Origin of the sequence: Pseudomonas sp. ABFPK (assembly GCF_001586765.1) — a bacterium.
In the GTDB taxonomy this organism is placed as follows: domain Bacteria; phylum Pseudomonadota; class Gammaproteobacteria; order Pseudomonadales; family Pseudomonadaceae; genus Aquipseudomonas; species Aquipseudomonas asiatica.
Genome location: NZ_LQXW01000003.1, coordinates 1 through 57,671 on the forward strand (window position 1 = coordinate 1; position 57,671 = coordinate 57,671).

48 protein-coding genes and 1 riboswitch (1 of these 49 running past the window's edge) are annotated in these 57,671 nt (G+C 63.7%); of the genes, 18 read left to right on the plus strand and 30 right to left on the minus strand.

Annotated features, from left to right (window positions below; all coding sequences use genetic code 11):
• Nucleotides 1-195 precede the first annotated feature (195 nt).
• From cpdA to WM94_RS03015, 3 genes are all read right to left on the minus strand, one after another.
• Nucleotides 196-996, minus strand: a complete 801-nt coding sequence (gene cpdA / locus WM94_RS03005; protein WP_082810466.1) for a 3',5'-cyclic-AMP phosphodiesterase — start codon at nt 994-996, stop codon at nt 196-198.
• An 85-nt stretch (nt 997-1,081) separates the two neighbouring features.
• Nucleotides 1,082-1,534, minus strand: coding sequence for a DUF1249 domain-containing protein (locus tag WM94_RS03010; RefSeq protein WP_016501905.1), 453 nt, complete (start codon nt 1,532-1,534; stop codon nt 1,082-1,084).
• Nucleotides 1,525-2,142, minus strand: coding sequence for an NUDIX domain-containing protein (locus WM94_RS03015; RefSeq protein ID WP_024087817.1), 618 nt, complete (start codon nt 2,140-2,142; stop codon nt 1,525-1,527). The genes WM94_RS03010 and WM94_RS03015 overlap by 10 nt, the downstream gene beginning before the upstream one ends.
• Before the next feature lie 185 nt (nt 2,143-2,327).
• Between WM94_RS03015 and WM94_RS03020 the strand changes: the two genes are divergently transcribed.
• Nucleotides 2,328-3,074, plus strand: coding sequence for an RsiV family protein (locus WM94_RS03020; RefSeq protein WP_061550404.1), 747 nt, complete (start codon nt 2,328-2,330; stop codon nt 3,072-3,074).
• On the opposite strand, the gene cytX is transcribed toward WM94_RS03020, so the two are convergent.
• Both cytX and thiC read right to left on the minus strand, forming a co-directional pair.
• Nucleotides 3,043-4,326 (minus strand): putative hydroxymethylpyrimidine transporter CytX, encoded by a 1,284-nt coding sequence (gene cytX, locus WM94_RS03025; protein ID WP_061550405.1) that lies wholly within the window; start codon nt 4,324-4,326, stop codon nt 3,043-3,045. The two genes, WM94_RS03020 and cytX, sit on opposite strands and share 32 nt — an antisense overlap.
• Nucleotides 4,327-4,491: 165 nt before the next feature.
• Complete coding sequence (gene thiC / locus WM94_RS03030) at nt 4,492-6,372, minus strand: phosphomethylpyrimidine synthase ThiC (RefSeq protein ID WP_015272025.1); 1,881 nt, start codon at nt 6,370-6,372, stop codon at nt 4,492-4,494.
• 154 nt (nt 6,373-6,526) lie between these two features.
• Nucleotides 6,527-6,633: riboswitch (TPP riboswitch) on the minus strand.
• 160 nt (nt 6,634-6,793) lie between these two features.
• On the opposite strand from thiC, the gene WM94_RS03035 reads away from it, so the two are divergent.
• Nucleotides 6,794-8,230: a TolC family outer membrane protein gene (locus WM94_RS03035; RefSeq protein ID WP_003258125.1), complete on the plus strand. Its 1,437-nt coding sequence runs from the start codon at nt 6,794-6,796 to the stop codon at nt 8,228-8,230.
• A gap of 152 nt (nt 8,231-8,382) precedes the next feature.
• Here WM94_RS03035 and waaA read toward each other — a convergent pair whose 3' ends face one another.
• Nucleotides 8,383-9,654: a lipid IV(A) 3-deoxy-D-manno-octulosonic acid transferase gene (gene waaA / locus WM94_RS03040; RefSeq protein ID WP_061550406.1), complete on the minus strand. Its 1,272-nt coding sequence runs from the start codon at nt 9,652-9,654 to the stop codon at nt 8,383-8,385.
• A gap of 11 nt (nt 9,655-9,665) precedes the next feature.
• On the minus strand, nt 9,666-10,556 hold the full coding sequence (locus WM94_RS03045) for a LysR family transcriptional regulator (protein ID WP_039612452.1): 891 nt from the start codon (nt 10,554-10,556) through the stop codon (nt 9,666-9,668).
• An 87-nt stretch (nt 10,557-10,643) separates the two neighbouring features.
• Here WM94_RS03045 and WM94_RS03050 point away from each other — a divergent pair, with 87 nt between their 5' ends.
• From WM94_RS03050 to WM94_RS03065, 4 genes are all read left to right on the plus strand, one after another.
• Nucleotides 10,644-10,976: a multidrug efflux SMR transporter gene (locus tag WM94_RS03050; protein WP_008095055.1), complete on the plus strand. Its 333-nt coding sequence runs from the start codon at nt 10,644-10,646 to the stop codon at nt 10,974-10,976.
• A gap of 154 nt (nt 10,977-11,130) precedes the next feature.
• Nucleotides 11,131-12,306 carry an FAD-binding oxidoreductase gene (locus WM94_RS03055; RefSeq protein ID WP_061550407.1) on the plus strand — a complete coding sequence of 392 codons (1,176 nt, stop codon included), beginning with the start codon at nt 11,131-11,133 and terminating at the stop codon, nt 12,304-12,306.
• Complete coding sequence (locus WM94_RS03060; protein ID WP_061550408.1) at nt 12,303-13,115, plus strand: aldo/keto reductase; 813 nt, start codon at nt 12,303-12,305, stop codon at nt 13,113-13,115. The genes WM94_RS03055 and WM94_RS03060 overlap by 4 nt, the downstream gene beginning before the upstream one ends.
• Before the next feature lie 50 nt (nt 13,116-13,165).
• Complete coding sequence (locus tag WM94_RS03065; protein WP_061550409.1) at nt 13,166-14,134, plus strand: hypothetical protein; 969 nt, start codon at nt 13,166-13,168, stop codon at nt 14,132-14,134.
• Nucleotides 14,135-14,276: 142 nt separating this feature from the next.
• On the opposite strand, the gene hldE is transcribed toward WM94_RS03065, so the two are convergent.
• The 3 genes from hldE to WM94_RS03080 all read right to left on the minus strand — a co-directional run bounded on the left by hldE (nt 14,277) and on the right by WM94_RS03080 (nt 18,828).
• The gene (hldE, locus tag WM94_RS03070) at nt 14,277-15,698 is read right to left on the minus strand and encodes a bifunctional D-glycero-beta-D-manno-heptose-7-phosphate kinase/D-glycero-beta-D-manno-heptose 1-phosphate adenylyltransferase HldE (RefSeq protein WP_061550410.1); all 1,422 of its coding nucleotides are present in this window, start codon (nt 15,696-15,698) and stop codon (nt 14,277-14,279) included.
• A gap of 130 nt (nt 15,699-15,828) precedes the next feature.
• The gene (gene msbA, locus WM94_RS03075) at nt 15,829-17,637 is read right to left on the minus strand and encodes a lipid A export permease/ATP-binding protein MsbA (protein WP_061550411.1); all 1,809 of its coding nucleotides are present in this window, start codon (nt 17,635-17,637) and stop codon (nt 15,829-15,831) included.
• 15 nt (nt 17,638-17,652) lie between these two features.
• Nucleotides 17,653-18,828 carry an O-antigen ligase gene (locus WM94_RS03080; protein WP_061550412.1) on the minus strand — a complete coding sequence of 392 codons (1,176 nt, stop codon included), beginning with the start codon at nt 18,826-18,828 and terminating at the stop codon, nt 17,653-17,655.
• A 101-nt stretch (nt 18,829-18,929) separates the two neighbouring features.
• On the opposite strand from WM94_RS03080, the gene WM94_RS03085 reads away from it, so the two are divergent.
• On the plus strand, nt 18,930-19,535 hold the full coding sequence (locus WM94_RS03085) for a toluene tolerance protein Ttg8 (RefSeq protein ID WP_015272032.1): 606 nt from the start codon (nt 18,930-18,932) through the stop codon (nt 19,533-19,535).
• Nucleotides 19,536-19,538: 3 nt separating this feature from the next.
• On the opposite strand, the gene WM94_RS03090 is transcribed toward WM94_RS03085, so the two are convergent.
• From WM94_RS03090 to putP, 9 genes are all read right to left on the minus strand, one after another.
• Nucleotides 19,539-20,630, minus strand: a complete 1,092-nt coding sequence (locus WM94_RS03090) for a glycosyltransferase (RefSeq protein WP_039612456.1) — start codon at nt 20,628-20,630, stop codon at nt 19,539-19,541.
• A 37-nt stretch (nt 20,631-20,667) separates the two neighbouring features.
• On the minus strand, nt 20,668-21,441 hold the full coding sequence (locus WM94_RS03095) for a glycosyltransferase family 2 protein (RefSeq protein ID WP_061550413.1): 774 nt from the start codon (nt 21,439-21,441) through the stop codon (nt 20,668-20,670).
• Between the two features lie 65 nt (nt 21,442-21,506).
• Nucleotides 21,507-22,463, minus strand: coding sequence for a glycosyltransferase (locus WM94_RS03100; RefSeq protein WP_061550414.1), 957 nt, complete (start codon nt 22,461-22,463; stop codon nt 21,507-21,509).
• Between the two features lie 48 nt (nt 22,464-22,511).
• A complete protein-coding gene (locus tag WM94_RS03105) occupies nt 22,512-23,915 on the minus strand; it encodes a PIG-L deacetylase family protein (RefSeq protein ID WP_061550415.1) in 1,404 nt (467 codons plus the stop codon).
• Nucleotides 23,912-24,808: an antimicrobial resistance protein Mig-14 gene (locus WM94_RS03110; protein ID WP_061550416.1), complete on the minus strand. Its 897-nt coding sequence runs from the start codon at nt 24,806-24,808 to the stop codon at nt 23,912-23,914. The genes WM94_RS03105 and WM94_RS03110 overlap by 4 nt, the downstream gene beginning before the upstream one ends.
• On the minus strand, nt 24,808-25,938 hold the full coding sequence (locus WM94_RS03115) for a glycosyltransferase (protein WP_061550417.1): 1,131 nt from the start codon (nt 25,936-25,938) through the stop codon (nt 24,808-24,810). The genes WM94_RS03110 and WM94_RS03115 overlap by 1 nt, the downstream gene beginning before the upstream one ends.
• Nucleotides 25,922-27,679, minus strand: a complete 1,758-nt coding sequence (locus WM94_RS03120) for a carbamoyltransferase (RefSeq protein WP_061550418.1) — start codon at nt 27,677-27,679, stop codon at nt 25,922-25,924. Before WM94_RS03120 ends, WM94_RS03115 begins: the two co-directional genes overlap by 17 nt.
• A 220-nt stretch (nt 27,680-27,899) precedes the next feature.
• Complete coding sequence (locus WM94_RS03125; RefSeq protein WP_013974483.1) at nt 27,900-28,736, minus strand: 23S rRNA (adenine(2030)-N(6))-methyltransferase RlmJ; 837 nt, start codon at nt 28,734-28,736, stop codon at nt 27,900-27,902.
• A gap of 185 nt (nt 28,737-28,921) precedes the next feature.
• Nucleotides 28,922-30,400 carry a sodium/proline symporter PutP gene (gene putP, locus WM94_RS03130; protein WP_061550419.1) on the minus strand — a complete coding sequence of 493 codons (1,479 nt, stop codon included), beginning with the start codon at nt 30,398-30,400 and terminating at the stop codon, nt 28,922-28,924.
• Between the two features lie 74 nt (nt 30,401-30,474).
• On the opposite strand from putP, the gene WM94_RS30020 reads away from it, so the two are divergent.
• Together WM94_RS30020 and putA are read left to right on the plus strand one after the other, a co-directional pair.
• On the plus strand, nt 30,475-30,663 hold the full coding sequence (locus tag WM94_RS30020; protein ID WP_152619849.1) for a hypothetical protein: 189 nt from the start codon (nt 30,475-30,477) through the stop codon (nt 30,661-30,663).
• A gap of 94 nt (nt 30,664-30,757) precedes the next feature.
• On the plus strand, nt 30,758-34,711 hold the full coding sequence (gene putA, locus WM94_RS03135) for a trifunctional transcriptional regulator/proline dehydrogenase/L-glutamate gamma-semialdehyde dehydrogenase (RefSeq protein WP_044047166.1): 3,954 nt from the start codon (nt 30,758-30,760) through the stop codon (nt 34,709-34,711).
• Between the two features lie 102 nt (nt 34,712-34,813).
• On the opposite strand, the gene WM94_RS03140 is transcribed toward putA, so the two are convergent.
• Entirely contained in the window at nt 34,814-35,065 is a 252-nt protein-coding gene (locus WM94_RS03140) for a DUF3077 domain-containing protein (RefSeq protein ID WP_043936290.1), read from the minus strand.
• Between the two features lie 143 nt (nt 35,066-35,208).
• Here WM94_RS03140 and WM94_RS30025 point away from each other — a divergent pair, with 143 nt between their 5' ends.
• The 8 genes from WM94_RS30025 (at nt 35,209) to yccS (ending at nt 46,980) form a co-directional block, all read left to right on the plus strand.
• On the plus strand, nt 35,209-35,610 hold the full coding sequence (locus tag WM94_RS30025; RefSeq protein ID WP_156485945.1) for a hypothetical protein: 402 nt from the start codon (nt 35,209-35,211) through the stop codon (nt 35,608-35,610).
• A gap of 59 nt (nt 35,611-35,669) precedes the next feature.
• The gene (locus WM94_RS03145) at nt 35,670-37,472 is read left to right on the plus strand and encodes an acyl-CoA dehydrogenase (RefSeq protein WP_061550420.1); all 1,803 of its coding nucleotides are present in this window, start codon (nt 35,670-35,672) and stop codon (nt 37,470-37,472) included.
• Nucleotides 37,473-37,504: 32 nt separating this feature from the next.
• On the plus strand, nt 37,505-38,947 hold the full coding sequence (locus WM94_RS03150) for a TldD/PmbA family protein (protein ID WP_061550421.1): 1,443 nt from the start codon (nt 37,505-37,507) through the stop codon (nt 38,945-38,947).
• Nucleotides 38,947-40,266: a TldD/PmbA family protein gene (locus WM94_RS03155; protein WP_061550422.1), complete on the plus strand. Its 1,320-nt coding sequence runs from the start codon at nt 38,947-38,949 to the stop codon at nt 40,264-40,266. The genes WM94_RS03150 and WM94_RS03155 overlap by 1 nt, the downstream gene beginning before the upstream one ends.
• A gap of 127 nt (nt 40,267-40,393) precedes the next feature.
• Nucleotides 40,394-41,821, plus strand: coding sequence for a multidrug transporter subunit MdtD (gene mdtD / locus WM94_RS03160; RefSeq protein WP_015272048.1), 1,428 nt, complete (start codon nt 40,394-40,396; stop codon nt 41,819-41,821).
• A gap of 112 nt (nt 41,822-41,933) precedes the next feature.
• Nucleotides 41,934-43,271 (plus strand): ATP-dependent RNA helicase DbpA, encoded by a 1,338-nt coding sequence (gene dbpA, locus WM94_RS03165; protein ID WP_233687397.1) that lies wholly within the window; start codon nt 41,934-41,936, stop codon nt 43,269-43,271.
• Between the two features lie 122 nt (nt 43,272-43,393).
• Nucleotides 43,394-44,575 (plus strand): NAD(P)/FAD-dependent oxidoreductase, encoded by a 1,182-nt coding sequence (locus tag WM94_RS03170; protein ID WP_061550424.1) that lies wholly within the window; start codon nt 43,394-43,396, stop codon nt 44,573-44,575.
• Nucleotides 44,576-44,796: 221 nt separating this feature from the next.
• Complete coding sequence (yccS, locus tag WM94_RS03175; RefSeq protein ID WP_061550425.1) at nt 44,797-46,980, plus strand: YccS family putative transporter; 2,184 nt, start codon at nt 44,797-44,799, stop codon at nt 46,978-46,980.
• 130 nt (nt 46,981-47,110) lie between these two features.
• Here the strand turns inward: yccS and WM94_RS03180 are convergent, their stop codons facing one another.
• Nucleotides 47,111-47,848: an ABC transporter substrate-binding protein gene (locus tag WM94_RS03180; RefSeq protein ID WP_061550426.1), complete on the minus strand. Its 738-nt coding sequence runs from the start codon at nt 47,846-47,848 to the stop codon at nt 47,111-47,113.
• A 155-nt stretch (nt 47,849-48,003) separates the two neighbouring features.
• Here WM94_RS03180 and WM94_RS03185 point away from each other — a divergent pair, with 155 nt between their 5' ends.
• The gene (locus WM94_RS03185; protein WP_039612472.1) at nt 48,004-48,456 is read left to right on the plus strand and encodes a GNAT family N-acetyltransferase; all 453 of its coding nucleotides are present in this window, start codon (nt 48,004-48,006) and stop codon (nt 48,454-48,456) included.
• 32 nt (nt 48,457-48,488) lie between these two features.
• Here the strand turns inward: WM94_RS03185 and WM94_RS03190 are convergent, their stop codons facing one another.
• The 9 genes from WM94_RS03190 to tkt form a co-directional block, all read right to left on the minus strand.
• Nucleotides 48,489-48,785: a helix-turn-helix domain-containing protein gene (locus tag WM94_RS03190; protein ID WP_013974495.1), complete on the minus strand. Its 297-nt coding sequence runs from the start codon at nt 48,783-48,785 to the stop codon at nt 48,489-48,491.
• A gap of 12 nt (nt 48,786-48,797) precedes the next feature.
• The gene (locus WM94_RS03195) at nt 48,798-49,298 is read right to left on the minus strand and encodes a M48 family metallopeptidase (RefSeq protein WP_003259625.1); all 501 of its coding nucleotides are present in this window, start codon (nt 49,296-49,298) and stop codon (nt 48,798-48,800) included.
• A 39-nt stretch (nt 49,299-49,337) separates the two neighbouring features.
• Nucleotides 49,338-51,464: a bifunctional diguanylate cyclase/phosphodiesterase gene (locus tag WM94_RS03200; protein ID WP_061550427.1), complete on the minus strand. Its 2,127-nt coding sequence runs from the start codon at nt 51,462-51,464 to the stop codon at nt 49,338-49,340.
• A gap of 223 nt (nt 51,465-51,687) precedes the next feature.
• A complete protein-coding gene (fba, locus tag WM94_RS03205; RefSeq protein ID WP_003259623.1) occupies nt 51,688-52,752 on the minus strand; it encodes a class II fructose-bisphosphate aldolase in 1,065 nt (354 codons plus the stop codon).
• Between the two features lie 100 nt (nt 52,753-52,852).
• Nucleotides 52,853-53,182, minus strand: a complete 330-nt coding sequence (locus WM94_RS03210) for an MliC family protein (RefSeq protein WP_061550428.1) — start codon at nt 53,180-53,182, stop codon at nt 52,853-52,855.
• A gap of 63 nt (nt 53,183-53,245) precedes the next feature.
• The gene (locus WM94_RS03215; RefSeq protein WP_003257743.1) at nt 53,246-53,497 is read right to left on the minus strand and encodes a hypothetical protein; all 252 of its coding nucleotides are present in this window, start codon (nt 53,495-53,497) and stop codon (nt 53,246-53,248) included.
• Complete coding sequence (locus WM94_RS03220) at nt 53,497-54,660, minus strand: phosphoglycerate kinase (protein WP_003257744.1); 1,164 nt, start codon at nt 54,658-54,660, stop codon at nt 53,497-53,499. The genes WM94_RS03215 and WM94_RS03220 overlap by 1 nt, the downstream gene beginning before the upstream one ends.
• A 12-nt stretch (nt 54,661-54,672) precedes the next feature.
• Nucleotides 54,673-55,734, minus strand: a complete 1,062-nt coding sequence (gene epd, locus WM94_RS03225) for an erythrose-4-phosphate dehydrogenase (protein WP_015272057.1) — start codon at nt 55,732-55,734, stop codon at nt 54,673-54,675.
• 150 nt (nt 55,735-55,884) lie between these two features.
• Nucleotides 55,885-57,671, minus strand: the 3' portion of a protein-coding gene (tkt, locus tag WM94_RS03230) for a transketolase (protein ID WP_061550429.1). 211 nt of this gene lie beyond the right edge of the window; only the last 1,787 of its 1,998 coding nucleotides appear in the window; its start codon lies off the right edge, out of view — the gene reads right to left on this strand; the stop codon is at nt 55,885-55,887.

A 57,671-nucleotide genomic window follows, 5' to 3' on the forward strand; every position in this document is an offset into this window, starting at 1 on the left:
GCGGCTGGCCCTAATAGGCCAGCCGCCTTTTCTTTTTCAAAATGTCAGCGCTGCCACAGATCTGAAGTCATGCGCCTCATGTTTGCTGCGCGACAGCGCAGCCCGGAAGGGCTGGGTGATCTCCCACAGGAGATCGCGTACCCCTGTGGGAGCGGCCTTGTGTCGCCATAGGGCTGCGCAGTAGCCCCAAAATCCTCAATAGCCAGGGCTATCGAAGTCGAGCTTCACCTGGAAATCCACTGCCCGCTCCACCCCGGTCTCCAACCGCCCGTCGGTGTGGAGGCGCAGCCAGCGGTATCCAGGCTGCTCCTCGCTCACCTTGAAATCCTCGCTGCGCGCCGCGAACTGGATGCAGGTCGACGGAGTGGCCAGCAGGCGACGACCGTCGCGCACTTCATCCCATTCCTGGTGCACATGCCCCCAGAGCAGCGCCCGCACCTGTGGATAACCCTCGACGATATCGAACAGCGCCTGGGCATTGCGCAAGCCGATCGGCGCAATCCAGGCACAGCCGATATCCACCGGCTGATGGTGGAAGCACACCAGGCAATGCCGTTCACCCGCCTCTCGCAAGGCCGTTTCCAGCACTGCCAGCTGGTCATCCTCCAGCAGCCCATGCGTCGCCCCGGGTACGGCCGTGTTGAGCATGACGATGCGCCACGCACCGATATCGGTCACCGCCTGTACCAGCTCCGGTGCCACTTGCGCCATGACTCGGGCCTCGTCATGGTTGCCAGGCAACCAGCGGGTGGGCACGGCAAACGGTGCGGTCAGCTCACGGAATGCTTCATAGGACGCCACGCTGGCGTCCTGGGACAGGTCGCCAGTGCACAGCAGCAGGTCGACAAGCGGTTGCTCCCGCCGCACCTGGGCCACTACATGGCGCAGGCTGTCACGGGTCTTGAGGCCCAGCATGCTGCCGGCCGGGTCGGCGAACAGGTGGGCATCGGTCAGTTGCACCACATGCACGGGGCGCGATTGGTCTGGCTGCGGCAACGGCCGTCTCCTCGAACGGATTCAGCGCGAATTATGGCTGTACAACGGGTGCGAGCAAACACCCGTACCCAAACCACGTCACAATTCAGCGAACGCTTGCCAGCTCGTGGCCACAGGCCAGGCAATGGCTCAGCCATTCACCGAGGAACAGGTTGAGCTGGGCCTTTTCGTCCGGCTGGTGCATGGCTTCGTTGGGATAGGGGTAGATGCTGCGCAGGCGCCGGGTGTGTTCGGCACTGACCACTTCGGCCATGCGCGCATCGTGGTACACCTGCACTTCCAGGTGCGGTACCGGCAACCACGGCAGGCTGTGCTCCTGGCGCACGTGCAGGGTGGTGGTGTACGGGCAGGCCAGCACCACGTCGAGCACCAGCACGCCGAGCATCTGGTCGCCCTGGGTCATGCCGATGCGGCGCGAGCTCTGGGTGGTGCGCATGTCGGGCAACAGGCGCATCAGCCGGGCGTAGTTGGCCTCGCAGGCTGCCTGCAGCCCGACCAGGTCGACCCGATAACGCTCGCGCAGCAGGTTCACTTCCACATACCTCGTACTTCATCACGGTTCAGCGCCAGCCATTGCAGGCCGATGATGGTCGCCGCGTTGCAGATGCGCCCGTCGCGCACCGCCTGCATGGCATCCTCGAACGACCACACGCGCACGCGAATGTCCTCGCCCTCTTCTTCCAGGCCATGCAGGCCGCCCGCCCCTTCACTGCTGCAACGGCCGAGGAACAGGTGAACGTACTCGTCACTGCCGCCGGGCGACGGGAAGTAACGGGTCATCGGCCATAGGGCGCTAAAGGCCAGGCCGGCTTCTTCTTCGGCTTCGCGGTGGGCGACTTCCTCGGGTTGCTCGTCCTTGTCGATCAGCCCGGCCACCATCTCGATCAGCCAGGGGTTGTCGACCTTGCCCAGTGCACCAACGCGGAACTGCTCGATCAGCACCACTTCATCGCGCAACGGGTCGTACGGCAGCACGCACACCGCATCATGGCGCACGAACAGTTCACGGCTGATCTCGCGGCCCATGCCCCCGGCAAACAACTCGTGGCGCAGGCGTAGCTTGTCGAGCTTGTAAAAGCCCTGGAAGCAGTTGGCCCGCTCAATGATTTCGAAGCCCTTGGGCACTGAGTTCAACGCGTCTGACATGGAAATCCTCATTACCTCGAATACCGCATCGCGCCATCCTACTCTGCACGCCTGCCGGTTTCACCCCTTTCCGGCAACCGTTCGCGCACTCGGGACAGCGCGCCTTCTCTCTGTTAGCTTAGTGGCGAACTGAAGGCCGCGCAGACGGTCAAAGGCCGACTTTTCCCTGTTCTGCAAGGATCCTCATGACACTTGTCAAACTGACTTCCGTGGCTGTGCTGGCCCTGGCCCTGGGTGCCTGCCAAAGCCTGTTTACGCCCAACTACCGGGCGCCGCTCGAGGTCAAGCGCGATGCCTGGGAGCATGTCAAACCCGGCTGCAGCGAAAGCGACTGCCCGCTGGTGAACATCGACATGATCCACTTCCCGGCCTTGCCCAAGCTCGATGGCATCGTCGAGAAACGCCTGCTGCAACTGACCGAAGACAACCAGCGCGGCAACGCACCGACCACCCTGCAAGCCTACGAGCAGCAGTACCTGGCCAGTGCCGACAAGCGCAACAGCAGCTACCTGCAGGCCAAGGTACGCGAGCAGCATGACGGACTGGTGATCATCGAATTGTCCAGCTACCTGGACAGCGGCGGCGCTCATGGCATGCCCGGGCGTGGTTTCATCAACTATTCGCGCAAGCTGGACAAGGTGCTGACCCTGCAGGACATGCTGGTGCCCGGCCAGGAAGACACCTTCTGGAAAACCGTCGAGGAATCGCACCACGCCTGGCTGATCAGCGTAGGCATGGACAAGGATGCCGAGTTCATCAAGACCTGGCCGTTCAAGCAGTCGCCGCACGTCGCCCTGACGTACGGCGCGGTGGTGGTCAAGTACGAGGTCTATACCATCGCGCCCTACTCCATGGGCCACGTGGAGTTGAAGATCCCCTACCCACGCCTGAATGGCGTGCTCAAGCCCGAGCTGTTTCCCGGCCGCGGCTGAAGCTCAGCAGCCCGTGCAGTAGCCCTGCCAGCAGCAATGCCGGCAGGGTCGCACCCAGGTCCGGCGCCTGCGCGGCGATCAGATGGTACGCGGCAACGCCCACCGCCCAGGCCAGCAGTGCCTGCCAGTGCAAGCCATGCACCTGTGCTGGCAAGCGGCGGCGACGGATCACGTAATGGTCCATCAATACCACACCGAACAGCGGTGCAAACACCGAGCCGATCAGCAGCAGGAAGTTCTCGTACTGTGCCAGTGGCGCCAGCAAGGCGATCAGCGTGCACAGCACGCCAATGCCCAGCGCCAGGTGCTCGACCTTCAGGCGCACCAGCACGCCGGTGGAAACGGCCGCCGAGTGAATGTCGGCAAAAGCCTTTTCCGACTCGTCCAGCAGAATCAGCAGCAGTGGAATGCCCATGCCAGCGCCCGCCAGGGCCAGCAGCAGGGCGTTGGCTTCGCCACTGTCGGCGAAGGCCAGGGTGTAACCCACGCCCAGGCTCATCAGCCAGGTGTTGCCGATGAAGTAACCCAGCACCGTACCACCGAATACATGGTTGCCGTTACGGGCAAAACGCGAGTAGTCGGCGATCAGCGGCAACCAGGACAGCGGCATGGCGATGGCGATGTCGAAGCCCACGGCCAGCGACATCGATCCGTCGCCGGCACGGTCCCACAGTGCCGCCAGGTCGGCCTTGGCGAACAGGTTCCAGGTCAGCCAAAGGCAAGCGCCCAGCAGCAGCCAGATGCCCCAGGTGCGCAGCACCTTGCGCACGAACGCCAGCGGCCCACCGACTGCGAGCAAGGTGGCCAGGGCGCCGAAGCACAGGGTCCAGAGCACAGGGCTGTTCCAGGCGCTGGCTTCGCCGAACGCCCGCGTGCCCAGCAGGCTGGCGGCATCGCGCATGACGATGATCTCGAACGCGCCCCAGCCCACCAGTTGCAGCAGGTTGAGCAGCGCCGGCAAGCGAGCGCCATGGCCACCCAGGCTCAGTTTCAGCGTGCCCATGGCCGACAGGCCGGTATCGCTGCCGATGACACCGGCAGCCCCCAGCAGCAGCACACCCACACCGGTGCCCAGGGCGATGGCCAGCAACGCGCCAGCAAGGCCCAGGCCAGGGGCCAGCATGGCGCCGACCTGCAGCACCATCAGGCCGATGCCGAGGGAGAACCATAGCGAGAACAGGTCGCGGGCGCCGAAGATGCGCTGGGCGGTGGGGACCGGGTGGTCGGGGGAGAATTGGCTGAGTGATGTCATGGTTGGCGCTCGCCGGCAATGTTGTTGGTGTTCCTGGCGAGGACTGCGTCCTCGTATCGCGACACAAGGCCGCTCCCACAAAAACCGCGCTGGCCTCAAGCCGTGCGCGGTCCCTGTGGGAGCGGCCTTGCGTCGCGAAAGGGCCGCAAAGCGGCCCCAGCGGTCTTAGACTTTGTGATACAGCTGGCTGCCTTCCTGGCGGAACCGCTCGGCCTGCTCACGCATGCCTTGCTCGACCGTCACATCCACGGTTTCGATCTTGGCGGCGTATTCACGCACTTCCTGGGTGATCTTCATCGAGCAGAACTTCGGCCCGCACATCGAGCAGAAGTGCGCGACCTTGGCCGATTCCTTAGGCAGGGTCTCGTCGTGGTAGGCACGGGCAGTGTCCGGGTCCAGGCCGAGGTTGAACTGGTCTTCCCAACGGAACTCGAAGCGTGCCTTGGACAAGGCGTTGTCACGAATCTGCGCACCCGGGTGGCCCTTGGCAAGGTCGGCGGCATGAGCGGCGATCTTGTAGGTGATGATGCCGGTCTTCACGTCATCCTTGTTTGGCAGGCCCAGGTGTTCCTTGGGCGTGACGTAGCAGAGCATCGCGCAACCGAACCAGCCGATCATAGCCGCACCAATGCCCGAGGTGATGTGGTCGTAGCCAGGAGCGATATCGGTGGTCAGCGGGCCGAGGGTGTAGAACGGCGCCTCGTCGCAGCATTCCAGCTGCTTGTCCATGTTCTCCTTGATCAGTTGCATCGGCACGTGGCCGGGGCCTTCGATCATGCACTGCACGTCGTGCTTCCAGGCGATCTTGGTCAGCTCGCCGAGGGTCTCCAGTTCACCGAACTGCGCGGCATCGTTGGCGTCGGCAATCGAGCCGGGGCGCAGGCCGTCGCCCAGCGAGAAGCTGACGTCGTAGGCCTTCATGATTTCGCAGATTTCTTCGAAGTGGGTGTACAGGAAGTTTTCCTTGTGGTGTGCCAGGCACCACTTGGCCATGATCGAGCCACCACGGCTGACGATACCGGTGACACGCTTGGCAGTCAGCGGCACATAACGCAGCAGTACGCCGGCATGGATGGTGAAGTAGTCCACGCCCTGCTCGGCCTGCTCGATCAGGGTGTCACGGAACAGCTCCCAGGTCAGGTCCTCGGCCACGCCATTGACTTTTTCCAGGGCCTGGTAGATCGGCACGGTACCAATCGGCACCGGCGAGTTGCGGATGATCCACTCACGGGTTTCGTGAATGTGCTTGCCGGTGGACAGGTCCATGACCGTGTCCGAACCCCAGCGGATGCCCCAGGTCAGCTTGGCCACTTCTTCCTCGATCGAGGAACCCAGGGCGCTGTTGCCGATGTTGCCGTTGATCTTCACCAGGAAGTTGCGGCCGATGATCATCGGTTCCACTTCCGGGTGGTTGATGTTGGCTGGGATGATCGCGCGGCCACGGGCGATTTCCTGGCGGACGAACTCAGGAGTGATTTCTTTCGGGATGTTGGCCCCGAAGCTGTGGCCGGCGTGCTGCTCGTCAAGCAGACCAGCGGCACGTGCCTCTTGCAGCTTCATGTTTTCGCGGATGGCCACGTACTCCATCTCGGCAGTGATGATGCCTTGGCGGGCATAGTGCATCTGCGAGACGTTGGCACCAGCCTTGGCCCGACGCGGGTTGCGCACGTGGGCGAAACGCAGCTTGGCCAGTTCGGCATCGTTCAGGCGCTGCTGGCCGAAGTCGGAGCTCAGGCCGGCCAGGCGCTCGGTGTCACCGCGTGCCTCGATCCACGCCGAACGCACATCGGCCAGGCCCTTGCGCACGTCGATGACAACGTTGGGGTCGGTGTACGGGCCGGAAGTATCGTAGACCAGCACCGGGGCATTGGACTCGCCACCGAAATCGGTCGGGGTGTCGTCCAGGCTGATTTCACGCATGGGCACGCGGATGTCCGGGCGCGAGCCTTCAACATACACCTTGCGCGAACGCGGGAATGGTTGCACGGACTGCTGATCGACTTGTGCCGATTCGCTGAGGTTGATCGCTTTTTCTTGTTTGGTCATCACAGGCTCTCCAGACGGCTTCCTAGCAGTGGAATGTCGGGGTGAACCTGAAAGGCGCGGACGCACCCTTGATGGGTGCAGTGCCGGATATGGGGGTGCCTGAAGCTGCATGCAGCTGCGACATTCCCGGACCTGGCACAAGAGGCTCCCCGGGAAGGCGAGCAATCTTGTTCCCTACGCAGGCGCTAACCTGATCAGGTTCAACGGGATCCGCAACTTTGCGATCTCAGCCTTTGCTTCAAGGCACCCCGACAAGAACATGCGCAGTCTAGACTGGAGTGGTCGGCAAAGCCAAGCAGGTAAATGCGCGGATGATGAAAGGCACCCCGAGCGATTGTTGCCGGGTGCGCATGGCACTACACTGGCCCGTCGCTCGATACTCAACAGTTCAGTAATTAAATTTCGTACAAGGATTGCCTCTATGCTGCGCAAACTCTCACTGGCAATAGCCGTGTCTTGTGCGTCCAACGGAGTGGTCTGGGCAGCGGACGTGCCCACTACAGTGAAAACCGACCTGGTCAGCGTCTATCAGGAAGCGGTCGACAACAACGCTGACCTGGCTGCGGCCCGCGCCGATTACGGCGCCCGCCGCGAAGTGGTACCGCAGGCTCGCGCCGGGTTGCTGCCTAACCTGTCGGCCGGTGCCGAAATGCTGAACACCCGCACCAAGCTGGACGAACCATCGGCCACCAGCAACCGCAGCGGCAACACCTGGAGCGCAACCCTGGCGCAACCTATATTCCGCGCTGATCGCTGGTTCCAGTTGCAGGCGGCCGAGGCGGTCAACGAACAGGCGGCGCTGGAGCTGTCGGCGACCGAGCAGAACCTGATTCTGCAAACCGCACAGAACTACTTCGCCGTGCTCCGTGCCCAGGACAACCTGGCCGCGACCAAGGCCGAGGAAGCGGCCTTCAAGCGCCAGCTGGACCAGTCCAACGAACGATTCGACGTCGGCCTCTCCGACAAGACCGACGTGCTGCAATCCCAGGCCAGCTACGACACGGCGCGGGCCAACCGAATCATTGCCGAGCGCCAGGTACAGGATGCCTTCGAGGCCCTGGTGACCCTGACCAACCGGGAATACACGTCGATTCAAGGCGTGGTCCATACCTTGCCAGTGCAGGTGCCTACGCCCAACGACGCCAAGGCCTGGGTCGAAACCGCCGGGCGCCAGAACCTCAACCTGCTGGCCACCAACCACGCGGTCGTCGCTGCCGAGGAAACCCTGCGCCAGCGCAAGGCCGGCCACGCGCCGACCCTTGACGCAGTTGCCAAGTACCAGAAGGGTGACAACGACAACTTCGGTTTCACCAACCCCGCGCCGGCCCCCGTTACGCGCTATAGCGGCGACGTCGAGCAGACCAGCATCGGCCTGCAGTTGAACATCCCGATCTACAGCGGCGGCCTGACCAGTTCGCAGGTGCGCGAGGCCTACCAGCGCCTGAGCCAGACCGAGCAGCAGCGTGAAAGCCTGCGCCGCCAGGTGGTGGAAAACACCCGCAACCTGCACCGCGCAGTGAATACCGACGTGGAACAGGTGCAGGCGCGCAAGCAGTCGATCATCTCCAACCAGAGCGCGCTGGAAGCCACCGAGATCGGCTACCAGGTGGGTACCCGCAATATCGTCGACGTGCTTGACGCCCAACGTCAGCTGTACACCTCGGTGCGCGACTACAACAACAGCCGCTATGACTACATCCTCGACAACCTGAGCCTCAAGCAGGCAGCCGGCACCTTGAGCCCGCAGGACCTGCAGGACCTCAAGCGGTACCTCAAACCGGACTACAACCCGGACAAGGACTTCCTGCCGCCGGACCTGGCGGCTGCAGCGGCGAAGAACTTCGAGCGTCGCCCCTGAGATAGGGATGTATTTTCCGCAGGGTGGGTTGCTTTTGATGGCCTCATCGCCGGCAAGCCAGCTTCCACAGGTTCTCCAATGGCCTTAAGCCTCGTGCAGTTCCTGTGGGAGCTGGCTTGCCGGCGATGAGGCCTGAAAATCCAACACCAGACTCAGCGGATAAGTGCACCCAGGCCATCGAGCAAGCGCTGCAATGCCCCTTGATTGGCCCGCATTACCGCCCTGCCCGCCTCGCCCATGCGCTGTGCATCCTGCGGCAACTCGACCAGCCGCCGCACCGCTTCGGCCAGCCCGTCGGCATCGTCCACCTGCTGCAACGCCCCTGCCTCGCGTAGCATCGCGCTGATTTCGAGGAAGTTGAACACATGCGGCCCCATCAGCACCGGCAAGGCCAGCGCCGCGGGCTCCAGCGGGTTGTGCCCGCCGGTCGCCACCAGGCTGCCACCGACGAAGGCAATGTCGGCCAGGGCATAGAGGAACAGCAGTTCGCCCATGGTATCGCCGAGCAATACGCGAGTCTGCGCATCAACCGGCGTGCCGGCAGAGCGCCGCACGGTGGTGAACTGTTCGCTGCACAGCGCATGCACCGCAGCGAATCGCTCGGGGTGGCGCGGCACCAGGATCAGCAGGGCATCACCATGCACCTGCAACAATTGCCGATGTGCCTGCAGGATCAACGCATCTTCACCTTCGTGGGTGCTGGCCGCGATCCACACCGGGCGCTGTGCAGCCCCCCACTGTTCACGCAATGCCTTGGCACGCGGCAACAGTTGCTCATCGATCTTCAGGTCGAACTTGATCGAACCGGTGACCTGTACGCAATCCGGACGCGCGCCCAGGTCACGGAAGCGCTGGGCCTCGGTTTCTGTCTGCACGGCAATCAGGCTCATCTCGGCCAGCATCGGCCGGGTCAGCCTGGCAAAGCGCCCATAGCCACGGGCCGAGCGCTCAGACAAGCGTGCGTTTGCCAGCGCTACCGGAATGCCGCGCTTCGCACACTGGTGGATGTGGTTGGGCCACAGCTCGGTTTCCATGATGATGCCCAGCTTCGGCTGCACATGGTCGAGAAAGCGCCCTGCCGCCCAAGGCAGGTCGTAGGGCAGGTAGCAATGCTGCACGCGTGGTTCGTCGGCGAACATGGCACGAATGCGCTCTGAACCGGTCGGGGTCATGCAGGTAAGCGTGATCGGCAATTCCGGGTAGGCCTTGAGCAAGGCGCGCACCATCGGTGCCGCCGCAATGCTCTCGCCCACCGATACCGCATGCACCCAGATGCCGCCCCGGCGCATGACCGGCAGCCTGAAAGCAAAGCGCTCGCCAATGCGTTGACCATAGGCCGGCGCCTTGCGCGCGCGCAGGTACAGGCGCAGCGCAACCAGCGGCAGGCCCAGGTGAAACAACAAGGTATAGAGAGTTCTGTTCATGGCCGCGGAGTTTACCCGATCGCGCGCAGGTGCACCGCAAAGCGCTCGGCCAGCCATTGCGCGGCAGGCCCCAGCGGCTCGTCACGACGCCAAGCCAGTTCCACCACCAAGGCCGGTGGCCGCCACTCGCTGTCCAGTTCGACCATGTGCGCCTGATAGGTCGGGTACTGCACCACGTGCCGCGGCAGCCAGGCCCAGCCCAGGCCACGCATCAGCAGTTCGGCCATGGCGTAGAAGCTGTCGGCGCGCCACACCTGCGGGCTGATCGCTTCGCCGCCGGGGTAGCCGCTTTGCTGCGGGGCTATCAGCAATTGTCGGTGGCGCGCCAGTTGCTGCCGGGTAACCCGGCCTTCGCCGGCGAGCGGGTGACCGACAGCGCATACCGTGACCATTTCGACGCTACCCAAGGCGCGCCGCTCCAGCGAGGCCGGGATGCTCTCGTGGTGGAAGAACAGTCCAAGATCGGCGCGCCGCTCCACCAGCTTGCGCGCCACATCGCCCTGGGCACCGCTGGCCAGCTGCACCTCCAGGAACGGGTAGCGGCTGGCCAGTTCGTCGAGGCTGTCAATGACCGGCTGATAGGGCATGGCTTCGTCCTGGGCGACCCGTAACAAGGCCTCCTGCCCGCGCATCAGCGCCAACGCACGGCCATCCAGACGCTCGCACTGGCGCAACAGTTCGCGGGTATCTTCCAACAGGGCGCTGCCGTTCTCGGTCAGCTTGGGTTGCCGGCCACTGCTGCGCTCGAACAAGGTTACCCCCAGGTCGGTTTCGAGCAGGGCGATCGCGCTGCTGATTGCCGACTGGGCCTTGCGCTGCTCGCGGGCCACGGCAGAGAACGAGCGCAGTTCTGCAACGCGCAGGAAAGTACGCAACTGGTCAAGATTCCAATGCTCGGCCATCGTCCTATCTCTCATAGTGATAGGTAATGACTTTACCCCATTCGGGGTGGGACTAGAATCTGCGGCCAGTTAACGGAGGATCTCGCCATGAATGCCTACACCTACCTCGCCATCGCCATCTGCGCCGAAGTCATCGCCACCGCTTCCATGAAAGCGGTGAAAGGCTTGAGCACGCCCTTGCCGTTGCTGCTGATGGTGGTTGGTTACGGCATTGCTTTCTGGATGCTGACCCTGGTGGTGCGCAGCATTCCGGTGGGGATCGCCTATGCCATCTGGTCGGGGCTGGGGATTGTGCTGATCAGTGTGGCAGCGCTGGTGATCTATGGGCAGAAGCTGGATGTGCCAGCGATGCTGGGCATGGCGATGATTGTGGGCGGGGTGGTGGTAATTCAGCTGTTTTCGAAGACGGCTGGGCATTGAGGCAGCCTGTACGGGCCTCATCGCCGGCAAGCCAAAGAGTTGATACAGGCCGCAGGGTCAACACCATCCCTGTGGGAGCTGGCTTGCCGGCGATAGGGCCATCACAGGTATACCCTGTATACTTGCCAGCTGTCCCAGTCTTCGAGGTACCGCCATGCCATCTGCCATTTCCACTGACGTGCTGATCGTCGGCGCCGGGGTCGCAGGCCTCTGGCTCAATGCCCGCCTGCGCCGGCTGGGCTACTCGACAGTACTGGTGGAACGCGCCAGCCTTGGCGGCGAGCAGACCATCAAGTCTCAGGGCATCATCCATGGCGGCACCAAGTACGCCCTGCATGGCGCCCTCACCGGCGCTTCGGAAGCCATCGCCGACATGCCGCGACGCTGGCGCGAAGCGCTGAGCGGCAGCGGCGAGCTGGACCTGACCCGCACTCGCCTGCTGTCCGACGCCCATTACCTGTGGTCGCCTGGCACCCTGGCCGGCAACCTCACCAGTTTCTTCGCCAGCAAGGCCGTGCGCGGCCGGGTCGACCAGGTGAAAGGCGAGCAACTTCCGCCCGCGCTGCAGGACCGCGCCTTCAAGGGCAAGGTCTATCGCCTGGCCGAGCTGGTCATCGACGTGCCCAGCCTGCTGGCCAACCTGGCCGAGCTGGCAGGCGACAGCCTGCTGGCCGGTGAGCACATCGAGCCGCTGCGCGAGGGTGAAGACCTGGTTGGCCTGCGCGTCGACGAGCGCGACATCCGCGCCCAGCGTATCGTGCTCAGCGCCGGCGCCGGCACCGAGCAGCTGCTGCATGCCCTGGGCCTGAACCAGCCAGCCATGCAGACACGCCCGCTGCATATGGTGATGGCCAAGGGTGCCAACCTGAAACCGCTTTACGCCCATTGCCTGGGTGGCGGGCCAAAACCACGGGTGACGGTTACCACCCACCCGGCCGCCGATGGCCAGTGGGTCTGGTACCTGGGTGGCGACCTGGCCGAAGCCGACGGCGTTGCCCGCGAGCCGGCTGCGCAAATCGCCGCGGCACAGAAAGAAATCGCCAGCCTGCTGCCATGGGTCGACCAGAGCCAGGTGCGCTGGGCCACCCTGCGGGTCGACCGAGCGGAACCGGCGCAATCGGGCCTGGTACGCCCGGACAACGCCTTCCTCGCCGACCAGCAACGCCTGCTGGTCGGCTGGCCAACCAAGCTGGCCCTGGCACCGGACTTCAGCGACCGGGTCATCAGCCACCTGGAGCGCGACGGTATCCGCCCACAGGCGCAGGCCGATTTGGCTGACCTGCCACGCCCACCGCTGGGCGTACCGGCCTGGGAGCAACTACTGCCATGAGCCTGCCGACCCTGCACGACTTCCATCGCCCCTTGGGCAGCACCGGCTTCAAGGTTTCGCCGCTCGGCCTGGGCACGGTCAAGCTGGGCCGCGACCAGGGCGTGAAGTACCCTACCGGTTTCACCATCCCCGGCGACGACGAAGCCCGCCTGCTGCTGGCTCAGGCCCGCGAGCTGGGTATCAACCTGATCGACACCGCCCCAGCATACGGCCGCAGCGAAGAACGCCTGGGCCCGCTACTGCGCGGCCAGCGCGATGAATGGGTGATCGTCAGCAAGGTTGGCGAAGAGTTCGACAACGGCCAATCGCACTTCGATTTCAGCGCCGCCCATACCCGCCGCTCGGTGGAGCGAAGCCTGCGGCGCCTGGAAACCGACCGCATCGAATTGGTGCTGGTGCATTCGGACGGCAACGACCTGGCGATCCTCGAACAGCAGGAGGTTTACCAGACCCTTGCCGAGCTCAAGCAGGAGGGCAAGATCCTCGGCTTCGGCCTGTCTGGCAAGACCGTCGCCGGCGGCCTGAAGGCACTGGAGCAAGGCGACTGCGCCATGGTCACCTTCAACCTCAACGAACAGGCAGAACGCCCGGTGCTGGACTACGCTGCCGAACACGGCAAGGCCATCCTGGTGAAGAAGGCACTGGCCAGTGGGCATATCTGCCTTGCCCCGGGCGTTGACCCGGTACAAGCCAGTTTCGAGCTGCTGTTCGCCCACCCGGGCGTGAGCAGTGCTATCGTCGGCACCATCAATCCGTTGCACCTGGCCCACAACGTGGCCACCGTCGCCCGTATTCTGGGCCAGCATTGAGTTGCCCCAGGCCCATGGGCCTGGACTGACCCGACGCAAGGAGGAGCCTCGTGGCGCGAACGCTGATCCGCAAGAACCCGAGCAACTTCAAGACACTACCGCTACATGTCGAGGCCACGCCCGAAGGTCTGATCTACCAGAGCATCGGGATGCCGCTGAATTTTGCCCAGATCCAACAACGGCGCAAGGCTATCCAGTTGCCCGACGTGCAGCGCTTCGTGGTCGAACTGGCCAACCTTGGCGTGTCGGTGCGGCTGACCCTGCATTGGCAGAACCGAGATTATTGGGTGCTGGTACGTCAGCGCCGGCAAGACCGTGGCGATGTGGTGCTGAAACTGATTTCCGGCTATGTGCCGGCGCAGGAGCTGAACCTGCCATTGCACACGGCCGTGCAGGAAGTGGCCGAGGAATGCTTGCTGGAAACCCCGGAAGGCTGGCTGGGCGGGCGCTTCAACGACACCTGGTTGCCGGTGCCCTACGCTGCCGCCCTGCACTACCGCGAAACGCCGCACTTCGTGCTGGCCCCGGAGTCGGGTGCCGCGCGCCCGGTGCACTGCGGCAAGCTGATGCTGCTGGAACGGCCGCGGGCGTATGTGCACTTGCCCACCGCCTCGCTGCAACTGATCTACGACATGCGCCTGCAAGTACCCCGGGACGCCAAGAAGCTCAGCCTGTTCCACGTTGATGAGCGGCTGGAGGGCGACCAACTGGTGGCGCGGCTAAATCGCAAACGACCAGACCTGTACCTGATGCCATTGAAGGACGGCCAGCCACTGGCTGAGCTGTATACCGTGAAGAAGGACGAACTGGTGCCGGCGAGCACGCGCGGGCTGTACCTGGCCGAAAGTTTTGCCCGGCAGGAAGGCTGGGTGGTCACGGACGAGCGGGTGCGCTGGAAGGATTGGGTGAAGCAGCAGGGGTTGGTGGAGAACAAGCCGGTGCGGGCATCGCACCTGCAGCGGTTTGGCGACAAGGCGCGGGAACTGCTGGAGCGGGCGCGTACTTCACTGCACAAGTAAGATTCCGAGGCCTGTGCCGCCCCTGTAGGAGCAGCCTTGTGCTGCGAAGAGGCCGGTAGAGCTAAAGAAATGCTTTGCCCTACCGGCCTCTTCGCAGCACAAGGCTGCTCCTACAGGTAATGAGGCAGCCTCAGAGGCTCGATCAGTTCTTGCGAATTTTCTCGACGATTGCTGTAGTCGAGCTGTTCTCGACCAGCCCCAGCACCTTCACGGTACCGCCATAGGCCTTGACGATATCGGCACCCACCACCTGGTCGATGCCATAGTCGCCACCCTTGACCAGCACGTCCGGCTTGACCTGGCTCAGCAGGTTCTCTGGTGTACCCTCGGGGAAGCTGATGACCCAGTCCACCGCCCCCAGCCCGGCCAGTACGGCCATGCGCCGGTCGACGCTGTTGATCGGCCGGCCCGGCCCTTTCAGGCGGCTGACCGAGGCATCGTCGTTGACCGCGACGATCAGGCGATCGCCCTGGGCCCGCGCCTGCTCCAGGTAGGTGACATGCCCGGCATGCAGGATGTCGAAGCAGCCGTTGGTGAAGACGATCTTCTCTTTGTGCGCCCGCGCGTCATCAATGGCCAGCAGCAGTTGCTCCAGGCCCAGCACGCCGCGCTCGGAGCCTTCCTCACGCTGGATCGCCCGGCGCAGCTCGGGGGCGCTGATCGCAGCCGTACCCAGCTTTCCGACCACGATGCCCGCTGCCAGATTGGCCAGGGCCACCGCGTGGGGCAGGTCCTCGCCGGCAGCGATGGCCGCGGCGAGTGTGGAGATGACGGTATCACCGGCACCGGTCACATCGAACACTTCACGCGCCCGCGCCGGCAGGTGCAGCGCCGGCTGGCCGACGCGCAGCAGGGTCATGCCGTGCTCGCCACGGGTCACCAGCAAGGCGCCAAGGTCCAGGTCCTGCAGCAGTTGCAGGCCCTTGGCGACCAGCTCGGCCTCATCGGCGCAACGGCCAACGATGGTCTCGAACTCGCTGAGGTTGGGAGTGATCAGGCTGGCGCCACGGTAGATGGAAAAATCCTTGCCCTTGGGGTCGGCCAGCACCGGAATGCCCTTGGCCCGCGCGGCCTGGATTAGGCTCTGGTGGTTTTTCAGTGCGCCCTTGCCGTAGTCGGACAGGACCAGCACCTTGACGCCCTCGAGCAGGCTGTCGACCTCCGCACCCAGCGACAGCGGGTCGGTAGCGAATGGCTCTTCGAAATCGATGCGCAGCAACTGCTGGTGACGGCTCATTACCCGCAGCTTGACGATGGTCGGCTGGTGCGCGATGCGCTGGAACACCGAGCGCACGCCTGCAGCTTGCAGGCTGTTGGCCAGGCTGTCGGCGGCCTCATCCTGGCCGGTGACGCCAATCAGCGAAGCCGGTGCACCCAGGGCGGCGATGTTCAAGGCAACGTTGGCCGCGCCGCCGGGGCGATCCTCGATCTGATCGACCTTGACCACCGGGACTGGCGCTTCAGGCGAGATACGTGAAGTACCGCCATGCCAGTAGCGGTCGAGCATGACATCGCCGACCACCAGTACCGGGGCTTGATCGAAACGCGGCATGGACAACTTCATGGGCAACCCATATGGAAATAATGAACAGGGACAGGATATTAGCACAGGGTAGACGACGGCTTTATGGCCAGATCACCCCAGGAAAATTCCCGTGACAATCGGGGCCGCGATGGCCCCGATCAGCGAGGGGTCAGGTGATATCGGCCTTGGCCGGCTCATCCAGGCCCATGGCATGCAGGCGGGCATAATGGCCATTGGCCGCAAGCAGCTCGGCATGGGTGCCGCGCTCGACCAGGCGCCCCTGGTCCATGACCAGGATCTGGTCAGCTTTCTCGATGGTCGACAGACGGTGGGCGATCACTAGCGTGGTACGGCCCTGCATCACATGGTCCAGGGCAGCCTGGATATGCCGCTCGGACTCGGTATCCAGCGCCGAGGTGGCTTCGTCGAGGATCAGCAGCGGCGCATTCTTCAGCAGTGCCCGGGCAATCGCCAGGCGCTGGCGCTGGCCGCCGGAGAGCAGCACGCCGTTCTCACCCACTTCGGTATCGAAGCCTTTCGGCAGCCGGTCGACGAACTCCTTGGCATAGGCATCGGCCGCAGCGGCTTCGATGTCGGCGCGCGGGGCGCCGGCCAAGTCGCCATAGGCGATGTTGTTGGCCACGGTATCGTTGAACAGGGTGACATGCTGGGTCACCTGCGAAACGTGGCGACGCAGGTTGCGCAGGCGATAGTTCTCGATGTCCACGCCATCGAGCAGGATCTGCCCCTGGTCGTGGTGATAGAAGCGCGGTATCAGCGCTGCAAGCGTAGACTTGCCACTGCCGGAGCGGCCGACCAGTGCAATCATCTGCCCTGGCTCGGCTACGAAGCTGATATCGCTCAGCACCTCACGCTCGGTACCCGGGTAGGTGAAGCTGAGGTTGCGCACTTCCAGGCGCCCTTCCACCCGCTCCTTCTCGACGGTACCGGTATCCACTTCAGGCTCTTCGTCCAGTTGCTCGAAGATGCTTTCGGCGCCGGCCAGGCCCTTCTGGATGGTCGAGCTGACTTCCGAAAGCTGACGTATCGGCTTGGGCAACAGGCCGGCGGCGGTGATGTAGGCCACCAGATCACCGGCAGTGGAATCACCGCGCAGGAACAGCACCAGGAACATCAGCGCGGCCATGGCGGTGTAGATCACCAGCTGCAGCATCGGCGTGTACAGCGAGCCGGTCTTGGTCATGTGCAACTGCTTGTCGGTATTGCTCTGGCTGGCCTTGCCGAAACGCTGCTCCTCGTAGGCCTCGCCGCCGAAGCTGCGCACCACGCGGTAGCCCTGGATGGTTTCCGAGGCGACATGGGTGACGTCGCCCATGGCTACCTGGATTTTTTTGCTCTGCTTGCGGAATTTCTTGCTGGCGACGCTGACCATCACCGCGATTACCGGCAGGATGGCGACCATAACGAGGGTCAGGTGCCAGTTCATCCACAGCAGGTAACCAAACAGGAACACCACGGTCAGGCCTTCGCGGATCACCACCTTGATCGCATCGGTCGCAGCACCAGTGACCATGGTCACGTTGAAGGTGATGCGCGAGATCAGGTGCCCGGAGTTGTGGTTGTCGAAGTAGCGGTTAGGCAGCACCAGCAGCTTGTTGAACAGTTCCACACGCAGGTCGTGCACCAGGCACAGGGAAACCTTGGCCAGGAAGTAGTTGCCGAGGAACGAGCCCAGCCCCTGCCACGCGGCGATCAGGATGATCAGCAACGGCACCGCCTGCAGCAGTTGCAGGTCGCGCAGGTAGGGAACGTTTGGGAACAACACCGCTTCGGGGTTGCTCAGCCCATCTACGAAATACTTCAGGATCCCGGCCAGCATCGGCTGGGTCGAGGCAAAGATCACGAAACCGATGATGCTCAGCAGGAAAATGCCGACATAGGGTTTCACATAGCTCAGCAGCCGGAAGTAGATCTTCAGGCTGGAGGTGTGTTCCGCCGGTCGCGGTGTTTCGGCCATTATCAAGCTCGCTGTTCAGGTTGAACCGGAAATTTTACCACAGGCATCATTTTCGGCACTCCCCCATGGCAGCAACATGGCCAGGCCCACGGGCAGCCAGCTGATGAACCATTCGGCACGTGGCGTACCAGTGAGGCTGGCGGCATCGAACTGCATGGCCAGGGTGGAGTACACCCAGAAACCGAGCAGGATCTTGCCGAACAACGTGCCACGTGCGCGGACGATTTCGCCCAGGGTGTACAGCCACACCATGACCCACAGCAGCATGCCGGGCAGGCCCAACTCCACTGCGATGTGGGTGAACATGTTGTGGGTATGGTCGAAGTGCTTGCCCACTGCACTGACGTCGTAGGCAGCGCCCAGGCCAAGGCCGGTCCAGGGATGTGCGGCGATCATGTCGACCACGGCGTGGAAGATTTCCGGCCGGTAGGACGAACCGCGCTGGGCGATCAGGTCGTACACGAGATAGAAGGCCAGGCAGGTGGCAATGGCCGCCAGCACGGCAAACACCCGGCTGTGGCGGTCACGGAACCACAACGGGGCCAGGATCACGGTGAGCACCAGGGCCAGGATTGCCCCACGGCTCTGGCTGAGCATGGCAAACAAACCCAGACACACCAGCGCCACCAGCCACAACAACTGCAGGCCACGTTGCCGCGGCGGCTCGTAAAGCAGGAAGAGCACGGCCGAACCGATGACATAGGCGCCCAGGATCGGGTGCGATATCTCGCCGATGCCCTCCAGCCGGGCCAGCAATGGCATGCCCAGCACGCCGTAGAAATGGATTACCGAGATCAATGCGGCAACGGCCAGCAAGGCGCTGCCGGCCAGCAACAGTTGACGAATGCGGGCCTGGCCAAGCTGGCCCAGCAGCGGGAACGCCAGCAGGAATACCAGGATGTAGAGCAGGCGCTTGGCCTCGCGCCCCGGGTTTTCTGCGGCCGACCAGACCAGGCTGAGCCCGCTCCACGCCAGCAGCAGCAACACACTCCCCCACAAGGCCGGCTGACGCCGCCAGGCCTGCACTATTACCTGCCTTGCGGACCACGCCATTACCAGCGTCGGCAACCACAGGAACAGCACCAGGCCTTGCTGATAGACCTTGTTGCTCGGTGCCAGGGCAATCGCTGCCAGGAACCAGACCAGACCAAACCCCAACCAGGCTTGCGCCCAGTTTTTTTGATACAACATCCTTTCCCCCGATGAATCAAAGACACCATCCAATGGTGCTACAACATTATTTTCGGCATTATTGCCGGTCATTCTGTTCGCCCGACGACAAGGCTCTATTCATGCAATGCTCCCGGCTCCCCCAGGTCGACTTCGATCAGCTGACACAAGGCGCACAGGTGCTTGAGGCAGATAGCCATGGCGCCAAAGTCTACCTGCTCGCGGATGGTAATTTCCTCAAGGTTTTTCGTAGGAAGCGGCTGATTTCATCTGCACTGCTGCGCCCGTACTCGCAGCGCTTCGTCGACAACGCCGCACGCCTTGCACAGCTGGGCATCCCCACCCTGGAGGTGATCAGCCAGCACAAGCTTGACCTGCCAGGGCGTACCGCCGTGCTGTACCGCCCGCTGCCAGGGCGAACCTTGCTGCAGATGTCGCGCGATGAGGGTTTCAGCTGGGACACCTACCTGCCGCGCCTGATCGAACTGATTCGCCAGTTGCATCGCAGCGGCGTGTACTTCCGCTCGTTGCACCTGGGTAATGTGGTGGTCACCCCCGACCAGCAACTGGGCCTGATCGACGTTGCCGACATGCGCTTCCTGCGCCCGCCGCTGTCGGCGCGCATGATTCGGCGCAATGTGCAGCATATGGTGCGTTATATCGAGCGGGAGAACCTGGGTGACCGGTTCCCCCTTGCCGCCTTCGAGGCAGCCCTGCTGGCACGCTGAGCATCAACTGCGCAGCAGGCTTTGCGAGCCATTGCAGAATGCTTGCCAGGCCCGCTCCGGGGCCAGCGCCTGGCGCTGCCGGGCAGCTACCGCCGGGGCACCGAGCACCGAGCAACGCTCGATCGCCTCGGCCCAGGCATTTTCATTGGCAACGGGCAGGTAGCCACCGGTGTCCTGCAACTGCTCGCGGAACACCTGCAGGTCGCTGCATACCACCGGCACGTCGGCCATGACCGCCTCCTGCACCACCAGCCCCAGGCCTTCGGAGCGCGAAGGCACCAATAGCCAGTCGAATGCCCGGTACAGCTGCTGCAGGTCGTCTCGGTGACCACTCAGGTGAACACGACCAGCCAGGCCAAGCGCGTCGATACGAGCCTGCAGCACCGCACGCAGAGGGCCTTCGCCGATGATTGCCAATTGCAGGTCCGACTGGCGCGCACTGGCCTTGGCGAACGCCTCGATCAGCATCTCGAAACCTTTGCTCTCCACCAGCCGCCCGACCGCGCCCAGCATTACCCCTGCTACCTGTGGCAACTGCAGGGCCTGCCTGGCTGCGTCCCGACTCAACAACGGTTCGGCGAAAGCCAGCGGGTCAAGGGCCATGCGCAAGGTCCGCACTGGCCTGCCCAGGTCGTGTTCGAGTGACGTGGCAAGTGTCTGTGAAACGGCGGCGATGCTCAGACGCTCGGCCGGAAACATGCGCAGCAGGCGAACATCGCTGGCACTCAGGCGCGTCTTGCCGTGGAACAGCACCTTGGCACGCACCTGCGGAACCTGCTGCAACAACGGCAACACCAACCGCGCCACACCGACACCGTCGAGCAGCACGACTTCAGCCTGGGCCTCGTTCAGCGCCTTGCGCAAGCGCATGCGCAACCATGGGCGCAACAGGCGCCAGAAGTGCCGCCCTTTCAGCGCCCGTGACGGCATATGCCACTCCCGGGTCGAGCCAAGCCCACAGCAAAGCCCGCTACCCAGCAGCAGCCAGTTACTGATCCGGGCATCGGCACCCGCGTGTGACAGCACCTGCCGATGCACCTTGTGGATGGACATGTACGGCGTTCCACCCGCCCACATCACATTGACGATGTTCATGGGCCCTCTCCCGCTCATGTCAGGTGGGACAGCGACTTCACTGAACAAAAATGGTGATTCCCATGCCAATCACGGCACCCGCCACCAGCGTCAATGCCAACTTTATCCGATCACGTTTACGACGTTTGGCCTTGCGTTCCACTTCGATGGGCAAGGTCACGTGATTACCAAATCCAGTGTGCAATACTGCATCACCCTCCAAGGTGACCGCTGTCAGGTTTAACTCAGAATAACGCCGGGAAAGTGCCTTCTCTCCAGCATAGGCGGCAAATGGCGCGCAACGCTGGTAATCGCTCAAACGGCGCAATCCGGGGTTGAGCGAAAACGCCTGCCACTCGGCCTTATCGGACAGCAGTGGGTAGCAAGGCACCCCGGCGATCACCCGGCGATCACCCAGGTGAATGTAAGGGCTGTGAATGACCAGGTCATGGGCATGGCTGCGCAGCCACACCTGCAACAGATCAGGGCTGACCTCCAGAATGGCCCGGGAGTCTTCGACGAAGCCCTGGCGATAGAAGTGCCAGTCGTCCTCGCAGTGAAAGATGTAGGGCGTCTTGACGTGGCTGTAGGCCAGGTCGATAGACGGCAACTGGCCCAACTTGGGCCGGTTTACGAACACCTTGCAGTGCGGTTTCCAGTGCTCAGGCACAGCGGCATGCACGGCATCGTCACCGGAATCTTCGGTGATGAACACTTCGCGAATGGGCGCGGTATTGTAGCGATCGAAACTCTCAAGGGTATCTTTGAGCAGATCGAACCGCCCACAACTGGTCACGACGAGCGTGACATCACTCTCATTTGAAAAGCGCACCGGACTCCCTCCGCATTGCGACTTCGACTTCCAACGCCCGTTCCACAGGCGCGAAAGTTCTTATGTTAGATGCCCAGCTTCAGGCGCAGCCGCTGCCATGCAGACAACGGCGGATGTGGCCTGAGCGCCGGGCGCATGTGGTCGACGATGCTACGTCCAACAGCCCCGAAACTGAAACGGGAAACCGCCAGGTGGCGACCATTTTCTGCAATCTGCCGGGCCAGTTCAGGGTCCGCGCGCAAACGGCGGAGCTTTTCCTGAAGGGTCGGGATGCTGTCATAGAACACCACGTTGTGCATGTCCTGCAGGCCCAGTGCGTGGTTCTCTTCCTCGCCCTGGTCATACGCCAGCAACACACAGCCACAGGCCATGGCTTCGAAGTTCTTGATCATGTATTCGCCCATGCCGACGTCGGCACTGACGAAGAAGCGGATCCGGTTGAGTGTGTTGCAGTAGTCTTCACCCGATTTGGTACGGGTCACCACCAGGTTCTCGACGCGGCCCAGTTCGTCCAGCAATGCCTTGCGGCCGCTGTAGGCCACGCTGTTGGTGCTGCCGACGAAGGCCAGTTCGATGTCGCGCTCACGCCCCTGGTCGGCCAGCAACTGCTCGTCGTAGCCCTTGGGCACGAACACGGCGTCGAAACCTTCCTGACGCAGGCGCTCGCTAACCATGTAGCCTGAGCTGATCACCCGCGCCCAGGGCAGCTTGCGGTAATGGGCGCTGAACTTGCCGGTGTACTTGCACGGGATGTAGTTCTGGTAGGCATCGTGCTCGAGGATGACCAGGTTCGGCACCGTACGGATGAATGCCGCCTGACGGATTTCCTGTTTGAAACGCAGGAAGAAAACAATGCGGTCATAACGCTCGACCTGCACTTCACGCTTGAAATAGCGGCGCAGGTTGCGCTGGTCTTCGCTGGTCAACCAGCGCAGGTCGCACTCGCAGTTGGCCGCGACGCCATCGTACAGGCGGTCGAGAATCGCCCGCTGTTCCTTCTGCACCAGAAATAGGACTTTCATTGGGTTCCTTGGGCGCTCTGCGCCATCGCGGTCAACCATGGGGCGCGGCTACAGCTCACGCCGCCAGAACAGTTCATGTCGGCGCACGGCCTTGCGGAAGAATTCGTTCTCGCCGTAAGGCGACGACCGCCGCCCGGCCAACCAGCGCTGCAACAAGCGGCGCAGGCGGCGTTTGAACGGTGCTGGCGGCTGCAGGTCGTGCATCATGCCCAGGGCCATGGCCTTGTCGCGCTGGGTCGCCAGGTCCAGTACCAGGCTGCAAGGAGCCCAGGCCTGGACAGCGTCCTGCTGTGGCGGCAGGGCCACGCCATCACCACTGTCGCCCATCGGCCAGCGGTCGTTGTCATGCAGGTGGTTGGCGTAGCACAGCAGGGTTTGCGGCTGCCAGGCCAGGCCTTGCAAGGCTTCCAGCACCGCTGCCTGGGCACAGATGTGGTCGGGGTGCGGGTCGAGCTGCGGGTGCGGCATCACCAGCACCTCTGGCCTGGCCATTTCCAGCAAGGCCCGCAGGTCGGCGAGCAGGTTGCGCCAGGTCGGCGCGCCATCGACATCGGCCGGCAGCGGGAACGGGTTGAATCGGCGGAATACGCGAATGTCGGCGAGGTCGGCCTCGCGAGAAGCGGCCGGCTGGTCTGGCGCAGCCTGCATGGCAGGCAGTTGCAGACAGAAGTAGCCCAGCTGCACGCAACGCGATTCCGCCACACCAGCCCAGCGTGGCACGGCAACACTATCCCAGGCCCTCAGGCGGCCCTTCAGGCGCGCGGCCTCGGCCTTTTCCAAGCCCATCTGCTGATAGTGCTCGGCCTCGATTTCACCAGCGGTCAGGGTCACTACCCAGGCTTCGTCGGCCTGGCTGTAAAGGCCGTAAGCGGCCAGCTCGGCATCATCGGCATGCGGCGCGATCACCATCACCCGGCGCCGTTGCAGCTCGACCGCCGGGGTTATCCACAAGCGCGGCTGGCCCGCCAGCCGGCAATGCCGGCCACGCAGGCGCAACGCGCCAGCCTGCAGAGGTGCGGCGAGGCCGGTGAGGTTGAGGAAGCGCACGCCATCGACGCCGCGCTCGAAGGTTTGCCGGTCGGCCTGCTCGCCAGCCACCAGCTCGACCTGCGGGTCCAGGAAGCGCCCCAGCCAGCTGCTTTTTACCCGCAGTTCGAGGACCAGGGTTTCGTTGCCCTGCAGCACGCACTCAGCCTTGAGCAAGCCGCCGCTCAGGCTGGCAGGAGCCTCCCGGGTCTGCTCGCCGAAGTCGTAGGCGTAGTCCTCGCCTGGCGCGTAGAACAGGTGGTCGGCAAACCAGGCCTCGTGGGCCGCCCACAACAGCGGCAACAGCAGCAGTGGCAACCACCACCAGCTGAACGCACCTATGGCCACCAGCGCGACCAGGCCCGCCAACAGGCCCAGGCGCTTGTTGCGCCGGTGGCGCTTGAGCAACTGCTGCTTGCGACTCACGCCTGATACACCGGTACGGGGTTGCACCAGCGGTCCTTGTACTCGCGGTCGGCACGGCCGAACGAAAACCGCAGCGGCTTGTTGCGTGCACGGGCGTCTTCCCAGGCGGCCTGGGTATTGAGGAAGCTCAGCACGCTGCCGGGGCTGAAGGCCTTGGTTTCAGGGTCGACACCGCCATTGATGTACTCGACGCTGACCCATTCCGGCGCTTCGACACGGTATACCAGCTGGATGGCAATCGGCTTGCCGTCCAGCAGCAGCACCGAGCCGATCAGCAGCTCACGCAGGCGTTCCAGCACCTCGGCCATGCGCTTGGCGCCGGTGGCAGGGAAGCCCCAGCGGCGCTGGAACAGGTCGCAGTACATGCTGGCGATTTCCTGCGCGCTGAAGTCGCTGATCGGGCGCACCACACCGCCCGCCTCTTCCAGCAGGCGTAGTTCGCGGCGCTGGTTGTAGCGGAACTTCTTCGACAGGTCTTCATGGGCGCGGGCCATGGCCAGCTGTTCCTTCTGCGCCTTGAGGCCGCTGAAGCGGCCCAGGTTCAGTTCGGACAGGTAGCGCGCGGCATGGCGCAACGGTGCAGCGGCATCGGCCGCCGCCGGCAGGATGATCTCGGCGTTGCCCAGGTCGAACAGGGCCTTTTTGCCGGCACGCTTGAGCACGTCCTTGGACAGCGCAAGGTGGCGCCCCCAGGTAGGAATGGCGGCTTTCAGCTCGCCGGCCTGGTGCCAGCCCAGGTAACGCACAGGGATCTGCGCCAGGTCCGCCAGCTGCTCGACCACCTGGGGATGGGTGGCGACACTGCCACCAAACCGGGCCCATGCCTCGGCATAGGCCTTGCCGTCGATAACTTGCCAACCGCGTTCGCGGAAGGCCTGGATACGGTTGAGCATCAGGCCTGCCCCACCAGCGCGCGGACTTGCGGCAGCTGCCAGAATGCTTCGCGCACCGCCTGGTCGGAAAAGCGTTCACGCAGGCGCTGCAGCATGTGCTCGGCACAGGCCTGGCGTTGCTGCCCATCGAGCACAGCCATGTGTTTCAGACGCTGGGCCAATTGCCCCGCATCGCCCAGCGGGAACAGCATGCCAACACCCTCCACCACTTCGCGGGCACCACCACAGGCTGTGGCCAGTACCGGCACACCGGCGACCATGGCTTCGAGCAGGACCATGCCGAACGGCTCATGGTCGGAGCTCAGTGCGAATACGTCGAATGCCTGGAAGTAACGGCGCGCATCCGGCACCTGGCCAAGGAAGTCCACTTGCCCGGCAATGCCCAGCTCGGCGGCCAGTGCCTTGAGCCTGGCTTCCAGGCGGCCCTTGCCCAGGATTGCCAGGCGGGCGCCAGCCGGCAGCCCCGGTAGCGCTTCGGCAAAGCCACGCAGCAGGGTGGCCTGGTCCTTGTCCGGGTGCAGACGCCCGACGTTACCGACAATCCACGCCTGTGCATCCAGGCCCAAGGCCTGACGGGCCTCGGCGCGTGGAACCAGGGCTGCTTGCAGGGCGTCGATGTCGATGCGGTTATACAAGGTCTGGATACGATCTGCCGGCCACTGCGACAGACAGCGGCGCATATCGTCACGCACTGCGTCCGACACGCCCAGCAAGCTCAGACGCTTGCTGAACAGGTTGGCGAAGATGCGTCGCCCCTTGCGCTCGTAGTCACCGAAAGCATGGTGCACGCCGATCACCGGCAAGCCGGTGCCCAGCAACGCCACGTAGATCGGTTTGAAGCGATGGGCAATGCAAAAGGCAAAATTGCGCTCGGCCGCGATCCGCCGCAATGCACGGATGGCGCCGAGTTTCAGGCCGCGCACGGCCTTGGAGCTGAACTCCAGGAACAGCACCTCGTCCGAGGCGCAGCCGGCCGCTACCAGCGGGTCGGCGGCGCCGGTGAGGAACACCGTGGTGACCTGGTAGCCACGCCCCTGGAACAGGCTGGCGTACTGACGGGCGCAGTCCAGGAACGGCCCGTCATAGCCATGGCAGAACTGCAGGATGCGCGGTTCAGAGCGGCTGGTCATACGGGGCCGCGCCGTCCTTCACAACCAGGATGTCTTCCATGATCAGGTACTGCAGGTCTGAGCCGAAGAACATGTTCAGGGCATCGGTCGGCGAGCAGATCATCGGTTCACCACGACGATTCAGCGATGTGTTCAGCGACACGCCGTTGCCGGTCAGGTCTTCCAGCGCCTTCATCATGTCGTAGTAGCGCGGGTTGTACTCGCGCTTGAGCACCTGGGCACGCGAAGTGCCGTCTTCGTGGACCACTTCCGGTACGCGGGTCTTCCACTCTTCAGCCACTTCGAAGGTGAAGGTCATGAACGGCGCCGGGTGGTCGACCTTGATCATTTGCGGGGCGACGGTGTCGAGCATCGACGGGCAGAAAGGTCTCCAGCGTTCGCGGAACTTGATCTGCTCGTTGATGCGGTCGGCTACGCCAGGCACGCTCGGGCAACCGATGATCGAACGGCCGCCCAGGGCACGAGGGCCGAATTCCATGCGGCCCTGGAACCAGGCCACCGGGTTGCCGTCGACCATGATTTTGGCGATGCGCTGCGGCATGTCGTCGAGCTTGCGCCACTTCGGCGCGTTCGGGTGACGGGCACAGGCAGCGATCACGTCTTCGTTGGAGTACGAAGGGCCGAGGTAGACGTGTTCCATCTTCTCGACCGGTACGCCACGGGCGTGGGAAACGTAGGCGGCAGCACCCACGGCGGTACCGGCGTCACCGGAAGCCGGCTGAACGAACAGCTCTTTCAGGTCTGGGCGGGCAATGATCTTCTGGTTGAGTTTGACGTTCAGCGCGCAACCGCCGGCAAAGGCCAGCTTGCCGCTTTCACGCAGCACGTCGCCCAGGTAGTGGTCGATCATCTGCAGGGCGATCTTTTCGAACAGCGCCTGCATGCTGGCCGCGTAATGGATGTACGGCTCGTCGGCGATGTCGCCTTCGCGCTTGGGGCCCAGCCACTCGATCAGCTTCGGCGAGAAGTAGAAGCCCTTGCCCTTCTCTTTATAGCGACGCAGGCCAATGACGTTGGCGTATTCGGTGTTGATCACCAGTTCGCCGTTTTCGAAGCTGGCCAGGCGCGAGAAGTCGTACTTGCTGGCGTCGCCATACGGCGCCATGCCCATGACCTTGAACTCGCCATCGAGCATCTCGAAGCCGAGGAACTCGGTGATCGCGCCGTACAAGCCGCCCAGCGAGTCCGGGTCGAAGAACTCCTTGATCTTGTGGATCTTGCCGTTTTCGCCGTAGCCAAAGAAGGTGGTGGCGTATTCGCCTTTACCGTCGATGCCGAGGATTGCGGTTTTTTCCTTGAAGCCCGAGCAGTGGTAGGCACTGGAGGCGTGGGCCAGGTGGTGCTCGACCGGCTCGATCTTGACCTTTTTCGGGTCGAAGCCCAGTTGCTCCAGGCACCAGACAATCTTCTTGCGGTAGCGCTTGTAGCGACGGTTGCCCATCAGGATGGCGTCGAGGGCGCGGTCCGGGGCGTACCAGTAGCGCTTGGCATAGTGCCAGCGCGCCTTGCCGAACAGGCTGATCGGGGCGAACGGGATGGCTACCACGTCGACGTCGGATGGCTTGATGCCTGCCTGTTCCAGGCAGAACTTCGCCGACTCGTAGGGCATGCGGTTCTTCGCATGCTTGTCACGCACGAAGCGCTCTTCTTCGGCGGCGGCAATCAGTTTGCCGTCAATGTACAAGGCCGCGGAAGGGTCATGGCTAAGGGCGCCGGACAGGCCAAGAATCGTCAATGCCAAGGGATTAGCCTCTTCATTCGGTAGAAATGCGCCAGCGGCCTCTTGGGCGGGTGGCGGCTAAAGGGCGGGATTATAACGCAAACATGTGCGCAACGCGGCAACCTGTACTGGCCTCATCGCCGGCAAGCCAGCTCCCACAGGTACACCGCCGACCTTGAGGCCCGCGCTGTACCTGTGGGAGCTGGCTTGCCGGCGATGGGGCCGGTACAGGCAAGCAATATTATTCAGCGATCAGCCAGTCCATGCGGAAGCTGCCGGCGGTTTGTGCCAGCTCTTTGGCCAGCCATGGCAGCAGCTCCTTGAGCTCTTCTTCCAACCCCCACGGCGGGTTGGCGATGGCCAGACCGGAGCCGTTGAGCCCCTGCGGGCTGTCCTGGTGGTGCACATACAACTCGACCCGCAGCAGTTTCGGTGCGCCGGTGCTGGTCAGGTCCTGGTAGAAGCGGGTCAGCGAGCGCTGGTCCTTGATCGGGTACCAGATGGCCGCGACAGTCTGGCGCATGCGGCCGATCGCCTCTTTCATGGCGGTAGTGCAGCGCTTTAGCTCGTCAGCCTGTTCGAACGGCGGGTCGATCAACATGATCGCGCGCTTTTCCTGCACCGGCAGCAAGGCCCGCGGCACATGCCAGCCTTCGCCCAGGTGCACGAACACGCGCGGGTCTTTCTTCATGTTCTCTTTGAGCAGCGGCCCGTCTTCGGGATGCTTCTCGTTGAGCAGGGCGCGGTCCTGCTGGCGCATCAGACGGCGAGCCAGCTCGGGCGAACCGGGGTAGTAGCGCAGCTCGCCATCGGCATTCAGACGCTTGATGATTCGCAAATAGTCGTCAGCCATGGCCGGCAGGTCATCGCGATTCCACAGGCGGGCGACACCTTCCAGGTACTCGCCGGTGCGAGTTGCCTGGTCGCCCTGCAGGTCGTAAAGGCCGAGCCCTGCATGGGTATCGATATAGGCGAACGGCTGCTCCTTGCGCGACATCAGGGCGATGAGGCGGGTCAGCACGATATGTTTGAGGACGTCGGCGTGGTTGCCGGCGTGGAAGGCGTGACGATAGTTCATGGCAACTCCTGCGGGGGTGGCAAGTTTACCTTGCCTTGCAGGCGGAGTCAGGCCTGGCTGCTGATCGGCGGTGACCTCTTCGCGGGTAAACCCGCCCCCACAGGCACCTCACAGAATTTGAGTTCTGTGCAATCCCTGTAAGAGCGGGTTCACCCGCGAAGCAGGCGCCGCCGACTCAACGGGTATTACTTGTCAGCGTGATACGCCGCATCAGCAGTCTCGAAGCGCTTGACCATTGCCTGCGACGGGCTGCCCAGCTTGCTCACCACGACGATGGCGATACTGGCGAACAGGAAGCCCGGGATGATTTCGTACAGCCCGAGGGTGTCGAAGTTCTTCCACAGGATCACGGTCAGTGCGCCCACCACGATACCGGCCAGTGCGCCGTTACGGGTCATGCCTTTCCACAGTACCGAAATCAGCACCACCGGACCAAAGGCAGCACCGAAGCCGGCCCACGCATAAGCTACCAGGCCCAGCACGCGGTTTTCCGGATTGGCGGCCATGGCGATGGCGATCAGGGCGACGGCCAGCACCATCAGGCGGCCGACCCACACCAGTTCGACCTGCGAAGCGTTCTTGCGCAGGAACGCCTTGTAGAAGTCTTCAGTCAGGGCGCTGGAGCACACCAGCAGCTGGCAGCTCAGGGTACTCATCACCGCTGCCAGGATGGCCGACAACAGCACACCGGCGACCCATGGGTTGAACAGGATCTTGGCCAGCTCGATGAATACACGCTCGTGGTTCTCGGTGACCGGGCCTGCCAGCTCAGGATGTGCCGAGAAGTAGGCGATGCCGAAGAAGCCTACGGCGCAGGTACCGGCCAGGCACAGGATCATCCAGGTCATGGAGATGCGGCGGGCTTTGGCGATCGACTTCACCGAGTCGGCAGCCATGAACCGCGCCAGGATGTGAGGCTGGCCGAAGTAGCCCAACCCCCAGCCCATCAGCGAGATGATGCCGATGAAGGTTGCGCCCTTGAACATGTCGAAGTGGGCCGGGTTGACCGCATCGATGGCAGCGAAGGTGGTATCGAAGCCGCCAGTGGAGATCAGCACGATCACCGGAGTGAGGATCAGCGCAAAGATCATCAACGAAGCCTGCACGGTATCGGTCCAGCTCACCGCCAGAAAACCACCGATGAAGGTGTAGGCAATGGTCGCTGCGGCACCGGCCCACAGGGCGGTTTCGTACGGCATGCCGAAGGTGCTTTCGAACAGACGGGCACCGGCAACGATGCCGGAGGCGCAGTAGATGGTGAAGAACACCAGGATCACGATGGCCGAGATGATCCGCAGCAGGCCGCTGTTGTCTTCGAAGCGGCTGGAGAAGTAGTCCGGCAGGGTCAGTGCATCGCCGTTGTGCTCGGTCTGCACGCGCAGACGGCCAGCGACGAACAACCAGTTCAGGTAGGCGCCGACGGTCAGGCCGATGGCAATCCAGGCCTCGGACAAACCGGAGAAGTAGATGGCGCCCGGCAGGCCCATCAGCAGCCAGCCGCTCATGTCGGAAGCGCCGGCTGAAAGCGCGGTGACCACGCTACCCAGGCTGCGACCGCCAAGGATGTAGTCGGAAAGGTTATTGGTGGAGCGATAGGCGGCGAAGCCGATCAGCACCATTGCGGCGATATAGACCACGAAAGTGATCGTTAGTGGATTGCCCATGCGTGTGCCCTGGCGTTTGTTTTTATGTCATGCACAACCGCGGCAATGGCGGTTGCACCCAGGCGGCGAATCGTATGCAACAACGCAAAGCGGGTGCAACCATTTTTCCTTTGCAAGTTGCACCTCCCCGTACATTTTCCGACAAATCTGATTTTTTGCTCCCTTTTGGAGCAAAAAACCCGCTTTTCAGAATAAAACACACCAAAAGCCACCCTTTTCAGGACATGGAAATGGCTGTCGGACGAGTTGCACCTTTTCCATGAAAAATTCGGGTTGCACCTGGTTGCACCCGAATTGTCCTACAGCTACTCTTGGCGTCAGCTTAGGCCACAACCGTGGCAATAACGAGGATAAGAAATGGCGACGACCACCCTTGGGGTCAAACTCGATGACCCGACCCGTGAGCGACTCAAGGCAGCTGCGCAGTCGATTGACCGCACCCCGCACTGGTTGATCAAGCAAGCGATCTTCAACTACCTGGAGAAGCTCGAGGGTGGTGCCACCCTGACCGAACTCAACGGCCATGCCAGCAACCTGGCCGACGACGCCGGTGAGGTCCAACCCGACCACAGCCATCAGTGCTTCCTCGAGTTCGCCGAGAGCATCCTGCCGCAGTCGGTATTGCGCTCGGCGATCACCGCCGCCTACCGCCGCCCCGAACAGGAAGTGGTACCGATGCTGCTGGAGCAGGCGCGCCTGAGCGCCCCGCTGGCCGAAGCGACCAACAAGATGGCCGCCGGCATCGCCGAAAAACTGCGTAACCAGAAGAGCGCTGGCGGTCGTGCCGGCATCGTTCAGGGCCTGCTGCAGGAATTCTCGCTGTCGTCCCAGGAAGGCGTGGCACTGATGTGCCTGGCCGAAGCCCTGCTGCGCATCCCCGACAAGGGCACCCGTGACGCGCTGATCCGCGACAAGATCAGCACCGGCAACTGGCAGCCGCACCTGGGCAACAGCCCGTCGCTGTTCGTCAACGCCGCCACCTGGGGCCTGCTGCTGACCGGCAAACTGGTGTCTACCCACAACGAATCCGGCCTGACCTCCTCGCTCACCCGCATTATTGGCAAGAGCGGCGAGCCGATGATCCGCAAGGGCGTCGATATGGCCATGCGCCTGATGGGCGAGCAGTTCGTCACTGGCGAAACCATCGCCGAAGCCCTGGCCAATGCCAGCCGCTTCGAGTCCAAGGGCTTCCGCTATTCCTACGACATGCTCGGCGAAGCCGCACTGACCGAGCACGACGCACAGAAGTACCTGGCGTCCTACGAGCAGGCCATCCACTCGATCGGCAAGGCCTCCCATGGCCGTGGCATCTATGAAGGCCCGGGCATCTCGATCAAGCTGTCGGCGCTGCACCCGCGCTACAGCCGCGCCCAGTACGAGCGCGTGATGGAAGAGCTGTACCCGCGCCTGCTGTCGCTGACCCTGCTGGCCAAGCAGTACGACATCGGCCTGAACATCGACGCCGAAGAAGCCGACCGCCTGGAACTGTCGCTCGACCTGCTCGAGCGCCTGTGCTTCGAGCCTTCGCTGGCCGGCTGGAACGGTATCGGCTTCGTTATCCAGGCCTACCAGAAGCGCTGCCCGTATGTGATCGACTATGTCATCGACCTGGCCAAGCGCAGCCGCCACCGCCTGATGATCCGCCTGGTGAAAGGCGCCTACTGGGACAGCGAAATCAAGCGCGCCCAGGTCGAAGGCCTGGAAGGCTACCCGGTCTACACCCGCAAGGTGTACACCGACGTGTCCTACGTCGCCTGCGCCCGCAAGCTGCTGGCCGTGCCAGAAGCCATCTACCCGCAGTTCGCCACCCACAACGCCCACACCCTGTCGGCCATCTACCACATTGCCGGTCAGAACTACTACCCGGGCCAGTACGAGTTCCAGTGCCTGCACGGCATGGGCGAGCCACTTTACGAGCAGGTGGTCGGCAAGATTTCCGAAGGCAAGCTGAACCGTCCGTGCCGCGTCTATGCACCGGTCGGCACCCACGAAACGCTGCTGGCCTACCTAGTGCGTCGCCTGCTGGAAAACGGCGCCAACACCTCGTTCGTCAACCGCATCGCCGACCACTCGATCTCCATCCAGGAACTGGTCGCCGACCCGGTCGCCAGCATCGAGCGCATGGGCACCCAGGAAGGCAGCATCGGCCTGCCGCACCCACGCATCCCGCTGCCGCGTGAGCTGTATGGCAGCGAGCGGGCCAACTCGGCCGGCATCGACATGGCCAACGAACACCGCCTGGCATCGCTGTCCTGCGCCATGCTGGCCACCGCGCACAACGACTGGAAAGCCACGCCACTGCTGGCCTGTGCTGCCAGCGAAGGCACCGCCGCACCGGTCCTGAACCCGGCGGACCACCGCGACGTGGTCGGCCATGTTCAGGAAGCCACGGTCGCCGACGTCGACAACGCCATCCAGTGCGCACTGAATGCCGCTCCGATCTGGCAGGCCACCCCGCCGGCCGAACGCGCCGCCATTCTGGAGCGCACCGCCGACCTGATGGAGGCCGAAATCCAGCCGCTGATGGGCCTGCTCATCCGCGAAGCCGGCAAGACCTTCGCCAACGCCATCGCCGAAGTGCGTGAAGCCGTGGACTTCCTGCGCTACTACGCGGTGCAGGCACGCAACGACTTCAGCAACGACGCCCACCGCCCGCTGGGCCCGGTGGTGTGCATCAGCCCGTGGAACTTCCCGCTGGCGATCTTCACCGGCCAGGTAGCCGCAGCGCTCGCCGCCGGCAACCCCGTACTGGCCAAGCCGGCCGAGCAAACCCCGCTGATCGCTGCCCAGGCCGTGCGCCTGCTGCTGGAAGCCGGCATCCCTGAAGGCGTGCTGCAGCTGCTGCCTGGCCGCGGTGAAACCGTCGGTGCCGGCCTGGTGGGTGACGAGCGCGTCAAGGGCGTGATGTTCACCGGTTCCACTGAAGTGGCCCGCCTGCTGCAGCGCAACGTCGCCGGCCGCCTGGACAACCAGGGCCGCCCGATCCCGCTGATCGCCGAAACCGGCGGCCAGAACGCGATGATCGTCGACTCCTCGGCACTGACCGAGCAGGTGGTGATCGATGTGGTGTCCTCGGCCTTCGACAGCGCCGGCCAGCGTTGCTCGGCACTGCGCGTGCTGTGCCTGCAGGAAGACTCCGCCGACCGCGTGATCGAAATGCTCAAGGGCGCAATGGCAGAAAGTCGCCTGGGCTGCCCGGACCGCCTGGCCGTGGACATTGGCCCGGTGATCGACGCCGAAGCCAAGGCCGGCATCGAGAAGCACATCCAGGGCATGCGCGAGAAAGGTCGCTCGGTCTACCAGGTGGCCATTGCCGATGCTGCCGAGCTCAAGCGCGGCACCTTCGTCATGCCGACCCTGATCGAGCTGGAAAGCTTTGACGAGCTCAAGCGTGAAATCTTCGGCCCGGTGCTACACGTGGTGCGCTACAACCGTCGCAACCTGGACCAGCTGATCGAGCAGATCAACAACTCCGGCTACGGCCTGACCCTCGGCGTGCACACCCGCATCGACGAGACCATCGCCAAGGTGGTGGAAACCGCCAACGCCGGCAACATGTACGTCAACCGCAACATCGTCGGTGCAGTGGTGGGTGTGCAGCCGTTCGGTGGTGAAGGCCTGTCCGGCACCGGCCCGAAAGCCGGCGGCCCGCTGTACCTGTACCGCCTGCTGTCGACCCGCCCGGCCGACGCGATTGGCCGCCACTTCCAGCAGCAGGACGGCGAAGGCAAGCCTGACCGCGCCCTGCACGAACAGCTGATCAAGCCACTGCATGGCCTGAAGGCCTGGGCCGAGAGCAACCAGCTGGCCGACCTGGCCGCGCTGTGCAGCCAGTTCGCCAGCCAGTCGCAGAGCGGCATCGCCCGCCTGTTGCCAGGCCCGACCGGCGAGCGCAACAGCTACACCATCCTGCCGCGTGAGCACGTGCTGTGCCTGGCCGACAACGAAGCCGACCTGCTGGCGCAGTTCGCCGCAGTGCTGGCCGTTGGCAGCTCGGCGGTATGGGCGGACGGCGAGCCGGGCAAAGCCCTGCGTGCCCGCCTGCCGCGAGAGCTGCAGGCCAAGGTCAAACTGGTGGCGGACTGGAACAAGGATGAAGTGGCGTTCGACGCCGTGATCCACCATGGCGACTCGGACCAGCTGCGCGGCGTGTGCCAGCAGGTGGCCAAGCGTGCCGGGGCGATCGTGGGTGTGCACGGGCTGTCCAGCGGCGACCACCAGATTGCGCTGGAGCGCCTGGTGATCGAGCGGGCAGTGAGTGTGAACACTGCTGCTGCCGGTGGTAATGCCAGCCTGATGACCATTGGCTGAGGTTGAGGGTTGTTAACGAAAAAAGGAGAGCTTCGGCTCTCCTTTTTTTTATGGGGGCTGGGGTTGGGCTGACAGGTGTTCATTCAATCGGAAGCCAAACCCTCACTGCTTCATCCCCAACTCAGCATCATCCATCAGTGCCTTGGCCATCGCACTCAGGTAATGGGCAGCCCAGATCATCATCGGCTTCTCATCCATCAGCCCGGTAATGGTCAATTCGCGGACATTACCCATCAACTCCGACGACTGCTCACGGGCGTCCCTGCACGGGATGCCAGGCTCGATGCGGCTTGGGTGTCTTCTGTTGTCATTGTTCAACCCCCTGATAATTCTCGAGTGCCTGGCCGGGCCTATTCGCGGGCGCGCCCGCTCCCACAGGATCACCACAAGCTTCATGACTTGCACCGTACCTGTGGGCATGCCCGCGAAAGGGCCGGCTCAGGCGACACATGATTAAGCCTCAGTGCGAAGTTCGCGACCTAGATTAGGCTCTTCGAGTGAATCTGCGTTCAGGGGTGGATCAGGAACTATCACCACCTGCTGTCAAACAAGAGGGTGGCAGCTGTGCATGGGTTGACAGACCGGTAGGAAAATCCAAAAAAACCGGCGCACACCGTTACCCGCGCTTTCGCCAGAGCCACAATAGGCACCAGCCTTTCCCAGCCTCCGAAGTCAGCATCAGCCCAATCCACACCGAGTTACTGATACTGGAAGCCAGCATCGGCAACAACAGGATTATGGATATCGACGGAACGATAAAAAAGATGCGAAAGGGGAGCGGGTTTACCCGCGAAAGGGCCCGAACAGGCAAAACAACAACTGCCCCCACCCCGCGTGATCTGTTCGACCAACCACCAGGCATCCCGGAGTTCTCAACCCATATCACCCAAACCTATTAACCTGTCCCCCACCCCACCACCCTCCTACACTCGCAGCATCCCGCCTCAGGACCGCGACCATGCCCGAGACCCTGCTCAGCCCCCGCAACCTCGCCTTCGAACTCTACGAAGTCCTCGACGCCGAGGCCCTGACCCAACGCCCGCGCTTCGCCGAGCACAGCCGCGAAACCTTCGATGCGGCGCTATCAACTGCCCGCACCATCGCCGAAAAGTTCTTCGCCCCGCACAACCGCAAGGCCGACGAAAACGAGCCGCGCTACGTGGATGGCCGCGCCGAACTGATCCCCGAAGTGAAACCCGCCGTCGACGCCTTTCTTGAAGCCGGCTTCCTCAACGCCAACCGCGACTTCGAAGTCGGCGGCATGCAGCTGCCGAGCCTGGTCTCGCAGGCCTGCTTCGCCCACTTCCAGGCGGCCAACGCCGGCACCACGGCCTACCCGTTCCTGACCATGGGCGCGGCCAACCTGATCGAGAGCTTCGGCAGCGATGAACAGAAACACCTGTTTCTGCAGCCGATGATCGAAGGCCGCTACTTCGGCACCATGGCCCTGACCGAACCCCACGCTGGCTCGTCGCTGGCCGATATCCGTACCCGCGCCGAACCTGCCGGTGACGGCAGCTACCGGCTCAAGGGCAACAAGATTTTCATCTCCGGCGGTGATCACGAGTTGTCGGAAAACATCGTGCACATGGTGCTGGCCAAGCTGCCGGATGCGCCGCCCGGCGTGAAGGGCATCTCGCTGTTCATCGTGCCCAAGTACCTGGTCAACGAAGATGGCAGCCGTGGCCCGCGCAACGATGTGCTGCTGGCCGGGTTGTTCCACAAGATGGGCTGGCGCGGTACCACCTCCACCGCGCTGAACTTCGGCGACAACGGCCAGTGCGTCGGCTACCTGGTCGGCCAGCCGCACCAGGGCCTGGCCTGCATGTTCCAGATGATGAACGAGGCACGCATCGGTGTCGGCATGGGCGCAGTGATGCTCGGTTACGCCGGCTACCTGTATTCGCTGGAATACGCCCGTCAGCGCCCGCAGGGTCGGTTGCCGGACAACAAAGACCCGCACAGCCCCGCGGTGCCGATCATCGAGCACAGCGATGTGAAACGCATGCTGCTGGCACAGAAGGCCTTCGTGGAGGGCGCCTTCGACCTGGGCCTGTATGCCGCGCGCCTGTTCGACGACACCCAGACTGCCAGCGACGACAACGCCCGCAAGCAGGCGCAGGAGCTGCTCGACCTGCTGACCCCGATCGTCAAATCCTGGCCCTCGACGTTCTGCCTGAAGGCCAATGAACTGGCGATCCAGATCCTCGGCGGCCACGGCTACACCCGCGAATACCCGGTTGAACAGTACTACCGCGACAACCGCCTGAACCCGATCCATGAAGGCACCGAGGGCATCCAGTCGCTCGACCTGCTGGGCCGCAAGCTGGCGCAGAACAATGGCGCCGGCCTCAAGCAGTTGATCCGGTCGATCGCCGCCACCGGCGAGCGCGCCAGCCACCATCCGAACCTCGACCCGCTGCGCCAGCCGCTGGAGCAACTGGTCAACCGCCTACAAGGTGTGACCCTGGCCTTGCTGGGTGACCTGGCCCAGGGCAAAGTCGCCGGAGCCCTGGCCAACTCGGCCCTGTACCTCAAGGCCTTCGGCCACTGCGTGATTGGCTGGCGCTGGCTGGAACAGGCGATCCATGCCGAACTCGGCCTGCTCAAGGGCAAACCCGCCGACCGGGACTTCTACCTCGGCAAGCTGCAGGCCGCGCGTTATTTCCTGACCTGGGAGGTACCTGGCTGCCATAATGAGCTGGCATTGCTCGAGGCGCGCGACGACACTTGCCTCGCCATGCAGGACGAGTGGTTCTAAGGGGGAGCCACCGTGTACACGGAGGCTTCCACATGTTCGATACCAGCGCCCTGCTGCGCCAGCGCTTTGCCGCGCTGCGCAGTACGGCCGAGCTGTTTTCCCTGCGCCATGTGAAACAGTCGCACCAGGCGCTGTCGGTTCGCCGCAACGTCGCGGAACCACCCTTCTTCAGCCAGGACGAGGGCGCCATGCTCACCGTGCGGGTGAATGGCGTGGAAGCCTATGCCGCCACCGCCGACCTGTCCCAGGCTGGCCTGCAGCGCGCGCTGGAGCAGGCCGAGGCGCTGGCCCGGCAGATCGCCCGGTACAACCTGCTGGACCTGCGCGAGCAACCGGTGACCAGCGCACGCCACGACCACATTTCGCCCAACTTCGACCAACCCGTGCCCAACCTTGCCGACTGCCTTGGCCTGCTCGCTGCCGAATCGGCCAGCGTGCCCAAGGACAGCCGCCTGGTGGACTGGCAGGCCAGCCTGGGCCTGAGCCTGGTCGAGCAGACCTACCTGAACTCGGCCGGCGCCGAGCTGCGCCACGCCCAGCGCTTCCTGTTCCCGGGCCTGGGCGTGACCGCCAGCGATGGCCAGGACAGCCAGAGCCGCAGCCTGGGCCGCGACAACTTTGGCCAACAGGGCGGCTTCGAGGTCATCGAGCGCTGCGGCCTGGTCGGCGCTGCCCGCCGGGTGGCCGACGAGGCGCTGCAGCTGCTGCAGGCACCGAATACCCCCAGCGGCCCGCGCGACCTGCTGTTGATGCCGGACCAGATGATGCTGCAGATTCACGAATCCATCGGCCACCCGCTGGAGATGGACCGCATTCTCGGCGACGAACGCAACTACGCAGGCACCAGCTTCGTCAAAGCCGATGACTTCGGCCACCTGCAGTACGGCTCCACGCTGCTCAACGTGACCTTCGACCCGACCATCGGCGAAGAGCTGGCCAGCTACAGCTTCGATGATGACGGCACCCAGGCCAGCAAGCAGTTCCTGATCCGCGATGGCCTGCTGCTGCGCCCGCTGGGTGGTGCGCTGTCGCAGTTCCGCTCCGGCCTCGACGGCGTGGCCAACAGCCGCGCCTGCGGCTGGAACCGTGCGCCGATCGACCGCATGGCCAACCTCAACATCGAGCCGGGCGACCAGAGCCTGGATCAGCTGGTGAAGGGCATCGAGCACGGCATCCTGATGCGCACCAACCGTTCCTGGTCCATTGATGATGCTCGCAACAAGTTCCAGTTCGGCTGTGAATGGGGCCAACTGATCGAAAACGGTGAGCTCAAGGGCATCGTCAAGAACCCCAACTACCGTGGCATCTCCGCGCAGTTCTGGCGCAACCTGGCGGCGGTCGGCGACAGCAGTACCTTCCAGGTGCTGGGCACGCCCAACTGCGGCAAGGGCGAACCCAATCAGGTGGTACGGGTGGGGCATGCCTCGCCGGCCTGCGTGTTCCGCCAGATCGACGTATTCGGAGGAGACGCCTGATGAAACACGCTTTCGAAACCCTGGTCGGGGATGTGCGCAAAGCCCTGCAGACGGGCGAACAGTTCACCCTCGGCTACAGCGCCGAACAGTCGCAATTCGTGCGTTTCAACCATGCCAAGGTGCGCCAGGCCGGCACCGTGAACCAGGCCGGCGCGCAACTGCGGCTGATCCGCGATGGCCGCCAGGCAGAGCAACAGGTGACCTTGAGTGGTGACACGCAACTGGATAGCCAGCGCCTGTTCACGGCCCTGGAGCAACTGCGCCAGACCTTGCCATTGCTGGCGGTCGATCCGTACCTGCGCCTGGACGAAAGCGCCTGGCACAGCCACAGCCAGCAGGAGCAGCCGCTGCCCGAACTGAGCGATGTGCTGACCTTGCTCGAGCGTGAAGCCGGCGACCTGGACCTTGTCGGCATCTACGCCGCCGGCCCCATCTGCCGGGGCTTCGCCAGCTCGTTCGGGGCCTTCGGCTGGCACCAGGCCAACAGCTTCAACTTCGACTGGAGCCTGTTCCACGAAAACGGCGAGGCGGTGAAGGCCAATTATGCCGGGCAAGTGTGGAGCGCCGACGACTTCACCGCACGCCTGCGCCAGGCGCGGGAACAGCTGGGTTTCCTTGGCCGCCCTGCCGTCACGCTGAAGCCTGGCAGCTACCGCGCCTACCTGGCCCCGGCGGCCATGGACGAAATAGCCGGCATGCTGTGCTGGGGCGGTTTTTCCGCACAGGCCCTGGCCACTGGCAACAGTGCCCTGCAGCGCCTGTACAACGGCGATGCGCGGCTGAGCCCGCTGGTGAGTTTCACCGAGCAGGTCAGCGGTTCGCTGAGCCCTGCGTTTTCCGATGAAGGCTCGCCGCGCCTGGATGTGCCGTTGATCCAGCAAGGCGAGGCCCGGCAGCGATTGATCAGTGCGCGCAGTGCGGCCGAGTTCGAGCTGCTGGCCAATGGCGCCGATAGTTACGAGTCGCCGTGTGCGCTGAGCCTGGCAGCAGGTAGCCTGCCGAGCGAGCAAATCCTGGAGCGGCTCGGTACCGGGCTGTACATCAGCAACCTGTGGTACCTGAACTATTCCGACCTGCCGGCGGCACGCATGACCGGGCTGACCCGCTTCGCCACCTTCTGGGTGGAGAACGGGCAGATCCAGGGCCCGGTGAGCACCATGCGCTTCGATGACAGCCTGTACAGCTTGCTCGGCAGCCAGCTGGAGGACCTGACAAGCGAGCGCGAGATGATCCTGTCGACCAGTACCTATGGACAGCGCAGTACCGGGTCGAGTCATTTGCCGGGGGCACTGGTCAAAGGCCTGACCCTGACATTGTGACTGGACTTACCGGCCCTTTCGCGGCTAAAGCCGCTCCCACAGGATCTCCACGGCCCTTGAATGTGGTGATATCCCTGTGGGAGCGGGTTCACCCGCGAAGAGGCCGGCACTGACAAACGAGGAAGTCATGCCCGAACGCACCCCGCTGGACCCTGTCACCGCCCGCTGGATCCCTTGGGTGGTGGCCATCGCCTTTTTCATGCAGTCCCTGGACGGCACCATCCTCAACACCGCACTGCCAGCCATGGCCCGGTCGCTGGCCGAAGACCCGCTGCGCATGCAGGGCGTGATCATCGCCTACATGCTCACCGTGGCCCTGCTGATCCCCGCCTCAGGCTGGATCGCCGACCGCTTCGGCACCAAGCGCATCTTCTTCAGCGCCATCCTGCTGTTCAGCTTCGGCTCGCTGCTGTGCGCCGCCGCCAACAGCCTCGGTTTCCTGATCTTTGCCCGTGTCGTGCAAGGGCTGGGCGGTGCGCTGATGCTGCCGGTCGGGCGGCTAGTGGTCCTACGTGCCTACCCGCGCACCGAGCTGGTGCGCATCATGAGCTTCATCACCATCCCCGGCCTGCTCGGGCCGCTACTGGGCCCTACGGTTGGCGGTTGGTTGGTGGAAATACTGAGCTGGCACTGGATCTTCCTGCTCAACCTGCCGGTCGGCCTGATCGGCTGCTACGCCGTTTGGAAGTTCATCCCCGACCTGCGCGGCGCCGAGCGCACCACGTTCGACGGCCCCGGGTTCCTGCTGTTTGGCGCAGCGATGGTATTGATCACCATCGCCATGGAAGGCCTGGGCGAACTGCACCTGCCGCACCTGCGGGTGATGTTGCTGCTGTTCGCCGGCATGGCCTGCCTGGCGGCCTACTGGCTGCGCGCCGGGCGCGACCCGGAGCCGTTGTTCTCACCCAGCCTGTTCCGCGTGCGCACCTTTGCCATCGGTATTCTCGGCAACCTGTTCGCCCGCCTGGGCAGCGGCGCGCTGCCGTTCCTTGTGCCGTTGCTGCTGCAAGTGGCGCTGGGCTACTCGCCGGCCCAGGCCGGCATGAGCATGATCCCGCTGGCGGCTGCGGCGATGCTGGCCAAGTCCATTGCCCGACCACTGATCGAACGCTTTGGCTACCGCATCATCCTCACCGGCAACACCCTGCTGCTGGGCCTGCTGCTGGCCAGCCTCGGGCTGGTCGACGAGCAGACGCCCTATGCCGTGCTGCTGATTCAGCTGGGCCTGCTCGGGGCAGTCAACTCGATGCAGTTCACCGCGATGAACACGGTGACCCTGATCGACCTCGACGACGCCAGCGCCAGCAGCGGCAACAGCCTGCTGTCGGTGGTCGCGCAGCTGGCCCTGAGCCTGGGCGTGGCATGTGCGGGGGCATTGCTCGGCGGCTTTACCGCAGCCGGAAACGCCGACGGTGTGGAAACCACCTTGGGTGCATTCCAGCTGACCTTCGTCACCATTGGCGTGATGGCCATGCTGGCGGCGGCGATCTTCCTGCAGCTGTCGCCGACGGACGGAAGGCGTGCCCGTCGTCCGGAACAACACATGGAGTCGTAGGGCGAATGGCCATGAGGCTGGTAGACTATGCGGCATTTTTCGCTTCGCACCGCAGGCCCGCCTCGTGACCACCGAATCCACCGCCTTTGCCACCTTGCCGCTGTCCACTGCCATGCTGGCCAACCTGGACGCCCTCGGCTATGCCTCGATGACACCGATCCAGGCCCAGAGCCTGCCGGTCATCCTCAAGGGGCAGGACCTGATCGCCCAGGCCAAGACCGGCAGCGGCAAGACCGCCGCCTTCGGCATCGGCCTGCTCAACCCGATCAACCCGCGCTACTTCGGTTGCCAGGCGCTGGTCCTGTGCCCTACCCGGGAGCTCGCTGACCAAGTGGCCAAGGAGCTGCGCCGCCTGGCCCGCGCCGAGGACAACATCAAGATCCTGACCCTGTGCGGCGGCGTTTCGCTGGGCCCGCAGATCGCTTCGCTGGAGCACGGCGCACACATCATCGTCGGCACCCCAGGGCGCATCCAGCAGCACCTGGACAAGGGCACCCTGGTGCTCGACGGGCTGAACACCCTGGTGCTGGACGAGGCCGACCGCATGCTCGACATGGGCTTCTTCGATGCCATCGCCAGCATCATCGGCAAGACCCCGTCGCGCCGCCAGACCCTGCTGTTCTCGGCCACCTACCCGGCCGGCATCAAGCAACTGGCCGCCGACTTCATGCGCAACCCGCAACAGGTCAAGGTCGAGAGCCTGCATGCCGACAATCAGATCGAGCAGCGCTTCATCGAGATCGACCCGCAACAGCGCCTCGAGGCGGTCACCCGCGTGCTCGGCCACTACCGCCCGCAGTCCTGCGTGGCGTTCTGCTTCACCAAGCAGCAGTGCGAGGATGTGGTCGCCCACCTGACCGCCAAGGGCATCGTTGCCCAGGCCCTGCATGGCGACCTGGAGCAGCGCGACCGCGACCAGGTGCTGACCATGTTCGCCAACCGCAGCAGTTCGGTGCTGGTGGCTACCGATGTGGCCGCCCGCGGCCTGGACATCGATGGCCTGGATATGGTCATCAACGTCGAACTGGCACGTGATGCGGAAATCCATGTGCACCGTGTCGGCCGCACCGGCCGTGCTGGCGAGAAAGGCATTGCGGTCAGCCTGGTGGCACCGGCCGAAGGCCACCGCGCCCAGGCCATCGAAGACCTGCAGAAGAGCCCGCTGCGCTGGGACCAGCTGGACAGCCTGAAGCACAAGGGCGGCGAGCCGCTGCTGCCGCTGATGAGCACCCTGTGCATCGCCGCCGGGCGCAAGGACAAGCTGCGCCCGGGTGACATCCTCGGGGCGCTGACCGGTGACGCCGGCATCCCCGGCAAGCAGGTGGGCAAAATTGCGATCTTCGATTTCCAGGCGTTCGTGGCCGTCGAACGGCCGCTCGCCAAGCAGGCGATGCAGCGCCTGAACAGCGGCAAGATCAAGGGGCGCTCCCTGAAAGTCCGCATTATCTAAAGCCATGCAAGGTCCCTGTGGGAGCGGGTTTACCCGCGAATGCGATAGTGGGCTCACTGCCGCCTTCGCGGGTGAACCCGCTCCCACAGGGTTCTGTGTTTCTTTCTTATAAGGTTTACACCGTGCACTCCACCGACGTGATCATCCTCGGCGCCGGCGCCGCCGGCCTGATGTGCGCACAGCTCAGCGCCCGCCGTGGCCGCCGGGTACTGGTGCTCGACCACGCCAACAAACCGGGCAAGAAGATCCTCATGTCCGGCGGCGGCCGCTGCAACTTCACGAACATGTATACCGAGCCAGGCAACTTCCTCTCGCAGAACGCACACTTCTGCAAATCGGCCCTGGCCCGCTACACCCAGTGGGACTTCATCGAGCTGGTGTGCAAGCACGGCGTGGCCTACCACGAGAAGAAGCTCGGCCAACTGTTCTGCGACAACAAGGCCAGCGACATCCTCGACATGCTGCTGGCCGAATGCGACGAGGCCGGCGCCGAGATCCGCATGCACACCAGCATCGAGCAGATCGAGAAGACCGAAAGCGGCTACCTGCTGCAGACCAGCGGCGGCCAGTTCGCCTGCCAGTCGCTGGTGATCGCCACCGGCGGCCTGTCGATCCCGACCCTGGGTGCCACCGGCTTCGGCTACCAGGTGGCCCGCCAGTTCGGCCACACCCTGCTGCCGACCCGCGCCGGGCTGGTGCCGTTCACCATCACCGAGCCCCAACTGAAAGCACTGTGCACCGAGCTTTCGGGCACCTCGCTGGATTGCACCGCCAGCTGCAACGGCACCAGCTTCCGCGAGAACCTGCTGTTTACCCACCGCGGCCTCAGCGGCCCGGCGATTTTGCAGATTTCCTCGTTCTGGGAAGCAGGCGACACGGTCGAGATCAACCTGCTGCCCGACCGTGATGCACTGACCTGGCTGCAACAGATGCAGGCCGAACGCGCCAATGCCGAGCTGAAGACCGTGCTGGGCGAGGTGTTTACCCGCAAGCTGGCCAACTTGCTGGCCGAGCAGTGGTTCGAGTCCCGGCCCATGAAGCAGTACACACCGGCGGAACTGGCACAGATCGCCGAGAAGCTGGCGAACTGGCAAGTGGTACCGGCCGGCACCGAGGGCTATCGCACTGCCGAAGTGACCCTGGGTGGCGTGGATACCCGCGAGGTGTCGTCCAAGACCATGGAATCGCTGAAGAGCCCTGGGTTGTATTTCATTGGTGAAGTGCTGGATGTGACTGGCCATTTGGGCGGTTTCAATTTCCAGTGGGCCTGGGCCTCCGCCAACGCCGCGGCGCAGTTCGTGTAGAGTAGAATCCATTCAGCAGCACGGAATGCTTCTTGCTGGCCCGTGCTGGGAGTGCCGAAATTCGCATGGGGCTGCCATGCAGCCCATTCACGGCACAAGGCCGCTCCTACAGGGGACGCGATCGACTGTAGGAGCGGCCTTGTGCCGCGAATGGGCCGCACAGCGGCCCCAATGACACGGCCTCGAACGGTATTTCTCTGATCACTGCCTAGCAGGCCATCATGTCATCGAGCTCGTTCCGTCAGTCACTGCGTCGCCTGTGGGGTCAAGACAAGTTCAGCTACAGCATCCGGGTCACCATCGCCCTAACCGGCAGCCTCGCCCTGTGCTGGTACCAGAACGAAATGGCCCTGCTGATTCCGCTGTTCCTCGGCATTATCGCCAGCGCCCTGGCCGAAACCGATGACAGCTGGCAGGGCCGCCTCAGCGCCCTGGCCGTCACCCTGGTGTGTTTTGCCATCGCCGCACTGGCGGTCGAACTGCTGTTCCCCTACCCGTGGGTATTCGTCATTGCCTTGGCCTTGGCGGCCTTTTGCCTGACGATGCTCGGTGCCCTGGGCGAACGCTATGGCGCCATCGCTTCAGCGACCCTGATCACAGCGGTGTACACCATGATCGGCGTGGACCAGCGCGGCGGCCAAGTCACCGATTTCTGGCACGAACCGCTACTGCTGGTGGCGGGCGCAGCCTGGTATGGGCTGCTGTCGGTGCTGTGGCAGGCGCTGTTTTCCAACCAGCCGGTGCAGCAGAGCCTGGCCAAGCTGTTTTTCGAGCTGGGCAGCTACCTCAAGCTCAAGGCCAGCCTGTTCGAACCCGTCCGCACCCTAGACGTCGAAGCCCGGCGCCTGGAGCTGGCCCAGCAGAACGGCAAGGTGGTGGCGGCGCTCAACGCGGCCAAGGAAATCATCCTGCACCGGGTGGGCAACAGCCAGCCGAACTCCAAGGTCAGCCGCTACCTCAAGCTGTACTTCCTGGCCCAGGACATCCATGAACGGGTCAGTGCTTCGCATTATCCCTACAACGCCCTGACCGAGGCTTTTTTCCACAGCGACGTGATGTTCCGCTGCCAGCGCCTGCTGCGCAAGCAGGGCTCGTCCTGCCAGGAGCTGGCCCGCTCTATCCGCCTGCGCCAGCCGTTCGTGCTGGCCAGCGGTTACCCCGAAGCCCTCGAAGACCTCAACGCCTCGCTGGAACACCTGCGCACGCAGAACAACCCGGCCTGGCGTGGCCTGCTTCGCTCGCTGCGGGCGCTGGCGGCCAACCTGGCGACGCTCGACCGCCTGCTCAGCGCCGCCAGCAACCCGGACAGCCTGGCCGACACCAGCGATAGCAGCCTGCTCGACCGCTCTCCACGCTCGCTGAAGGACGTGTGGACCCGCCTGCGCACCCAATTGACGCCGACCTCGCTGCTGTTCCGCCATGCCCTGCGCCTACCCCTGGCGTTATCGATCGGCTATGGCATGGTGCACCTGATCCACCCCACCCAGGGCTACTGGATCATCCTCACCACGCTGTTCGTGTGCCAGCCCAACTACGGTGCGACCCGACGCAAGCTGGTGCAGCGGATAGCCGGCACCGCCGTCGGCCTGACAGTGGGCTGGGCATTGTTCGACCTGTTCCCCAACCCGGTCATCCAGTCGTTGTTCGCCGTAGTCGCCGGGGTGGTGTTCTTCGTCAACCGCACCACCCGCTACACCTTGGCCACGGCCGCAATCACCCTGATGGTGCTGTTCTGCTTCAACCAGATCGGCGATGGCTATGGCCTGTTCCTGCCGCGCCTGTTCGATACCCTGGTCGGCAGCCTGATCGCCATCCTCGCGGTGTTCCTGTTCCTCCCCGACTGGCAGGGGCGGCGGCTGAACAAAGCGCTGGCCAATACGCTGGCCTGCGCCAGCGTGTACCTGCGGCAGATCATGCAGCAGTATGCCCATGGCAAGCGCGATGATTTGGCATACCGCCTGGCCCGGCGCAACGCCCACAACGCCGACGCGGCGCTGTCCACCACCCTGGCCAACATGCTGATGGAGCCGGGGCATTTCCGGAAGGAGGCCGACGTCGGCTTCCGCTTCCTGGTGCTGTCGCATACCTTGCTCAGCTACCTCTCGGGGCTGGGCGCGCACCGCGACACGGCCCTGCCGGCGGAGGTGCAGGAGCAATTGATCGAAGGTGCCGGGCAAAGCCTGGCCAGCAGCCTGGACGAGATTGCCAACGGCCTGGCCGCGCGGCTACCAGTGGCGATTCACAGTGATGCCGAAGAGGCGCTGGCCAATGCCCTGGAGCAGATGCCGGAAGAGCTGGACGAGCACCAGCGGCTGGTGCAGACGCAGTTGGCGTTGATCTGCCGGCAGTTGGGGCCGCTGCGGACCTTGGCAGCGCATTTGATCAAGGAAGGTGCACCGGCCTGAGTTGTATATCGCCTGTGCGGGCCTCTTCGCGGGTAAACCCGCTCCCACAGGAACATCACAAATCTCAAGTCCTGTGAGATACCTGTGGGAGCGGGTTTACCCGCGAAGAGGCCGGCACAGGCGATATAGATCAGAAGCCATGCTGGCGCATGAGCCGCGCATAGCTGCCATCCGCCTTCATCGCCGCAATCGCCTGCTCGAACCGCTCGACGATCCGCGCATGCTCCGGGTTTTTCAGGCTGATCAGGATATGCAGGGTATTCTCTCCCAACGGCGGCTCCACCAGCATCACCCCATCGCGTACCTCCGGCAGCTCGCGCTGCAAGTTGTAACGAGCCACGTACTCGTCTTCCACCGCCAGGTCCACCCGCCCCGCCGCCAGCATGCGTACCGCAGAGGGAAAGTTGCGCACCGCCACCTTGTGCAGGCGAGTGTCGCGGTCGAACGCGGGGGAATAGGCGTAATCACGCACCACAGCGATGCTGTAGGGGTACAAATCTGACTGGCGCTTGTAGCGAAACGCCTCGCCCTTGCGTTGCAACAGGCGAATGCGGTTGACCAGGTAGGCTTCGGAAAACTGCCCGATGCTGGCGCGCGAGTCGTTGTACCAGGCGTTGATCAGTACGTCGTAACGCCCCTCGCTCACCCCCAGCAGAGCCCGCGCCCAAGGAGCCTCTTCGACCCCACTGGTGTAGCCAGCCCGGGCCAGCGCCGTGGTGACGATGCTGGTCGCCAGGCCACCGCCCGGCATGCTGGCATCGGTGAACGGCGGCCAATTGTCGGCCACCAGCCGCAGCTTTTCGCGCCCCAGGGCGGGTGTTGCAAGCATCATTGCCAGCAATCCCAACACACAAAACAGTGGCCGCATGCTCACGTCCTTTCGCAATGGAGGGCACACACTGCCGATGAGATTACACAAAGGCGTCGCCGAGGGCAGCGGCCAATAGTGTCATTTAGCCTCTATTTTGGCCGTGGCACGTGCATCATGCGATGATCGACGGTCCACTCAAGGAGTTCGCACCAATGTCCATCGACTGGCTTTGCAAGCACCACACCGATCTCAGCAAGGACCAGCTCTACGCCATTCTGCAGTTACGCACGGAAGTGTTCGTGGTCGAGCAACGCTGCGCCTACCAGGAAGTCGATGGCCAAGACCTGACCGGCGATACCCTGCACCTGATGGGCTGGCAGGATGACAAGCTGGTGGCCTACCTGCGCCTGCTCGACCCGCAATCCCAAGGAGGGGATGTGGTGATCGGGCGGGTAGTGACTGCACCTGCGGCGCGCGAGCTGAAGCTGGGGCATACCTTGCTGCTCAAGGGGTTGGAGGCAGCGGAGCATTGCTGGCCGGGGGTGCCGGTTTATCTGTCGGCGCAGGCGCATTTGCAGGCGTTCTATGCCCGGCATGGGTTCGCTGTGGTGGGCGAGGAATATCTTGAGGACGACATTCCGCATATCGGGATGCGCAAGGGATGAGATCGCCGGGCTGCAAAGCAGCCCGCAGTGGATCAGGGATACCCCAGCACTTCGCGAACCTGCCGCAGGTGCTGGATGATCCACTGTTTGTCGATCGCCCCCCAGTCATGAATGCGGTAATGCCCGGCGTGGTTGCGCGCGCCTTCCTGCTGTTCGAACTCGCAGACGATATCCAGGTCGGCTAGTGCCGCAATGGTGTCCTGGGCGGTGCGCCGGGGCATGCCGGTGGCTTCCATCAGGGCCGGAACGCTGGTCGCGGTCTGGCTGTCGATCAGCCAGGCCACGTACAGGCGGCGGTAGAAGCTGCTCTTGGTCTTGCTCACTTCCATGCTGCGTGGTCCTTAACAGTTGCCCGGCAGCTCCCGATAGGTCAGGTAGACGCGCAGGTCGAATTCCAGTTGGTGGTAGTCCGGCTCCATGTGCTGGCAGAGCTGGTAGAACGCCTTGTTGTGGTCGCGCTCGCGCAGGTGTGCCAGTTCGTGCACCACGATCATGCGCAAGAACTGCGGCGCGGCCTCCTTGAACAGCGAGGCAATGCGGATTTCCTTCTTCGCCTTGAGCTTGCCGCCCTGCACCCTTGATATCGCCGTATTCAGGCCCAGGGCCCGATGGGTCAGGTCAAGACGATTGTCGAACAGCACCTTGTCCAGGTTCGGCGCGCTGCGCAGGTATTGCTGGCGCAAATCCTGGGCATAGCCGTACAACGCCTTGTCGTTCTGCACGTCATGGCGGTCGGGGTAGCGTCGCTGCAGGTACTCGCCGAGACGGTCGCTGTCGATCATCTGCCGCACCTGCTGCTGCAGGTGCGGTGGGTAGGCTTGCAAGTATCGTAATACGGTCATGGGGCTGCATTCGGTGTAACGAAAGCCGATTCTAGCCAATCATGGCCCCGGCCAGGAGAAAATTGCCGGGAAGCTGCTGGCATCCGTGGCGGTCATCGGGTATGCCACCAGGAACCCCTGCACGTACTCACAGCCATTGGCCTTGAGCCAGGCCGCCTGGGCCGGGGTTTCCACCCCCTCGGCGATTACCGTGATGCTGTAGTCGGCGCACAGGCCGATGACGCTGCGCACCAGCGCGGCATCCTCCGCCGAGTCGGGCAGGCGCGCCACCAGGTGGCGGTCGAGCTTGAGGGTATCGATCGGCAGGTCGCGCAACATGCGCAACGAACAGTCGCCGGCACCAAAGTCATCCAGCGCCACCCGCACCCCCAGCTCGCGCAAACGATGTATCTGCTTCACCGCCGCATCGATGTTGTACATCAGCGAGGTTTCCGCCACCTCTACTTCCAACTGCGCCGGGTCCAGCTGGTAAAGCTGGATGACCCGGTGCAGTTCGTCGACCAGGCTGGGCATGGCGAACTGCGCGCGGCTCAGGCTGATACCCAGCACCAGGTCTGCCGGGAAACGCTGGCACCAGGCCTGGCGCTGAGCCGCGCCCTGGCGGTAGATCCAGCTGGCCAGGCGGTTGATCAGGCGCGCCTCTTCCAGCAACGGGATGAACAGCCCCGGCGGAACGTCGCCGACACTGGGATGCTGCCAACGCAGCAAGGCCTCGAAGCCACGCAGGCGGCCATCGTTGAAGCCAACCTGCGGCTGGTAAACCAGAGTGAAGTCTTGTTGCTCCACGGCCGTGCGTACACTGTCCTCGAGCATCAGCCGCGAACGCGCCCGGCCATTGAGCTCCTGATCGTAGAAGCGATACTGCTGGCGCCCGGCTTGCTTGGCCGCGTACATAGCCGCATCGGCCGCACGCAAGAGGCCTTCGACATTGGCGCCGCAATCCGGATAGGTGGCGATGCCGATGCTCACACCAAGGCTCACATCCAGCCCTTCCACCTGGTGGCTGATGGAAATGCGCTCCAGCAACCGCTCGGCATAGCGCCCGGCCTGCTCCGGGTAAGGCAGGCTGTCGAACAGCGCGGTGAACTCGTCGCCGCCCATGCGCGCCAACAACGCTTCACTGCCCAGGCAATCCTTGAGCTGTTCGGCCACCCAGTGCAGCACCCGGTCGCCAGCGTCGTGGCCGAGCGAGTCGTTGATGCGCTTGAATCCATCCAGGTCCATGTACATCAGTGCCTGCGCCTTGTCCGAGCGCTCGTTGCGCAGCAGTGCACCTTCGGCGGCCTGATAGAACCCGCGGCGGTTGAGCAAGCCGGTAAGCGGGTCGGTGACGGCCTGGTATTCCAGCTGCTGGTGCAGGTTGCGCACCACCGACATGTCCAGCACGGTAACCACCATGGCTTGCTGTTCTGTCGGCAGCGGTGCACAAGACAACGCGACCGGCACCAGCTCGCCGCCAAGGGTGCGCAACTGGGCATCGTGCACGCGGAAGATGCGCCGCCCAAGGTAGGCCTGGTAGAACTCCGATTCGCTCCACAAGCAGGCACTGGCCAGTTGCACCAAATCGAGCAGATGGGCGCCCTGCAACTGCTGGACTGGCGCTGACAACAAACGGGAAATGGCCGGGTTGGCAAAGCTGATGATGCCTTGGGCATCCACCACCAGAATGCCCTCGGCAGCGTTCTCCAGGATCGACGCGTTGAACGCCCTGGCCGTTTCCAGTTCACGGGTCAGGCGCTGCAGCATGCGCCGATTGCGCTGCTGGTCGAGCAGGGCCTGGACCTTGGGCTTGAGAATTTGCGGGTCGAACGGTTTGAACATGTAGTCCACGGCGCCACTGGCGTAACCCTTGAGCACGGCCGCTTCGGACTGTTCATTGGCGGTGAGGAAAATGATCGGGGTCAGCCGGGTGCGCTGGCTGCCGCGCATCAGTCGGGCGACTTCGAAGCCGTCCATCTCCGGCATCTGTACATCCAGCAGCACCAGGTCGACATCGTGTTCAAGCAAAGCACCCAGGGCTTCCATCCCCGAGTTTGCCGTCAACACCTGCCAATCCTGACGGGCCAGCAATGCCCGCATGCTGATGAGGTTTTCGGGGTAATCGTCTACCACCAGAAGAACCGAGTTGCCATCCAGTGGCTGAGGGTGAGGTTGAGCGCCATCCATGCTGCTTCTCTATTATGTGACCGACTTCAAGATACGGTTGGATCCACTAGTACTCTAGACCTGAGCGGATAACACGCAATGCAATCAGAACGCTATCAGTGCCTCAACTATACGGTAGCCGACTAACGGTCGCTTTGCCGGGAATATGTGCCCGCGCAAAGTTCTAACACCCAAAAATGAAAAAACCCGCATCGCTGCGGGCTTTTTCATCAATACCAGAAGATCAGTTGATCTTGGCGGCCAGCTCACCTTTCAGGTAGCGCTGGTACATGCCTTCCAGGGAGATCGGCTTGATCTTCGAGGCATTGCCAGCGGTGCCGAAGGCTTCGTAACGAGCGATACACACGTCACGCATGGCCTTGATGGTTTCACCGAAGAACTTGCGCGGGTCGAACTCGCTCGGGTTCTGCGCCATCAGGCGGCGCATGGCACCAGTGGAAGCCAGACGCAGGTCGGTGTCGATGTTGACCTTGCGCACGCCGTACTTGATACCTTCGACGATTTCCTCGACCGGTACACCGTAGGTTTCCTTGATGTCGCCGCCGTACTGGTTGATGATCGCCAGCCACTCTTGCGGCACCGAGGACGAACCGTGCATCACCAGGTGGGTGTTGGGGATGCGCTTGTGGATTTCCTTGATGCGGTCGATGGCCAGCACATCACCGGTTGGTGGCTTGGTGAACTTGTAGGCACCGTGGCTGGTACCGATGGCGATGGCCAGGGCGTCGACCTGGGTCTTCTTGACGAAGTCGGCAGCCTCTTCCGGGTCGGTCAGCATCTGGCTGTGGTCCAGCACGCCTTCGGCGCCGATGCCGTCTTCTTCACCGGCCATGCCGGTTTCCAGCGAACCCAGGCAGCCCAGCTCGCCCTCTACCGAAACACCGCAGGCGTGCGCCATGGCAACGGTCTGCTGGGTAACGCGAACGTTGTACTCGTAGTCGGTCGGGGTCTTGCCATCTTCACCCAGCGAGCCGTCCATCATCACCGAGCTGAAGCCCAGCTGGATCGAGCGCTGGCAGACGTCAGGGCTGGTGCCGTGGTCCTGGTGCATGCACACCGGGATATGCGGGAATTCTTCGATGGCCGCCAGGATCAGGTGACGCAGGAACGGGGCACCGGCGTATTTGCGGGCACCGGCCGAAGCCTGGACGATCACCGGGGAGTCGGTCTTGTCGGCCGCTTCCATGATGGCGCGCATCTGCTCGAGGTTGTTGACGTTGAAAGCTGGTACGCCGTAACCGAACTCGGCGGCGTGGTCCAGCATCTGGCGCATGCTAATGAGTGCCATTGTGTATCTCTCTCCCGACAAGCGTCGTTTGTTTCGTGCAAGCCTGCCGCAGGGGCGGTTGCTGTTCAAGTAGTGTGGGCCACCCTCGCGGCCCGGCCAGTCACGGTGCCTTGCAGCCCCGCCCAATCAGATCGTTGGTTGCCACCCAGTACACCAGGCCTTCTTCGCCCTTGGTATGGAAGGCCAGCATGCCATCGCTGTACAGCGCACCCGAGGCACCCGGCTCGGCCTTGAGCCGGTAGACCTGGTCGCCGCCACCAAGGCGCACATCGACCTGATCGCGCTGCGCATCAGCGAAGCGCCACAGCACTTCAGCCTGAGTGTCGCAGACCCAGCGGGTCCAGTCGTCTGCCGGAGCGGGTTGCGCCGGCCTCAGCAGCGAGCATCCTGCCAGTGTCGCCAGGGCCGTCACGGCCAAAAGCGCTTTCATTACATATCCTCTAGATGACCATGCAGCGGCCGCTTGGTTGCCCGACCCGACGAAATGCCGGGTTCAAGGGCAACCAGGCGCCTTGCGCTGGTGGTCTTCGTCGTACTTTTCCAGGCCTTCCGGGCCCACGCGCTTGCTGATTACCGGCACGGTCTCGGCCTGCCACTCGGACTGGTAGCAACCGCCCTTTGGCGGCTGGGCCGGGTCGGTATCCGAGGCCGGGCTGCCGGCGCATGCGCTCAGCAGGCCGGCCAGCATCATCACAGGCAATTGCTTGACCATCAGGCCGCTCCCTTTGCCAAGCGCCGACGTCATCAGGCCTTGGCCCGCTCTTCCAGGATCGCCACGGCCGGCAGTACCTTGCCCTCGACGAACTCGAGGAAGGCGCCACCGCCGGTAGAAATGTAGGAGATATCGGCGCCAACGCCATATTTGTCGATGGCAGCCAGGGTGTCACCGCCACCTGCGATGGAGAACGCGGCGCTGTCGGCGATGGCCTTGGCCAGCACCTTGGTGCCGTTACCGAACTGGTCGAACTCGAACACGCCGACCGGGCCATTCCACAGGATGGTCTTCGACGACTTCAGCAGCTCCGCGAAGTGGGCTGCGGTTTGCGGGCCGATGTCCAGGATCATGTCGTCAGCGGCAACGTCAGCAATGGCCTTGACGGTGGCTTCGGCGCTCTCGGCGAACTCCTTGGCAACCACCACGTCGACCGGCAGAGGCACGCTGACCTTGGCAGCGATGGCCTTGGCGGTATCGACCAGGTCAGGCTCGTACAGCGACTTGCCTACCGGGTGGCCGGCTGCGGCCAGGAAGGTGTTGGCGATGCCACCACCGACGATCAGCTGGTCGCACACCGAGCTCAGGCTGTTCAGCACATCCAGCTTGGTGGAGACCTTGGAACCGGCAACGATGGCCGCCATCGGCTTGGCCGGGGCCTTCAAGGCCTTGCCCAGGGCATCCAGCTCGGCTGCCAGCAGAGGGCCAGCAGCAGCGACCTTGGCAAACTTGGCAACACCATGGGTCGAACCTTCGGCACGGTGGGCAGTACCGAAAGCGTCCATGACGAACACGTCGCACAGGGCGGCGTATTTCTGCGCCAGCTCGTCGGCGTTCTTCTTCTCGCCCTTGTTGAAGCGCACGTTCTCGAACAGCACCAGGTCACCAGCCTTGACCTCGACACCGTCCAGGTAGTCGGCAACCAGCGGCACGTCGCGGCCCAAGGCATTGCTGAGGTAGTCGGCGACCGGCTTGAGGCTGTTCTCGGCGGAGAATTCACCCTCGGTCGGGCGGCCCAGGTGCGAGCAGACCATTACCGCTGCACCCTTTTCCAGGGCCAGCTTGATGGTCGGCAGCGCTGCCAGGATACGCGCGTCGCTGGCTACCACACCGTCCTTCACAGGCACGTTGAGGTCTTCGCGGATCAGTACGCGCTTACCTTGCAGGTCGAGGTCGGTCATCTTCAACACGGTCATGAATGCAGTCCTTCAGGGCTGTTTGTTGCGGGTTGGGTGGACGACGTGCAGATAGTGTTCGGCAACGTCGAGCATACGGTTGGCGAACCCCCATTCGTTGTCGAACCAGGCCAGCAGGTTCACCAGGCGAGGGCCGGAAACACGGGTCTGGCTGGCATCGACGATCGCCGAATGCGGGTCATGGTTGAAATCACAGCTGGCGTGGGGCAACTCGGTGTAGGCCAGCAAGCCTTTGAGCGGGCCTTCCAGCGCCGCCTCGCGCAGCACCCGGTTGACTTCGGCCGCGCTGGTATCGCGAGCGGTCTGCAGGGTGATATCCAGGCACGAGACGTTGACGGTCGGTACGCGTACCGCTTTGGCCTGGATTCGCCCGGCAAGTTCCGGAAGCAGGCGTTCGATGCCACGCGCCAGACCAGTGGACACCGGGATCACCGACTGGAAGGCCGAGCGCGTGCGGCGCAGGTCTTCGTGGTGGTAGGCGTCGATCACCGGCTGGTCGTTCATCGCCGAGTGGATAGTGGTGATCTGCACGTACTCGATGCCGAATGCCTGGTCCAGCACACGCAGCAGCGGCACGCCGCAGTTGGTGGTGCAAGAGGCGTTGGACACCAGGCGCTCGCTGCCGGTCAGGCAGGCCTGGTTGACGCCGTAGACCACCGTGGCATCGACATCGGCCTCGCTGGCCATCGGCTGCGAGAACAGCACCCGAGGCGCGCCGGCGTCGAGGAAGCGCTGGCCATCGGCGCGGGTGTGGTAGGCGCCGGAGCACTCCAGTACCAGGTCGATGTCCAGGGCGGCCCAGTCGATGCCCTCGGGGGTGGCACTGCGCATCACCTTCACGCAGTCGCCATTGATATGCAGACAGTCGCCATCGACCTTCACCTCACCGGGGAAGCGCCCGTGGGTGGAGTCGAAGCGTGTCAGGTATTCAAGGCTGGCCTGGTCGGCCAGGTCGTTCAGCGCGACGATCTCGAAACCGGCCTTTGCCCCCCGCTCGAACAGCGCGCGCAGGACACAGCGGCCGATACGGCCATAACCGTTGAGTGCAACTTTGTAGGGACGCAGGTGGGGCATAGGTAGCTCTTGAACTCCGGCAGTTGAACGGGGCCGCTGCGCAGCCCATTCGCGGCACAAGGCCGCTCCTACAGGGGACGGCGTACGCAATACCCTGTAGGAGCGGCCTTGTGCCGCGAACGAGGGCCAGAGGCCCTCGCCTTCCTTGTATCAGTCTTCCAGCAGCTCTTCGGCAGTACCGAGGATGTTCTCCAGGGTGAAGCCGAACTCTTCGAACAGTGCCGAAGCCGGCGCCGACTCACCGTAGGTGGTCATGCCGATGATACGACCTTCCAGGCCGACGTACTTGTACCAGAAGTCGGCGTGAGCGGCTTCGATGGCGATACGCGCACCCACTTCCAGCGGCAGCACGGACTGCTTGTAGGCAGCGTCCTGGGCATCGAACACGCTGGTGCACGGCATGGAAACCACGCGCACCTTGCGGCCTTGTTCGGTCAGCTTGGCGTGCGCCTGAACAGCCAGGCCAACTTCGGAACCGGTGGCGATCAGGATCAGCTCAGGCTCGCCGGCGCAGTCCTTGAGCACGTAGCCGCCGCGGCTGATGTCGGCGATCTGCTGGGCGTCGCGGTCCTGGTGCTGCAGGTTCTGGCGCGAGAAGATCAGCGCCGAAGGGCCGTCCTTGCGCTCCAGAGCGCTTTTCCAGGACACGGCGGATTCCACCGCGTCGGCTGGGCGCCAGGTGTCCAGGTTCGGCGTGCTGCGCAGGCTGGTCAGCTGCTCGATCGGCTGGTGAGTCGGGCCGTCTTCGCCCAGGCCGATGGAGTCGTGGGTGTAGACGTGGATCACGCGCTGCTTCATCAGTGCCGACATGCGCACGGCGTTGCGGGCGTATTCCATGAACATCAGGAAGGTCGCGCCGTAAGGTACCAGGCCACCGTGCAGGGCAACGCCGTTCATGATGGCGGTCATGCCGAACTCGCGAACGCCGTAGAACACGTAGTTGCCGCTGGCGTCGTTGGCTTCGACACCCTTGCAACCCTTCCACAGGGTCAGGTTGGAACCGGCCAGGTCTGCCGAACCGCCGAGGAACTCCGGCAGCAGCGGGCCGAAGGCGTTCAGGGCGTTCTGGCTGGCCTTGCGGCTGGCGATGGTTTCGCCCTTGGCGGCCACTTCGTTGATGTAGGCCTGGGCCTTCTCGCTGAAGTCGGCCGGCAGCTCGCCGCTGTCACGGCGCTTGAACTCGGCAGCCAGCTCCGGGTAGGCCTTGGCGTAGGCGTCGAAGCGCTGGTTCCAGTCGGCTTCAACCTTGGCACCGGCGGCCTTGGCGTCCCACTCGGCATAGATGTCGGCCGGGATTTCGAACGGGCCGTGGTTCCAGTTCAGTTCCTTGCGAGCCAGGGCGATTTCGTCGTTGCCCAGCGGTGCGCCGTGACAGTCTTCCTTGCCCTGCTTGTTCGGCGAGCCGAAACCAATGATGGTCTTGCAGCAGATCAGGGTCGGGCGATCGCTCTTGCGGGCGGTCTCGATGGCGGTCTTGATCTCGTCGGCGTCATGGCCGTCGACGTTGCGGATCACCTGCCAGTTGTACGCTTCGAAGCGCGCCGGGGTGTTGTCGGTGAACCAGCCGTGCACTTCGCCGTCGATGGAAATGCCGTTGTCGTCGTAGAAGGCGATCAGCTTGTTCAGGCCCAGGGTGCCGGCCAGCGAGGCGACTTCGTGGGAGATACCTTCCATCATGCAGCCGTCGCCGAGGAACACGTAGGTGTTGTGGTCGACGATGTTGTGGCCGTCACGGTTGAACTGGGCAGCGAGCACTTTTTCGGCCAGGGCAAAGCCCACGGCGTTGGCGATACCCTGGCCGAGCGGGCCGGTGGTGGTCTCGACGCCTGGGGTGTAGCCGTATTCCGGGTGGCCCGGGGTGCGGCTGTGCAGCTGGCGGAAGCCTTTGATGTCATCGATGGTGACGTCGTAGCCGGTCAGGTGCAGCAGCGAGTAGA

Coding starts and splice junctions, on each gene's coding strand:
- WM94_RS03015 (WP_024087817.1), bottom strand. CDS start 2,142: ATGTCAGACGCGTTGAACTCAGTGCCCAAGGGCTTCGAAATCATTGAG.
- WM94_RS03020 (WP_061550404.1), top strand. CDS start 2,328: ATGACACTTGTCAAACTGACTTCCGTGGCTGTGCTGGCCCTGGCCCTG.
- cytX (WP_061550405.1), bottom strand. CDS start 4,326: ATGACATCACTCAGCCAATTCTCCCCCGACCACCCGGTCCCCACCGCC.
- thiC (WP_015272025.1), bottom strand. CDS start 6,372: ATGACCAAACAAGAAAAAGCGATCAACCTCAGCGAATCGGCACAAGTC.
- WM94_RS03035 (WP_003258125.1), top strand. CDS start 6,794: ATGCTGCGCAAACTCTCACTGGCAATAGCCGTGTCTTGTGCGTCCAAC.
- waaA (WP_061550406.1), bottom strand. CDS start 9,654: ATGAACAGAACTCTCTATACCTTGTTGTTTCACCTGGGCCTGCCGCTG.
- WM94_RS03045 (WP_039612452.1), bottom strand. CDS start 10,556: ATGGCCGAGCATTGGAATCTTGACCAGTTGCGTACTTTCCTGCGCGTT.
- WM94_RS03050 (WP_008095055.1), top strand. CDS start 10,644: ATGAATGCCTACACCTACCTCGCCATCGCCATCTGCGCCGAAGTCATC.
- WM94_RS03055 (WP_061550407.1), top strand. CDS start 11,131: ATGCCATCTGCCATTTCCACTGACGTGCTGATCGTCGGCGCCGGGGTC.
- WM94_RS03060 (WP_061550408.1), top strand. CDS start 12,303: ATGAGCCTGCCGACCCTGCACGACTTCCATCGCCCCTTGGGCAGCACC.
- hldE (WP_061550410.1), bottom strand. CDS start 15,698: ATGAAGTTGTCCATGCCGCGTTTCGATCAAGCCCCGGTACTGGTGGTC.
- msbA (WP_061550411.1), bottom strand. CDS start 17,637: ATGGCCGAAACACCGCGACCGGCGGAACACACCTCCAGCCTGAAGATC.
- WM94_RS03080 (WP_061550412.1), bottom strand. CDS start 18,828: ATGTTGTATCAAAAAAACTGGGCGCAAGCCTGGTTGGGGTTTGGTCTG.
- WM94_RS03085 (WP_015272032.1), top strand. CDS start 18,930: ATGCAATGCTCCCGGCTCCCCCAGGTCGACTTCGATCAGCTGACACAA.
- WM94_RS03090 (WP_039612456.1), bottom strand. CDS start 20,630: ATGAACATCGTCAATGTGATGTGGGCGGGTGGAACGCCGTACATGTCC.
- WM94_RS03100 (WP_061550414.1), bottom strand. CDS start 22,463: ATGAAAGTCCTATTTCTGGTGCAGAAGGAACAGCGGGCGATTCTCGAC.
- WM94_RS03110 (WP_061550416.1), bottom strand. CDS start 24,808: ATGCTCAACCGTATCCAGGCCTTCCGCGAACGCGGTTGGCAAGTTATC.
- WM94_RS03115 (WP_061550417.1), bottom strand. CDS start 25,938: ATGACCAGCCGCTCTGAACCGCGCATCCTGCAGTTCTGCCATGGCTAT.
- WM94_RS03125 (WP_013974483.1), bottom strand. CDS start 28,736: ATGAACTATCGTCACGCCTTCCACGCCGGCAACCACGCCGACGTCCTC.
- putP (WP_061550419.1), bottom strand. CDS start 30,400: ATGGGCAATCCACTAACGATCACTTTCGTGGTCTATATCGCCGCAATG.
- WM94_RS30020 (WP_152619849.1), top strand. CDS start 30,475: ATGCAACAACGCAAAGCGGGTGCAACCATTTTTCCTTTGCAAGTTGCA.
- putA (WP_044047166.1), top strand. CDS start 30,758: ATGGCGACGACCACCCTTGGGGTCAAACTCGATGACCCGACCCGTGAG.
- WM94_RS03145 (WP_061550420.1), top strand. CDS start 35,670: ATGCCCGAGACCCTGCTCAGCCCCCGCAACCTCGCCTTCGAACTCTAC.
- WM94_RS03150 (WP_061550421.1), top strand. CDS start 37,505: ATGTTCGATACCAGCGCCCTGCTGCGCCAGCGCTTTGCCGCGCTGCGC.
- WM94_RS03155 (WP_061550422.1), top strand. CDS start 38,947: ATGAAACACGCTTTCGAAACCCTGGTCGGGGATGTGCGCAAAGCCCTG.
- mdtD (WP_015272048.1), top strand. CDS start 40,394: ATGCCCGAACGCACCCCGCTGGACCCTGTCACCGCCCGCTGGATCCCT.
- dbpA (WP_233687397.1), top strand. CDS start 41,934: ATGCTGGCCAACCTGGACGCCCTCGGCTATGCCTCGATGACACCGATC.
- yccS (WP_061550425.1), top strand. CDS start 44,797: ATGTCATCGAGCTCGTTCCGTCAGTCACTGCGTCGCCTGTGGGGTCAA.
- WM94_RS03180 (WP_061550426.1), bottom strand. CDS start 47,848: ATGCGGCCACTGTTTTGTGTGTTGGGATTGCTGGCAATGATGCTTGCA.
- WM94_RS03185 (WP_039612472.1), top strand. CDS start 48,004: ATGTCCATCGACTGGCTTTGCAAGCACCACACCGATCTCAGCAAGGAC.
- WM94_RS03190 (WP_013974495.1), bottom strand. CDS start 48,785: ATGGAAGTGAGCAAGACCAAGAGCAGCTTCTACCGCCGCCTGTACGTG.
- WM94_RS03195 (WP_003259625.1), bottom strand. CDS start 49,298: ATGACCGTATTACGATACTTGCAAGCCTACCCACCGCACCTGCAGCAG.
- WM94_RS03200 (WP_061550427.1), bottom strand. CDS start 51,464: ATGGATGGCGCTCAACCTCACCCTCAGCCACTGGATGGCAACTCGGTT.
- fba (WP_003259623.1), bottom strand. CDS start 52,752: ATGGCACTCATTAGCATGCGCCAGATGCTGGACCACGCCGCCGAGTTC.
- WM94_RS03210 (WP_061550428.1), bottom strand. CDS start 53,182: ATGAAAGCGCTTTTGGCCGTGACGGCCCTGGCGACACTGGCAGGATGC.
- WM94_RS03215 (WP_003257743.1), bottom strand. CDS start 53,497: ATGACGTCGGCGCTTGGCAAAGGGAGCGGCCTGATGGTCAAGCAATTG.
- WM94_RS03220 (WP_003257744.1), bottom strand. CDS start 54,660: ATGACCGTGTTGAAGATGACCGACCTCGACCTGCAAGGTAAGCGCGTA.
- epd (WP_015272057.1), bottom strand. CDS start 55,734: ATGCCCCACCTGCGTCCCTACAAAGTTGCACTCAACGGTTATGGCCGT.